The 57,671-nt window shown below is 66.0% G+C and carries 44 protein-coding genes; 22 read left to right on the top strand and 22 right to left on the bottom strand.

All coding sequences use genetic code 11. The features are described from left to right. Positions 1–119 precede the first annotated feature (119 nt). The 5 genes from alr (at position 120) to EX88_RS0113175 (ending at position 7,199) form a co-directional block, all read left to right on the top strand. Positions 120–1,196: an alanine racemase gene (gene alr / locus EX88_RS0113195; RefSeq protein WP_031372463.1), complete on the top strand. Its 1,077-nt coding sequence runs from the start codon at positions 120–122 to the stop codon at positions 1,194–1,196. A 372-nt stretch (positions 1,197–1,568) separates the two neighbouring features. After that, the gene (locus EX88_RS0113190; RefSeq protein WP_036148835.1) at positions 1,569–3,203 is read left to right on the top strand and encodes a S8 family serine peptidase; all 1,635 of its coding nucleotides are present in this window, start codon (positions 1,569–1,571) and stop codon (positions 3,201–3,203) included. A gap of 99 nt (positions 3,204–3,302) precedes the next feature. Continuing rightward, positions 3,303–4,733, top strand: a complete 1,431-nt coding sequence (locus tag EX88_RS0113185; RefSeq protein WP_031372461.1) for a cryptochrome/photolyase family protein — start codon at positions 3,303–3,305, stop codon at positions 4,731–4,733. 140 nt (positions 4,734–4,873) lie between these two features. After that, positions 4,874–6,340, top strand: coding sequence for a WS/DGAT/MGAT family O-acyltransferase (locus EX88_RS0113180; RefSeq protein ID WP_036148829.1), 1,467 nt, complete (start codon positions 4,874–4,876; stop codon positions 6,338–6,340). 139 nt (positions 6,341–6,479) lie between these two features. Beyond that, positions 6,480–7,199: an OmpA family protein gene (locus EX88_RS0113175; RefSeq protein WP_031372459.1), complete on the top strand. Its 720-nt coding sequence runs from the start codon at positions 6,480–6,482 to the stop codon at positions 7,197–7,199. Positions 7,200–7,304: 105 nt separating this feature from the next. Here the strand turns inward: EX88_RS0113175 and EX88_RS0113170 are convergent, their stop codons facing one another. The 6 genes from EX88_RS0113170 to EX88_RS24580 all read right to left on the bottom strand — a co-directional run bounded on the left by EX88_RS0113170 (position 7,305) and on the right by EX88_RS24580 (position 14,392). Next, positions 7,305–8,516: an NAD(P)/FAD-dependent oxidoreductase gene (locus tag EX88_RS0113170; protein WP_031372458.1), complete on the bottom strand. Its 1,212-nt coding sequence runs from the start codon at positions 8,514–8,516 to the stop codon at positions 7,305–7,307. A 93-nt stretch (positions 8,517–8,609) separates the two neighbouring features. Further along, entirely contained in the window at positions 8,610–9,038 is a 429-nt protein-coding gene (locus EX88_RS0113165; RefSeq protein WP_051885082.1) for a hypothetical protein, read from the bottom strand. Between the two features lie 211 nt (positions 9,039–9,249). Continuing rightward, entirely contained in the window at positions 9,250–10,362 is a 1,113-nt protein-coding gene (locus tag EX88_RS23785) for a copper resistance protein B (RefSeq protein WP_051885081.1), read from the bottom strand. Continuing rightward, on the bottom strand, positions 10,359–12,146 hold the full coding sequence (locus EX88_RS0113155) for a copper resistance system multicopper oxidase (RefSeq protein WP_031372455.1): 1,788 nt from the start codon (positions 12,144–12,146) through the stop codon (positions 10,359–10,361). The genes EX88_RS23785 and EX88_RS0113155 overlap by 4 nt, the downstream gene beginning before the upstream one ends. 161 nt (positions 12,147–12,307) lie before the next feature. Beyond that, entirely contained in the window at positions 12,308–12,742 is a 435-nt protein-coding gene (locus EX88_RS0113150; protein WP_031372454.1) for a CopL family metal-binding regulatory protein, read from the bottom strand. A gap of 135 nt (positions 12,743–12,877) precedes the next feature. Further along, complete coding sequence (locus EX88_RS24580; RefSeq protein ID WP_051885080.1) at positions 12,878–14,392, bottom strand: MBL fold metallo-hydrolase; 1,515 nt, start codon at positions 14,390–14,392, stop codon at positions 12,878–12,880. A gap of 423 nt (positions 14,393–14,815) precedes the next feature. On the opposite strand from EX88_RS24580, the gene EX88_RS0113140 reads away from it, so the two are divergent. The 7 genes from EX88_RS0113140 to EX88_RS0113110 all read left to right on the top strand — a co-directional run bounded on the left by EX88_RS0113140 (position 14,816) and on the right by EX88_RS0113110 (position 23,322). Continuing rightward, a complete protein-coding gene (locus EX88_RS0113140) occupies positions 14,816–16,168 on the top strand; it encodes a glycoside hydrolase family 16 protein (protein WP_031372452.1) in 1,353 nt (450 codons plus the stop codon). A 418-nt stretch (positions 16,169–16,586) separates the two neighbouring features. Further along, a complete protein-coding gene (locus EX88_RS0113135; RefSeq protein WP_081930944.1) occupies positions 16,587–17,831 on the top strand; it encodes an isochorismate synthase in 1,245 nt (414 codons plus the stop codon). Then, positions 17,828–19,489: a (2,3-dihydroxybenzoyl)adenylate synthase gene (locus tag EX88_RS0113130; RefSeq protein WP_031372450.1), complete on the top strand. Its 1,662-nt coding sequence runs from the start codon at positions 17,828–17,830 to the stop codon at positions 19,487–19,489. Before EX88_RS0113135 ends, EX88_RS0113130 begins: the two co-directional genes overlap by 4 nt. Then, the gene (locus EX88_RS0113125; RefSeq protein ID WP_031372449.1) at positions 19,486–20,364 is read left to right on the top strand and encodes an isochorismatase family protein; all 879 of its coding nucleotides are present in this window, start codon (positions 19,486–19,488) and stop codon (positions 20,362–20,364) included. Before EX88_RS0113130 ends, EX88_RS0113125 begins: the two co-directional genes overlap by 4 nt. Continuing rightward, positions 20,364–21,692, top strand: coding sequence for a condensation domain-containing protein (locus tag EX88_RS0113120; protein WP_051885079.1), 1,329 nt, complete (start codon positions 20,364–20,366; stop codon positions 21,690–21,692). Before EX88_RS0113125 ends, EX88_RS0113120 begins: the two co-directional genes overlap by 1 nt. After that, positions 21,689–22,525 (top strand): siderophore-interacting protein, encoded by an 837-nt coding sequence (locus EX88_RS0113115; RefSeq protein WP_031372447.1) that lies wholly within the window; start codon positions 21,689–21,691, stop codon positions 22,523–22,525. The genes EX88_RS0113120 and EX88_RS0113115 overlap by 4 nt, the downstream gene beginning before the upstream one ends. Next, entirely contained in the window at positions 22,522–23,322 is an 801-nt protein-coding gene (locus tag EX88_RS0113110) for a 2,3-dihydro-2,3-dihydroxybenzoate dehydrogenase (protein WP_223621046.1), read from the top strand. The genes EX88_RS0113115 and EX88_RS0113110 overlap by 4 nt, the downstream gene beginning before the upstream one ends. A 287-nt stretch (positions 23,323–23,609) precedes the next feature. On the opposite strand, the gene EX88_RS0113105 is transcribed toward EX88_RS0113110, so the two are convergent. Then, positions 23,610–23,843 (bottom strand): hypothetical protein, encoded by a 234-nt coding sequence (locus EX88_RS0113105; protein WP_031372445.1) that lies wholly within the window; start codon positions 23,841–23,843, stop codon positions 23,610–23,612. Between the two features lie 394 nt (positions 23,844–24,237). Here EX88_RS0113105 and EX88_RS26035 point away from each other — a divergent pair, with 394 nt between their 5' ends. From EX88_RS26035 to EX88_RS27485, 4 genes are all read left to right on the top strand, one after another. Continuing rightward, a complete protein-coding gene (locus tag EX88_RS26035; RefSeq protein WP_161786123.1) occupies positions 24,238–24,663 on the top strand; it encodes a CopL family metal-binding regulatory protein in 426 nt (141 codons plus the stop codon). Between the two features lie 302 nt (positions 24,664–24,965). Next, a complete protein-coding gene (locus EX88_RS25325) occupies positions 24,966–25,826 on the top strand; it encodes a c-type cytochrome (protein WP_081930942.1) in 861 nt (286 codons plus the stop codon). Continuing rightward, complete coding sequence (locus EX88_RS0113090; RefSeq protein WP_223621045.1) at positions 25,810–26,340, top strand: YybH family protein; 531 nt, start codon at positions 25,810–25,812, stop codon at positions 26,338–26,340. The genes EX88_RS25325 and EX88_RS0113090 overlap by 17 nt, the downstream gene beginning before the upstream one ends. Positions 26,341–26,570: 230 nt before the next feature. Continuing rightward, positions 26,571–26,879: a DUF411 domain-containing protein gene (locus EX88_RS27485; RefSeq protein WP_430536911.1), complete on the top strand. Its 309-nt coding sequence runs from the start codon at positions 26,571–26,573 to the stop codon at positions 26,877–26,879. An 85-nt stretch (positions 26,880–26,964) separates the two neighbouring features. On the opposite strand, the gene EX88_RS0113080 is transcribed toward EX88_RS27485, so the two are convergent. The 9 genes from EX88_RS0113080 to EX88_RS0113040 form a co-directional block, all read right to left on the bottom strand. Beyond that, positions 26,965–28,425, bottom strand: coding sequence for a serine hydrolase domain-containing protein (locus tag EX88_RS0113080; protein WP_031372440.1), 1,461 nt, complete (start codon positions 28,423–28,425; stop codon positions 26,965–26,967). A gap of 130 nt (positions 28,426–28,555) precedes the next feature. Beyond that, complete coding sequence (locus EX88_RS0113075; RefSeq protein WP_031372439.1) at positions 28,556–29,311, bottom strand: LytR/AlgR family response regulator transcription factor; 756 nt, start codon at positions 29,309–29,311, stop codon at positions 28,556–28,558. Then, the gene (locus EX88_RS0113070; protein ID WP_051885078.1) at positions 29,308–30,423 is read right to left on the bottom strand and encodes a sensor histidine kinase; all 1,116 of its coding nucleotides are present in this window, start codon (positions 30,421–30,423) and stop codon (positions 29,308–29,310) included. Before EX88_RS0113070 ends, EX88_RS0113075 begins: the two co-directional genes overlap by 4 nt. A gap of 144 nt (positions 30,424–30,567) precedes the next feature. After that, positions 30,568–30,957, bottom strand: coding sequence for a hypothetical protein (locus EX88_RS0113065; RefSeq protein WP_031372437.1), 390 nt, complete (start codon positions 30,955–30,957; stop codon positions 30,568–30,570). 809 nt (positions 30,958–31,766) lie between these two features. Continuing rightward, the gene (locus tag EX88_RS0113060; RefSeq protein WP_081930940.1) at positions 31,767–36,206 is read right to left on the bottom strand and encodes a TIR domain-containing protein; all 4,440 of its coding nucleotides are present in this window, start codon (positions 36,204–36,206) and stop codon (positions 31,767–31,769) included. Positions 36,207–36,217: 11 nt separating this feature from the next. After that, positions 36,218–36,550 carry a toll/interleukin-1 receptor domain-containing protein gene (locus EX88_RS0113055; RefSeq protein ID WP_031372435.1) on the bottom strand — a complete coding sequence of 111 codons (333 nt, stop codon included), beginning with the start codon at positions 36,548–36,550 and terminating at the stop codon, positions 36,218–36,220. Between the two features lie 20 nt (positions 36,551–36,570). Next, positions 36,571–38,256: a serine protease gene (locus tag EX88_RS0113050; protein ID WP_031372434.1), complete on the bottom strand. Its 1,686-nt coding sequence runs from the start codon at positions 38,254–38,256 to the stop codon at positions 36,571–36,573. A gap of 3 nt (positions 38,257–38,259) precedes the next feature. Further along, positions 38,260–39,261 carry a hypothetical protein gene (locus tag EX88_RS0113045; protein WP_031372433.1) on the bottom strand — a complete coding sequence of 334 codons (1,002 nt, stop codon included), beginning with the start codon at positions 39,259–39,261 and terminating at the stop codon, positions 38,260–38,262. Positions 39,262–39,750: 489 nt separating this feature from the next. Then, positions 39,751–40,125, bottom strand: coding sequence for a nuclear transport factor 2 family protein (locus tag EX88_RS0113040; RefSeq protein ID WP_031372432.1), 375 nt, complete (start codon positions 40,123–40,125; stop codon positions 39,751–39,753). A gap of 162 nt (positions 40,126–40,287) precedes the next feature. On the opposite strand from EX88_RS0113040, the gene EX88_RS0113035 reads away from it, so the two are divergent. After that, positions 40,288–41,169 carry a LysR family transcriptional regulator gene (locus tag EX88_RS0113035; protein ID WP_031372431.1) on the top strand — a complete coding sequence of 294 codons (882 nt, stop codon included), beginning with the start codon at positions 40,288–40,290 and terminating at the stop codon, positions 41,167–41,169. Positions 41,170–41,273: 104 nt separating this feature from the next. Here EX88_RS0113035 and EX88_RS0113030 read toward each other — a convergent pair whose 3' ends face one another. Continuing rightward, entirely contained in the window at positions 41,274–43,157 is a 1,884-nt protein-coding gene (locus EX88_RS0113030) for a glycoside hydrolase family 9 protein (RefSeq protein WP_081930939.1), read from the bottom strand. Positions 43,158–43,286: 129 nt separating this feature from the next. On the opposite strand from EX88_RS0113030, the gene EX88_RS0113025 reads away from it, so the two are divergent. The 4 genes from EX88_RS0113025 to EX88_RS0113010 all read left to right on the top strand — a co-directional run bounded on the left by EX88_RS0113025 (position 43,287) and on the right by EX88_RS0113010 (position 49,750). After that, entirely contained in the window at positions 43,287–44,537 is a 1,251-nt protein-coding gene (locus EX88_RS0113025; protein ID WP_036148815.1) for an ROK family transcriptional regulator, read from the top strand. Between the two features lie 60 nt (positions 44,538–44,597). Beyond that, complete coding sequence (locus EX88_RS0113020) at positions 44,598–45,710, top strand: carbohydrate kinase family protein (RefSeq protein WP_081930938.1); 1,113 nt, start codon at positions 44,598–44,600, stop codon at positions 45,708–45,710. A 16-nt stretch (positions 45,711–45,726) separates the two neighbouring features. Further along, positions 45,727–46,959 (top strand): MFS transporter, encoded by a 1,233-nt coding sequence (locus EX88_RS0113015; protein WP_200875843.1) that lies wholly within the window; start codon positions 45,727–45,729, stop codon positions 46,957–46,959. Positions 46,960–47,026: 67 nt separating this feature from the next. Next, a complete protein-coding gene (locus EX88_RS0113010) occupies positions 47,027–49,750 on the top strand; it encodes a TonB-dependent receptor (RefSeq protein WP_200875842.1) in 2,724 nt (907 codons plus the stop codon). Here EX88_RS0113010 and EX88_RS26890 read toward each other — a convergent pair. Continuing rightward, positions 49,689–50,072, bottom strand: a complete 384-nt coding sequence (locus EX88_RS26890; protein WP_031372425.1) for a VOC family protein — start codon at positions 50,070–50,072, stop codon at positions 49,689–49,691. The two genes, EX88_RS0113010 and EX88_RS26890, sit on opposite strands and share 62 nt — an antisense overlap. 36 nt (positions 50,073–50,108) lie before the next feature. Continuing rightward, complete coding sequence (locus EX88_RS0113000) at positions 50,109–50,846, bottom strand: hypothetical protein (RefSeq protein WP_152566259.1); 738 nt, start codon at positions 50,844–50,846, stop codon at positions 50,109–50,111. 504 nt (positions 50,847–51,350) lie between these two features. Between EX88_RS0113000 and EX88_RS0112995 the strand changes: the two genes are divergently transcribed. Then, entirely contained in the window at positions 51,351–53,096 is a 1,746-nt protein-coding gene (locus EX88_RS0112995; RefSeq protein ID WP_152566258.1) for an XVIPCD domain-containing protein, read from the top strand. A gap of 100 nt (positions 53,097–53,196) precedes the next feature. Here EX88_RS0112995 and EX88_RS0112990 read toward each other — a convergent pair whose 3' ends face one another. From EX88_RS0112990 to EX88_RS0112980, 3 genes are all read right to left on the bottom strand, one after another. Further along, complete coding sequence (locus EX88_RS0112990) at positions 53,197–55,263, bottom strand: prolyl oligopeptidase family serine peptidase (RefSeq protein WP_430536910.1); 2,067 nt, start codon at positions 55,261–55,263, stop codon at positions 53,197–53,199. Positions 55,264–55,571: 308 nt separating this feature from the next. Continuing rightward, positions 55,572–55,868 carry a hypothetical protein gene (locus EX88_RS0112985; protein WP_031372421.1) on the bottom strand — a complete coding sequence of 99 codons (297 nt, stop codon included), beginning with the start codon at positions 55,866–55,868 and terminating at the stop codon, positions 55,572–55,574. 216 nt (positions 55,869–56,084) lie between these two features. After that, a partial coding sequence (locus EX88_RS0112980) for an autotransporter outer membrane beta-barrel domain-containing protein (protein ID WP_031372420.1) occupies positions 56,085–57,671 on the bottom strand: 1,587 nt, incomplete at its 5' end.

Here is a 57,671-nt window from a genome sequence, read left to right as displayed (position 1 = left end):
TCGCCCCGCGCGGTTTTTTCTCGGGCGAGGTTTTGCCGCTCGCGTCGGTTGCGCGGGATCGTTGCGGCGACTCGCATGCGAGCGTTCTGGCGCGCATCGGCGCCCGCTAGAATAGGCGCATGGCACGACCGACTTCCGCAAGCATCCACACCGACGCGCTGCGTCATAACCTCGCCCAGGCGCGCAGCATGGCGCCGCACAGCCGGGTCATGGCGGTGGTCAAGGCCGACGGCTACGGCCATGGTCTGGAGCGCGTGGCGCGGGCGCTCGAAGGCGCCGATGCGTTCGGCGTGGCGGCCTTGTCCGACGCCGACCGCCTGCGCGCGGCCGGTCTGTCGCAGCCGATCGTGTTGCTGTCGGGCTTCGACGAAGCCGACGACCTGCCGCAGCTGCGCCGGCTCGGCGTCGAGACCGTGGTCCATCACATCAGTCAGGTCGAGATGCTCGAACAGGCCGCTGCCGGCGAGCCGATCCGTTGCTGGCTCAAGGTCGACAGCGGCATGCACCGGCTCGGCTTCGCTCCGCAGGACGTGCGCGAGGCGCATGCGCGCCTGGCCGCGGCGTCGAGCGTGGCCGAGGGCATCGTGCTGATGAATCACTTCGCCAGCTCCGACGAATTCGACAAGCCGCAGACGCGCCAGCAATTGCAGGCCTTCGCCGCGGCCACTACCGACCTGCCGGGTTCGCGTTCGCTGGCCAATTCCGCGGCCGTGCTCGGCTGGCCCGATGCCCACGCCGATTGGATCCGGCCGGGCGGCCTGCTGTACGGCATCAGCGCGGTGGAAGGGCGCACCGGCGCCGACTTCGGCCTGCGACCGGCGATGACCCTGTCGACGCGCCTGATCGCGGTCAACCGGGTCGGCAAGGGCGAACGCATCGGCTACGCCGCGACCTGGGAATGCCCCGAAGACATGCTGGTCGGCGTGGCTGCGATCGGCTACGGCGACGGTTACCCGCGTGCGGCGCCCTCGGGCACGCCGGTGCGGGTTGCCGGCCACGACACCCAGGTCATCGGCCGGGTCTCGATGGACCTGATGACGATCGACCTGCGCGGTGTCCCCGAGGCCAAGGTCGGCGACCCGGTGGTGTTGTGGGGGCCGGAACTGCCGGTCGAACGCATCGCCGAGGCCAGCGGCACCATCGGTTATGAGTTGACTTGCTCGATCACCCGGCGGGTACGCTTCGTCGAAGCCTGAGCGCCTCGGCGGCTGCGACCCTGATCCAGGGCAGGGCAGGACCGCCTCGCAGGTGCCCGCTCGCGGGCGCTGGTCGTCCCGGTCTCGGCTGGCGTCGCGAGGCCGCGAATCGGCCGCCGAGCCCTCTCCCGCGGGGGGCTCCGAAAGGCGCAACGCATAAACGGGATGACCTCCCTACAGGCCGCAAAAAGCGGCATTCATCAGCATAAATTTGTGATGTACATCACAAATTTATGATTCATCTGGGCGATTCCTCCCATTCCCAGCCGATCCCCGAGCGCGCTAGCGTCGCTGGAGCGTCGCGGCCAAGACCGCACGCGGCTAACCGGCCCGGACCGCGTCCGGGCCGCAATCTATCTCGGGGAGTCACGAATGAAGCAACGCAATTTGGTGAGCGCACTGGGTCTGGGCCTGGCGATGATGGTCGCTTCGAGCATGGCCAATGCCGAAGGTCCGAACCCGAACCGGGTCTGGGTCAAGTTCAAGTCCGGTGCCGGCGCGGGCGCCGCCAACCGCGGCCTGGTCCAGGCCAACGTGCAGCAGAAGGTGCAGGCGTTGCGTACCCGGCTGGCCGCCGCCCACGGCGGCGACGCCACGGTCAACTTCCAGTTCGACAAGCTCAATGCCGCGGTGCTGACCCTGCCGTCGGCCGATGCGGTCAAGGCCCTGCGCGACAACCCCGACGTCGAATCGGTCGAGATCGACCAGCCGCGCTATCCGATGGCGCAGAGCGTTCCCTACGGTATCGACCAGGTCCAGGCCCGCGACGTATGGGACGCCAATCGCGACGGCGTCATCGACACCGGCGCGGCCACCGGCGAAGGCATCAAGGTTTGCGTGATCGACTCGGGCATCAATTCGGGCCACGAGGATTTCGCCGGCATCGCCATCACCGGTTATCCGACCGGCTGGAACACCGACACCTGCGGGCACGGCACCCACGTCGCCGGCACCATCGCCGCGGCCAACAACAGCACCGGCGTGGTCGGCGTCAGCCCGGGCAAGGTCTCGCTGCACATCGTCAAGATCTTCGGCAGCAACGGCTACAACGGCAGCAGCCACGGCCAGTGCTCGTGGACCTACAGCTCGACCCTGGTCGACGCGGCCAACCGCTGCGCCGCGGCCGGCGCCAAGATCATCAACATGAGCCTGGGCGGCGGCGGCAGCTCCACCACCGAGAGCAACGCCTTCCAGACCTTGGCCAACAACGGCGTGCTGAGCATCGCCGCGGCCGGCAACGACGGCAACGCGACCCTGAGCTACCCGGCTTCGTACCCGAGCGTGGTGTCGGTGGCGGCGATCGACCAGAACAACGCCAAGGCCGATTTCTCGCAGTTCAACAGCGAAGTCGAACTCGCCGCGCCGGGCGTGGACACCTACAGCACCACCCCGCTGGCCAACGACCCGCTGGTGGTCGGCAACAGCCAGTTCGCCGCCAACCCGATCAGCGGTTCGAAGCAGACCACCGCCAGCGCCGGTTGGGTCAACGGCGGCCAGTGCACGGCCTCGTCGAACACCTGGCGCAACAAAGTCGTGCTGTGCCAGCGCGGCACCAACACCTTCACCGACAAGGCGACCAAGGTGAAGACCGGCCGCGGCCTGGCCATGGTGGTCTACAACAACGTCGACGGCCCGCTGCAGGCCGGTCTGTACAGCTCGGCCACGCCGCCGCAGCCGGTGACCAGCACGCTGCCGGCGGTGGGCATCAGCAAGGCCGACGGCGAAACCATCATCGCCACCCTGGCCGGGCAGACCGCCACCGTCGATGCGACCCCGTCGGTCAGCAACGTCGCCTACGAGAACAAGAGCGGTACCTCGATGGCGACCCCGCACGTGTCCGGCGTGGCGGCGGTGGTGTGGAGCGCCAAGCCGACCGCGACCGCGCAACAGGTCCGCGACGCCCTGGCGACCACGGCGGTCGACCTGGACGCGGCCGGCCGCGACAACAACACCGGCTGGGGTCTGGTCCAGACCCAGGCCGCGATCACGGAACTGCAGTCCCAGTAAGCGGGGATCGCACGGACGGGGTTCGAGCATGAACCCCGTCCGTTCCGGACGCCGGGGGACGCGGCATACTGCCGCCTCCTCGACCTTGCGGCTGCCGCAATGCCCGACGCCAACGCGACCGCGCTGATCTGGTTCCGCAACGATTTGCGCCTGGCCGATCATCCTGCGTTGCGTGCCGCGCTGGAGGCCGGTTACACCCCGATCCCGATCTACATCCATGCCCCCGACGAGCACGCCAGTTGGCGTCCCGGTGCGGCGTCGGATGCCTGGCGGCAGCGTTCGCTCGCCGCGCTCGATCGCGACCTGCGTAAACGCAGCTCGCACCTGCGCCATTTCTTCGGTCCCAGCCTGGCCACGCTGCAGTCGCTGATTCTCGCCACCGACGCCCAGGCGGTGTTCTGGAACCGCCGCTACGAACCGCACATCGAACGTCGCGACACCAAGATCAAGCAGACCCTGCGCGGCATGGGCCTGGAAGTCGAAAGCTTCAACAGCGCGCTGATGTTCGAGCCGTGGACCTTGCGGACCAAGCAAGGCGGGCCGTTCAAAGTGTTCACCCCGTACTGGCGCTCGGCCCTGGCGAACTGGAAGGAGGAGCCCTCGTGGGAGCCGCCGGCCTCGCTGCCGAGCACCCGCGAAGGGCCGGACGGCGTGCCGCTGGCCGCACTCAAGCTGGCGCCGGAGCGCGACTGGGCCGAACCGTTCTGGAGCCATTGGACGCCGGGCGAGGCCGGCGCCCGGGCGGCGCTGGAAACCTTCGTTGACGGCGCTTTGCGCGGCTACACCGAACAACGCGACCGCCCCGACCGGGTCGGCACCTCGCGGCTGTCGCCGCATCTGCATTTCGGCGAGATCGCGCCGTGGCGAGTGGCCAGCGCGCTGCGCGAGCATCGCAACGCCGGCAATGCCCGCGACGTCGATTCGGCGGTGCGCGAGCTGGGCTGGCGCGAGTTCGCCCATCACCTGTTGCATCACTTTCCCGAAACGCCCGAACAGAACTTCAATCCGCGCTTCGCCGATTTCGACTGGGCGCGCTTGTCGCAGCCGCGCCTGGAAGCCTGGCAGCAGGGCCGCACCGGCATTCCGATCGTCGACGCCGGCATGCGCGAGCTGTGGGCCACCGGCTGGATGCACAACCGCGTACGCATGATCGTGGCGAGCTATCTGACCAAACACCTGCGCTATCACTGGCGCCACGGCGCGCGCTGGTTTTGGGACACCCTGGTCGACGCCGACCTGGCCAACAACAGCCTGGGCTGGCAATGGGTCGCCGGCACCGGCGCCGATGCCGCGCCGTATTTCCGCGTGTTCAATCCCGTGACCCAGTCGGAGAAGTTCGATCCCGACGGCGATTACATCGCACGCTGGGTGCCCGAGCTCGCCGGCCTGCCGGTGCCGCTGCGCTTCGCGCCCTGGCACGATGCGGCCTTGCTGCGCAAACACGCGCCCGACTATCCGCCGCATCCGCTGGTCGACCTGGCGGCGGGCCGCGACGACGCGCTCGAGGCCTACCGCAAGTTGCGCGAGTAGGACGAAGGCGAGGGCGCTGCGGCGTGCGTGGCGTCGCAAGCCGCGCTCGGCGGGCGCGTCGAGCGCCCGCTTCGGCGCGGCTCGCGTTGACGCCGCTCGCGGCAGCGTGATTCACTCGACGCTGACGCTTGGGAGGGCGCATGGCCAAAGCAGAAGCGGGGGCAACATCGCGCAAACGCGCGCGTCGCGAGGCGATGTCGCGGGTCGACACGGCCTGGTTGCGAATGGAACGGCCGACCAATCCGATGATGATCACCGGCGTGCTGATGTTCGCCGAGCCGATGTCGCTGGACGCCCTCAAGCGCGTGGTGAAGCAGCGTTTCCTGGCCTATACGCGTTTCAGCCAGAAGGCCGTGGACACCGCCGCGGGCGCCTATTGGCAGACCGACGAAGACTTCGACCTGGACTGGCACGTCCAGCACACGGCCTTGCCGGGGCGCGGCGGCAAGCGCGGCCTGGAGCGTTTCGTCAGCCAGCTGGCGTCGAGCCCGCTCGACGCCAGCCGGCCGCTTTGGCAGTTCCACTTGGTCGAGCGCTACAACGGCGGCTCGGCGCTGATCGCGCGGATCCACCACAGCTATGCCGACGGCATCGCCTTGGTCCAGGTGCTGCTGTCGTTGACCGACACCACCGCCGAGCCGGCCAAGGGCAGCGACCTCGCGCACGCCTGGCTCAAGCAGGACGGCGTTGAAGTCGCGCGCCGCGTCGGCGCGGTCGACCGCTACATGAAGCTCGGCAGCAAGGTGGTCGAGAAGAGCATGGAGATGTATCGCGACCCGACCCTCGCCGCGATGCTGGCGAAGGAGGGCGGCGAGATCGCCCGCGAATTGCTGCATGCCTTGTCGCTGCCGGACGACCCGCCGTCGCTGCTGCGCGGCAAGCTCGGCGTCAGCAAGCGCGTGGCCTGGGCCGAGCCGCTGGACCTGGAAGAGGTCAAGGCAGTCGGTCGCGCCTGCGATTGCACGGTCAACGACGTGTTGATGGCGACCGCGGCCGGCGCGCTGCGCAGCTACATGATCGAGCGCGGCGACAACGTCGACGGGCTGACCCTGCGCGCGACCGTACCCGTCAACCTGCGTCCGCTCGAACACGCGCGCAAGCTCGGCAACCATTTCGGCCTGGTCTTCCTCGACCTGCCGGTCGGCGAGGACAACCCGATTCGGCGGGTCGAGCGTGTCGCCGAGTGCATGAATAACCTCAAGAATTCACGCCAAGCCATTGTTGCATTTGGTCTTTTGGCCGCGCTCGGAATGGCGCCGGCGCAAGTGCAGGGCTTGGCGCTGGAGCTTTTCAGCCGTAAGGCCACCGCGGTGGCGACCAATGTGCCGGGCCCGCAGCAACCGCTGTACCTGGCCGGCTGTCGTCTCGACGAGATGATGTTCTGGGTGCCGCAGACCGGCTCGATCGGCATCGGCATCTCGATCCTGAGCTACAACGGCCGCGTGCATTTCGGCCTGATCGCCGACGGCAAGCTGATCCCCGATCCGGATGCGGTGATCCAGCGTTTCGGCAGCGAATTCGACAAGCTGCTGTACCTGTCGCTGATGGGGAATTGGGACGTCACCCTCAATGCCGAGGCCGCCGACGCCCTGATGCCGGCGCTTTGACGGTCTAGCGACCGGCAGCGGTCTGCGGTGTGCGGACCGCTCTCCGACCGCGACCTGAATGTGGATCTCCCTCGTCACTCGTCCGCGACGGCGGCGTGATTAGCTTGTCTGGGTCCAGCAACACAGACGAGGAATTCCCATGAACACCCAAATCAAGCTCGCCCTGGCCGCTGCCAGCATGACCGTGTTGCTCGCCGGTTGCGCCACCGGCGGTGGCGGCTACTACGGCGGTCAGCAGCAACCGTATCCGGGTCAGAACCCGCCGCCGGAACAGCAGGGCGGTATGAACCGCACCCAGAAGGGCGCCCTGATCGGCGCGCTCGCCGGCGTCGCGGCCGGCCTGCTCAGCGGCGACGATGCCACCGAACGCCGCCAGCGCGCCCTGATCGGCGCCGGTGTCGGCGGCCTCGCCGGCGGCGCCATCGGCAACTACCAGGACCGCCAGGAACGCGCGCTGCGCGACCGCATGGCCGGCACCGGCGTCGACGTGGTCCGCCAGGGCGACAACATCACCCTGAACATGCCCAGCAACATCACCTTCGCCTTCAACAGCGCCAGCCTCGACCCGCAGTTCTATTCGGTACTCGATAACGTCGCCAGCACGCTGACCGAGTACAACCAGACCATCGTCGAGGTGGCCGGCCACACCGACAGCATCGGCAGCGACGCGGTCAATCAGCGTCTGTCCGAGCAGCGTGCCGCGAGCGTCGGCAACTACCTGATGTCGAAGGGCCTGGTGCGCGATCGCTTCATCCTGACCGGCGCCGGCAAGACCCGACCGATCGCCAGCAACGACACCGATGCCGGCCGCGCCCAGAACCGCCGCGTCGAGATCACCCTGGTGCCGGTGCGTTCCTGATGGGCTAGACGAGAGACGGCGGTCGCCGCCTCGGCTTGCACCATCGCATTACCAGAACGGGCCGCATCGCGGCCCGTTTTGTCTGGGGCCGACGAAGGCCTGGCCTCAGCCCGCTCGCTCGAACGAGAACAGCCGCGCCAGCGGATGCGGCCGGCGTTCGATCGCGGCCCGCAACAGCCCGGCGCCGATCATGCTGTAGGTGATGCCGTTGCCGCCGTAGGCCATGGCGAACTGCACGCGCCGGCCGTACTGCGGATGGGCACCGAACCAGGGCAGGCCGTCGGCGGTTTCGGCGAAGGTACCGGCCCAGGCGAAGGCCGGTTGCAGTTGCAGGCCGGGAAAGCGCTCGCCGATCTTGCGCACCAGCTTGCGTGCGCGCGACTCGACCCGGCGGTCGCGCCGCGCCGGCACATCGACGGCATCGTCGCAGCCGCCGACGATCAGGCGGCCGTCGCCGGTGGCGCGCAGATACAGGTAGGGGCGCGCCGATTCCCAGACCAGGGTCTTGCCGAGTCGACCCAATTGCCCGGCTTCGAGCGGATCGGTAACGAAGGCGTAACTGCTGCGATTGCGCGCCAGGCGCCGATCGATCCATTGCTGTCCGGCGTAACCGGCGGCGATCACCGCGTGCTCGGCACGGATCCGTATACCTTCGCCGGTGCGCAATTCGACCGAACGCGAAGTCGCGCGCAGGTGCTCGATGTGGGTGCGGTCGTACACGCCGACGCCGCGCCGTTGCAAGCGCGCCAACAGCCGCAAAGTCAATCGATACGGGTCGACCGTCGCGGCGCAGGCGCTGAGGATCGCGCCCGGGGCTTTCAGTCCGTAGTCCTGCGCCAGTGCTTGCCCGTCGAGCCAACGCAGCTTCAGGCCGTGGCGCTGGCGCAGTGCGGCCTCGTTGCGCAGCACCGGCACATGCGCGGGCTTGCTGGCGAAATACAGGCTGGAGCAGCGCTGGAAATCCACGTCGCGCAGTTCGCGCGCGATCGCCTGCAGGGCCGGAATCGCGTCGGCGCAGGTGCGGTAGGCGAGGGCGGCCTGGTCTTCGCCGTATTGCCGGCACAGATCGCTCAGGTGGGTGTCGATTTCGTACTGCAGCAAGGCCGTGCTCGCAGCGGTGCTGCCCCAGCCGATGTCGCGTTGTTCGACGACGGCGACGTCGTGGCCGTGCGCGGCCAGTTCGTCGGCGATCAGAGCGCCGCTGATGCCGCCGCCGATCACCGCCACTTCGCAGCGCAGGTCTTCGCTCAAACGCGGAAACGCATGCATAAGGCCGTTGCGGATCGGCCAGAACGGGTAGCCGCTTTTCAGGTCCATGCGTTGGCGAGCCGGGACGACATGCGCCCAGCAGAACCGTTGCGACGTCGTCGCAGGGTGATCGTGCGGAGCCTCAGGCCCCGCGGCGGGCCGTCAGTGACGGACTTCGCTGGCTTCGTGCAGGCCACCAAGGCCGGGCTGCGGCTCGACCGCGAGCTCTTTTTCCAGTTCGACCCGGAACTCCTCGAAGCTCAAGCCGCGTTCGGCGACTTCGGTCTGCGCCGCGGTGCGCAGCGCGGCCGAACAGCCCAGGCTGACTTCGCGGCCTTCGCCGCGGTGCAGCGATGCGGCGCGTTCGAGCAGGGCGAGGACCCGCGCCGCGCTTTCCGAACCGCCGACGATGCGGCCGCCGAGACCGAGCGTCCACTCGCCTTCGCGGCGCACGATGCCGCCGAGCAGACGCCCCTGGGCGTCGCGCAATTCGGCATGCGGCTCGATGCTCGGACCGGGCAGGGGCGCGTTGCGGGCCTTGGCGATCTTGCGTTTCTTGGCGTCGCGGCGGGCCTTGGAATTGATCGACATATGTTCCTCGGCTCAGCCGGTTCGTCCTGGAAAGATCATAGCCTGTCGAGGTGATGGGGCCATAGCGTCGGGCCGGGCAGAGGCCCGGCCCGCTTCAGTCCGCAGCCAGATTGCGGACTGTGGCCGGCCCTGCGCGGGCCGGCTTCGGTGGTGCGCCCGGCCGCTATGGCCGGGCGCACTCGCGCGGTGCATGCTCAAGATCGGCGCGGGTTCAGAACCACAGCCGCATGCCGGCGACCAGACGGGTGTCCTCGACGCTTTCGCCTGCGTCGCGGCGGTAGTCCGCGGTGCCGCCGAACGCGCGTTCCCAAGTCACGCCGACATAGGGCGCGAACCGGCGGGTGATCTCGTAGCGCAGGCGCAGCCCGGCCTCGACGCTGCTCAGGCCCGAGCCGATGCCGCGTTGCGGGTCGTCGCGGCCGGACAGGTCGATCTCGACCAGCGGTTGCAGGATCAGGCGATTGGTCAGCAGCAATTCGTACTCGGCCTCCAGGTTCAATGCCGTGCGTCCCGACTCGCCGATGTAGGCCGTCGCGGCGACCTCGAACTTGTACGGCGACAGGCCTTGCACGCCGATCGCCGCCCAGGTCTGCGAACCCGCCGGTGCGAAGTCGTGCTTGACGCCGGCGACGAGGTCCCACCACGGCGATACCGCGCGGCCGTACAAGACTTCCAGATCGGCCGACTCGGTCCGCCCGTGTTCGCGCTCGCCTTCGCTGCGCAGCCACAACCGATCGGTATCGGTGCCGATCCAGCCCTGGGCTTCCCAGGCTTGGGCGCTGCCGTGTTCGACCTCGACCGCTTCCAGCCGGTTGATCAGCAGATAGCTGTTGACCGCCGGCGCATGGCGCATGTGATGCGACACCGGCGGGAACGCCGCGGCGCGATCGGCGTCGGTCGGGGTCGGGATCGGCTCACGCGGTTCGCCCGAGGGCGGTGTGCTGCCTGCGTGCTGCCTGCCCGAATGATCCATGCCCGAGTGGCCCATCTGCGAGTGGTCCATTTTGGAATGATCCATTTGCGAGTGATCCGTCTTCGAACGATCCTCGGGCGTCGACGCGGCAGGCGTCTGTGTGCGCGGCGGATCCTGCATCGTTGCGTGGTCCATCTGCGAGTGATCCATCGCTGCGTGATCCATCGCTGCGTGATCCACCGGCGAATGCTTCGATGCTTTCGCATCGGCCGCAGCCGGTTCGACGGCGGGCTTGCCGGCGGTTTGTCGTGCGGCGTGATCGGTGTGATCCATCGTCTGCGCGGTGACGCCGCCGGCCCAGAGCAAGGCGAGCGTCAGCGCGGAACGATGCAAAGTGCGTGAGGTCTTCATTCTTCGACCCTCACTTCGCGCATCATCCCGGCTTCCATGTGATACAGCAGGTGGCAGTGATAGGCCCAACGCCCGAGCGCGTCGGCGCGTACCCGATAGCTGCGTCGCGTGCCCGGCGGCATGTCGATGGTGTGCTTGCGTACCTGGAACTCGCCTTGCTCGTTCTCCAGGTCGCTCCACAAGCCATGCAGATGGATCGGGTGGGTCATCATGGTGTCGTTGACCAGAACGATGCGCAGGCGTTCGCCGTAGGTCATGCGGATCGGCTCGGCGCCTTCGAATTTCTGGCCGTCGAAGGACCAGGCGAACTTCTCCATGTGGCCGGTGAGGTGCAGCTCGATCTCGCGGCTCGGCTCGCGTCCGTCGGGGTCGTCGAACAGGCTGCGCAGGTCCGCGTAGGCCAGCACCTTGCGGCCGTTGTCGCGCAGACCGATGCCGGGGTCGTCGAGCTTGGCCGAGGTCGACATCGTGCGCATGTCGATCAGGCGTTCGTCGCCCGCGCTCGGCTTGCCCGCCGCGCTGTTGTCCTTCATCGCGGCATGATCCATGCCGGCCATGCCCATGTTCGCGCCGCAGCCGCCTTCCATGCCCTTCATCTGCGACATGTCGTGACCGGCGCCATGCGACATGCCGCCGTGGCCCATGTCGTCCATGGTCAGCAGCGGGCGCGGGTCGTTGGGCGGCACTTCGGCCTGCAGGCCTTCGCGCACCGCGAGGGTGCCGCGGGCATGGCCGGTACGGGCACTGTCCTGGGCGAAGATGGTGTAGGCGTCCTGGCCCGAGGGTTCGACCAACACGTCGTAGGTCTCGGCGACGGCGATGCGGAACTCGTCGACGCTGACCGGGTGTATGTACTGGCCGTCGGCAGCGACCACGGTCATCTTCAGGCCGGGGATGCGCACGTCGAAATAAGTCATCGCCGAGCCGTTGACGAAGCGCAGCAGCACTTTCTCGCCAGGCCGGAACAGACCGGTCCAGTTGCCCGCGGGCGCGACGCCGTTGAGCAGATAGGTGTAGGTGTGGCCGTTGACGTCGGACAGGTCGGTCGGGGTCATGCGCATGCGCCCCCAGTCGCCGCGGTCGCGCAGGGTCGCGGCGAGGCCGCGCTCGCGCGCATCGCGCATGAAGTCGCCGACCGTGCGCTTGTAGTAGTTGTCGTAGCTCGACATCTTCTTCAAGCGCCGGAACAGTGCGCCCGGGTCGAGGTCGGTCCAGTCCGACAGCAGCACCACGTGCTCGCGGTCGAAATGAAAGGGCGCGGCCTCGCGCGGATCGATCACGATGGCGCCGTACAGGCCGGCCTGTTCCTGGAACAGCGAGTGGCTGTGATACCAGTAAGTGCCCGACTGGCCGACGCGGAAGCGATAGGTGTAGGTCTCGCCGGGATGGATGCCGTCGAAGCTGAAACCGGGCACGCCGTCCATGTTGGACGGCAGGATCAGACCGTGCCAATGGATCGAGGACATGCCCTCGGCCAGGCGGTTGGCGACGCGCAAGGTGACGGTGTCGCCCTCGCGCCAGCGCAGGATCGGCGCCGGCAAGGTGCCGTTGACGGTGATCGCCGGGCGCGTGCGGCCGGTGAAATTGACCTGCGCGGCGCCGATCGAGAGGTCGAACTCGGTGCCGCGCAAGGTCTGCGCCGTGCCGGCCAGGCCGGTCGAGGCGAATGCGGAATGCCACAGGCCGGTGCCTGCGGCGAGGCCGCCCACGGCCAGGCCGGTGACGAAGCGGCGGCGGCCGGCATCGATCGGCGCGGCGCCGTCGAAGCGGTTGAATCGATTCATGAGGTTCTTCCTGTTTGCGGAAGAGTCGCAACGGTGTGCGAAGCGCGCAGTCCGCAACGGCCGGTCGAGCCGGCGTACGAAGCTTGCGCGGGCGGGCGGCGCAGGGCGCGGTGTAAGCGCCTGGGCCGCGGGCCGGGCGCGAAGCCCCGGCCTGACGGATCTCAGGCGATAGGAGGCCGGATCGGCAGGCTCGACACGCCGCTGGGTGCGGCGGCTTCGACGGGCAAAGCGAGCAAGGTGTTCGACAACTGCGGCGGCACCGGCAGGGCGATGCGCACGATGGCGACCGCCTGCAGGCAATCGCACTGGCAACGGAACTTGCCGCAGCAATCGTCGGCGGCTTCCTGGTCCGGTTCGGCGGGCGCTTGCGGCTGCGCCGCGTGGGCAGGGGCTGCGCCCATGTCGTGGCAATCGGCGTCCATGGCCGTCTGCGTGCCCGTCGCCATTGCCGGCTCAGCCAACGGCGGCATCGCCATGGGAGTCGAAGAGGCATGCATGGCATGAGCGCCGCCCACCGACATCGTCGCCGCGGCGTAGCCATTGAGGCTGATCGCCACGATCAACAGCACGCGCAGCAGGAGCGGGAAATAGGTCATGGAGCGTCGGATCGGAGACGGCACAGGATGCGGCAGGAGACGGGACAGTTTCAACGGTTTCCGGATTCGCCGCGTTAACCGTTCGTGAGAGGCGCTGTCGACACGATGGGAAGGTTGCTCCGCTTGGCAGCGAGCTCAGCGGGCGAGGTCGCCATATTCGGTGTACAGCGCGCGCTCGACCACGGCGCCGCCGATACGGTCGCCGGGCTTGAGCTCGCCGCTGCTCGTTGCCGCTGCGGTTTCGCCGAAGACGCGCTCGCCTTCGCCATGCGCCGCCGACACCTGCACGACCTGGTCCATGTCGGGCGCGCCTTCGAGGCGGTGGGCGAGGAAATGCTCGCGGCCGCGGCCGAAGGCGATCCATTGTCGCGGCTCGGGCTTGCGCCCGGCTTCGAAGCGGCGGAAGTGCACGATCCCCCCGACCTTCACCTCGATGCCGGTGACGATGGGTGTGCCGCCGCGTTCGAAGTGGCCGCGGTACAGATCGGCCTTGAAGCGGCCGTCGGGCCGGATCGTTTCCGGCAACACCCACTGCTCGCTCGGCGCCAGCGTGTAGTACTCGCGCGGATGCGATTTCGCGTCGGCGCGGTACTGCGCCAAGGCATCGGCGGGCAGGCCGGCTTCGAAGATCAGCTGGTAATCGTGCGGACGATGGAACATCGGCAGATGCGAGAGGTAGACCACGTCGGTGCCGGCGACCAGCATGCCGTGTGTATTCGGCTTGTCGACGAACTCGCCGGGCTGGGCGATGCGCGCCAGTACGAACTCGTCGCGCACTTCCTCGTGGAGGAAATCGCCGAGCTCGGCGCAGGTCTTCTGCCATAGCGCCAAACTCGATGCGTCGAGGGCGAGGGCGTGCTCGTCGGGTTGGTAAGCGCTGCCCAGCGGATAAAGCTGGCCGGCGCGCGCACTCATCTCGATGTGCGCACCGAGCACGCGCTCGACCCGGTGGCGTTGCGCGAACGAGGCCAGGCGCGCCGCGCTGGCGCGATAGGCCGGCCAGTCGCGCACGGTCAGCAAGCCGGGATACAGGCTGTCGCCGCTGAACAGGCTTGCCGTCTGCGTATCGTAGATTGCGATATGCGCAGGCTCGTGCCCCGGTAACGGCAACACCGTGAGCGTGCGACCGCCGAGATCGAAACGCGCCTCGCCTTCGGGCCAGCGGTCGAGGCCGAAGAAGGCGGCGACCTGCTGCGGCTGGGTGCCTACGATCCGGGTGTCGGGACGATCGCGGAACTGGGCATCGCCATGGACGTGGTCGCGATGGCCGTGGCTGTGTGCGACCACCAGCGGCAAGGCGTCGAGCTTGTGCTGGCGCTGCCACTCGCCGAGCAGGCGATCGACCGTCGCACGCAGCGGTAGCTCGCTGCCGGCGGCAGGTTCGGCACCCGAATCGAGCAACAATGCGCCTCGGTCGCCCGCCAACAGGTACAGGAACGGCGCCTCGAAGTTGCTGGCCTTGGACTGGCGCAGGATCCACAACCCGGGCGCGGCTTCGTGCACCTGCAGGCCGGTTTCGCCGGGCGCGCCGTGGACCCAACGGTCCGGCATGGTGACGGCGGGAAGGGCGGGGGCGGGCAGGGTGACAGCGCCGGCCGGGCTGGCGGTGGCGAGGACGAGGAACAGCAGCAGACGGTGCAATGCAGTCATACGCAGGCGGCGGAACGGCGAACGGGCGGGGATTATCCGGTATTGCCGGGCTTCTTGCCGGCACGTCAGGCCGTCATCCCCGCCAAGGCGGAGATCCGGAGACTTCAGAGTCACGAGACTTCAGCGTCATGTGGCGATAAAGCCCAGGATCCCCGCCTTCGCGGGGATGACGAAACAAGAGCGGGAGATGGTGGCGGTGCGCGCAGGCGCACAGACGTGCAGCCGCCCGATCCCGCCTGCTGTCGTGCAGCATGCCGCCGCCGCGCATCCGCGCTTACTACCAACCAGCCCACATGCATTGTGTGAACCCGTCCAGGCAAAAGGAAATACGGGAAAAACAGCCGTTGACAGCGCTGTCATGAGATTCGAGCTTGGCCCCGGACCTGTCACCGGCAGGCGCTATGTTCAGCATCGGAGCCGATCATGAACCTCGCACGTGTATTCGCTTTCTCCACCGCGGCCCTGTTCGCTGCGGGCCTGGCCATGACCCCGCAGGCGGCGCGGGCGCAGACCCTGGTCTGGGAAGACAACTTCAATGGCCCGTCCATCGACGGCAACAAATGGATCTACGACGTCGGCGACGGTTGCCAGATCGGCCTGTGCGGCTGGGGCAACAGCGAGTTGCAGTACTACACCAGCCGCCCCGAGAACGCGCGCATCGAGAACGGACGGCTGGTGATCGAAGCGCGGCGCGAGAATTTCGGCAGCCGCGGCTTCACCTCGGCGCGCCTGAAGACCGAAGGCCGCATGCACTTCAAGTACGGCACCTTGGAAGCGCGGATCAAGGTGCCGGACCTGCGCAACGGCCTGTGGCCGGCGTACTGGATGCTCGGCACGGTCGGCAACTGGCCGGCGCGCGGCGAAATCGACCTGATGGAAATGGGCTCGGCCGCGGCCATCGCGGCAGGGCGGACCAACCGCCGCGCCGGCGCCGCGGTGCATTGGGACTACCAGGGCTCGCAGGCCGACTACGGCCGCGACCACGAAAGCGCCAGCGATCTCAACGGCGGCTTCCACGTCTACCGCATGACCTGGGACCCGCAGTTCATCCGCGTCGCTATCGACGGCCAGCAGTTCTTCGAATTCGCCATCTCCAACATCGAAGGCGCTTCGCTGCACGAGTTCCATCATCAATACTTCCTGTTGCTGAATCTCGCGGTCGGCGGCAGCTACACCGGCATCATGTCGGGCAACGGCATCACCGCGCCGTTGCCGGCGAAGATGGAGATCGATTACATCCGCCTGTACCAGAACCCCGGCAGCGAGCTCTATGTCGGCGGGGCGGCGCCGAGCGGCAAGTTCGGCGTGTTCACCGAGCGCAGCGACATGAACGACCGCCTGCGCTATAACGGCGATGCCAATCTTTACCTGTGGAACAACCTCGCGCCGATTTCCGCGCCGGCCTTCGAGGGCAATCAGCTGATGGCGTTCCGCGCCAATGCCGGCGCCTGGTACGGCCTCGGCGTAGCCACCGGCTATCGCAACATGAGCCGCTTCGGCAACGGGCGCTTGAAGTTCCATATGCGTACGACCACACCGTCGACGTTCAAGATCGGCATCAACTCCTCGTTCGGCGACAGTTGGATCGACTTCGTCAACGGCGGCCAGCAGTACGGCCTGGTACGCGATGGCCGCTGGCACGAGGTCAGCATTCCGTTCAGCGCCTTCCACGATCTCGACCTGCATGCGGTGAAACAGATGTTCATGCTGGTGTCGGACCCGCCGGCGGCGAACGTCGATGTGCTGATCGATAACGTCTATTACCAGGATCGCTGACGCGCTCTGGATGTGATGCGTGTCGCAGGGCGGCGTTTCCGCCTTGCGACGCGCAACCGCGCCGGTTTTTGCGAAAGCCTGCGCAGTCCGCGGCGTTCGTGTGCCGCTCATATCGAAAGTGAACGATGCGAGCGCGAAGCCCGGCTTGCCAAGGCTGGTGGCTCGGCGTACTTTAATCCGCAGTCGGCGACCCGCCGGCGCATGACGATTCCATGACGGGCACGATGCCCGCCATCACTCAGCCAGCCGGCGTTCCTGCCCGCAAGCTCGATCACACCCAGAGCCTGCAGGTAATTACAGTGAACGCATACCGAGGCGCGGCTTGCGCGTCCCCCCGTGTCCGATCGTCTGCCGCATCGCGGCGGCGGCCCGTTTCCGTTCGTCCCCAGTTCGTTTCGACGCGGGCAGGGGGCGGGCGATGATCGGCGAAACGCATGCCCTGACGGCGGTGGAGTCCCCAAACCACGGCGCCCGCTCGCCTGCGACTCCGGCTTTGTTGTCGAGCTATCTGGCGCACGATTCGCTGTTCTCGTCGGCGACCCATCAACTGCATGCGCGCGGCGTGCTGGAAACCCTGGTGCATTCGATCGATGCCGATCTGGCCGGCGAATCCGAGCGATTGCTGGCGCGGGTGGCCGCCGACAGCGGGCGTCTGCCGTTGATGGGCGCGGTGCCGTTCAGTGCCTCGGAAGCCTCGTGCCTGTGGGTGCCGTCGCAGGCCGCATTCGCCGCGGGGCGTGCGCGTCACCGCGGCGCCGCCTTGAGTTCGCTGCCGTCGGATCAGAAGTCCGCACCGCGGGTCGAGTCGGTGCCGGCGCCGGCGCAGTTCAAGCGCAACGTCGAACGCTCGCTCGACCGCATTCACGACGGCGGAATCAGCAAGGTGGTGATGTCGCGCAGCCTGCGCATCGCCGCGCGCGTCGACGTGCCGCAGTTGCTCGCGCAATTGCTGACGCGTGCGCCCGGCGCTTACACCTTCGCCATGGACTTGGCCGGCGCGGCCGGGCCGAAGGCCTGCCTGATCGGCTCCAGCCCGGAGCTGCTGTTGTCCAAGCGCGGTGCGCGGGTGGTTTCCAACCCGCTGGCCGGTTCGATTCCACGCGTCGCCGATGCCGAGGAAGACCAGCGCCAGGCGCGCGGACTGCTCGAATCGGCCAAGGACCGCTACGAGCACGCCCTGGTCGTCGATGCGGTCGCCGCGGCCTTGCGTCCCTATTGCCGCGATCTGCGCGTGCCGAAGACGCCGTCGCTGGTGGCGACGCCGACCATGTGGCACTTGTCGAGCGTGGTCGACGGCGAGCTGATCGATCCGAATACCAGCTCGCTGCGCCTGGCGCTGGCCTTGCACCCGACGCCGGCGGTCTGCGGTTATCCGACGGAACCGGCGCGCGGCGTGATCCACGAGTTGGAAGGCTACGACCGCGGTCTGTTCACCGGCCTGGTCGGCTGGTGCGACGCCGAGGGCGACGGCGAGTGGGCGGTGACGATCCGCTGCGCCATGGTCGAGGAAGACAGCGCGACCGTGTTCGCAGGCGCCGGCATCGTCGCCGGTTCCGAACCCGATGCCGAACTCGCCGAGACCACCGCCAAGCTCGGCACCATGCTCAACGCGATGGGCCTGACCCAGGCGGTGGAGGCGACCGGCGCGGAGGGCAGGGCATGAGCGGCACCGATCTGCTCGAGGGTTGCACGCCGTGGCCGGAGGACTTCGCCGAGCGCTATCGCGCACTCGGTTACTGGGCCGGGGTCGGCCTGTATCAGCGTCTGGCCCAGGTCGCCGCCGAACACGGCGAACGCATCGCCGTGGTCTGCGGCGAACGGCGTTGGAGCTATGCGCAGTTCGACGAGAAAATCCGGCGCTTCGCCGCTGGACTGACCCGCCTGGGCATCGGCCCGCGCGATCGGATCGTGTTGCAGTTGCCAAACCTCGGCGAGTATTACGTCGCCTGCTATGCCTTGTTCCGCATCGGTGCTTTGCCGGTGTTCGCCTTGCCGGCGCATCGGCGTTCGGAGATCGCCTACTTCGTCGAGCATACCCAGGCCCGGGCCTGTGTGATCGCCGACCGCGATGTCGGTTTCGATTACCGCGAATTGATGCGCGAGGTGCGCGCATCGCAGGACTGCCTGCGCGAGGTGATCGTGGTCGGCGAGGCGCAGGAGTTCCACGCTTTCGATTCGCTCTACGATGCGCCGATCGATCAGCCCGGGCCGAAGGCCGGCGAAATCGCCTTCCTGCAGCTGTCCGGCGGCAGCACCGGCGTGCCGAAACTGATCCCGCGCAGCCACGACGATTACCTTTACAGCGTTCGCGCCAGCGCCGAGATCTGCGGGCTGGACCAGGACTGCGTGTATCTGTGCGTGCTGCCGTGTGCGCACAATTTCCCGATGAGTTCGCCGGGTGCGCTTGGCGTGTTCGAGGTCGGCGGCCGCGTCGTGCTCGCGCGCCAGGCCGAACCCGACTTCTGTTTCGGCCTGATCGCCGGCGAGGGCGTGACCCTGACTTCGCTGGTGCCGTCGCTGGCCTTGGCCTGGCTGGAGTCGCGTGCGCGCGAACGCCACGACTTGTCCAGCCTGCGGACCATCCAGATCGGCGGTGCCCACCTCGCCAACGAAGTCGCACGGCGCGTGCCGGGCGCGTTCGCCTGCCGTTTGCAGCAGGTGTTCGGCATGGCCGAAGGCCTGGTCAACTACACCCGCGACGACGATGCCGAGGATTTGGTGTTGAGCACCCAGGGACGCCCGATCAGCGCCGACGACGAGATTCGCATCGTCGACGACGACGATCGGCCGGTGCCCGACGGCGAAACCGGTCATTTGCTGACGCGTGGGCCGTACACCATCCGCGGCTATTACCGCGCCGAGGCGCATAACGGCCGGGCCTTCACCGAGGACGGTTTCTACCGCACCGGCGACCGCGTTCGGCGCTTGGCCTCGGGGCACCTGATCGTCGAAGGCCGGGCCAAGGACCAAGTCAACCGCGGCGGCGAGAAGATCGCCGCCGAGGAAGTCGAAAGCCATCTGCTCGCGCATCCGGCGGTGTTCGATGCCGCCCTGGTGGCGATGCCGGACCGTTGGCTCGGCGAGAAAACCTGCGCGTTCGTGGTTCTGCGCGAGCCCGCGCCGAGTCCGCGCGAGCTGCAGCGCTTCCTGCGCGAACGCGGCATCGCCGCGTTCAAGATTCCCGACCGCATCGAGCCGATCGAGCGCCTGCCGCGCACCGCGGTCGGCAAGATCGACAAGAAACTCCTGCGCGCCCGCTTCGTCGCGCCGCCGGCCGACGCCTCGGCCCCTCACTCACTTTTCGCCGAAACGCTGTCATGACGATTCCGACCATCGCTTCCTATCCCATGCCGGGCACCGACCGCCTGCCCGCGAACCGTGTCGACTGGCGCCCGGACCCGTCTCGCGCGGTGTTGCTGATCCACGACATGCAGGATTACTTCCTCGCTTTCTACGACCGTGCCCAGGCGCCGGTGCCGGAACTGTTGGCGAACATCCGCGCCTTGCGCGATGCCTGCGACGATGCCGGCGTGCCGGTGGTCTACACGGCGCAGCCGACCGAGCAAAGCGCGGTGCAACGCGGCCTGCTGCAGCCCTGGTGGGGGCCGGGCATCACCGCCAAGCCGGAGCTGGCGCCGGTCGCGCTCGAGATCGCGCCGCGCCCGCAGGATGTGGTGCTGACCAAATGGCGCTACAGCGCTTTCGTTTCCAGCGACCTGCGCGAACGCATGCGCGAGCAGGGCCGCGACCAGCTGATCGTTTGCGGCATCTATGCCCATATCGGCTGCATGATGACCCTCGCCGACGCCTTCATGCACGACATCCAGCCGTTCATGGTCGCCGATGCGGTCGCCGACTTCTCCGCCGAGGAGCATGCGATGGCGCTGGATTACGTGTCGCGTCGCTGCGGTGTCGTCATCGATCGCACCGTCTGCATCGATGCGCTCGGCGCCGGCCTGGGCCTGCCGCGCAGCCTGATCGCCTTGCGCACTGAGCTGGCGCAGATCATGGAGGTGCCGCTCGACGAGATCGCCGCCTCGGACAATCCCTTCGAAGCCGGCCTGGACTCGATCCGGCTGATGACTTTGCTCGAGCGCTGGTCGAGCCGCGGCGAGCGCATCGGCCTGGTCGAACTGGCCGAACGCGGCAGCGTGTCGGAGTGGTGGCAGTTGATCGATTCGCGACGGGCCGCCTGATGCAGCAGAACAGCCAAGCCTTGCCGCTGACCGGCCCGCAGTACGGCATGTGGGCGGGGCAACAACTCGATCCCGACAGCCCATCGTTCTGGACTGCCGAGGCGATCGAACTGACCGGTCCGCTGGATCTCGGCGCGCTGGAAGCCGCGTTGCGCGACACCTTGTCGGCCTGCGATGCCTTGCACATGCGCTATCGTCTGCAGGGCGAAGAGGTCGTGCAAATTCTCGACGCGGCACGGCCCGTGACGATCGCGCACCAGGACTACTCGAACTGCGAGGACCCGTGGCGCAGCGCCCGCGCCTGGATGGACGAGGACCTGCAGCGCAGCGCCGACCTGGCGCAGCGGCCCTTGTTCGCGACCGCACTGATCCGACTCGGCGAACATCGCCACCTGTGGTATCTGCGGGCCCACCATATCGCCCTCGACGGCTTCGCCTATCTGCTGTTGATCCACCGCGTCGCCGAACTGTATTCGGCCGGTGTCGGCGGACGCGCGGCGGAGCCGGCGCGCGACTGGTCCCTGGCGGCGACCATCGCCGACGAGGCGGCGTATCGCGCCTCGCCGCGGTTCCTCGCCGACCGCGATTACTGGACGCAGCGTTTCGGCGACGTCGGCGAGCCGGTGACCCTCGGCCCGAAGCGCGCGCCCGACGACAGCTCGCATTCGCAACGCCTTCTGCTGGCACCGGCCGAGTACGCGCGGTGGCAGACGGCAGCGCGGGGTCTTGGAGTCGATTGGGCGACCTGGCTGATCGCCTCGATCTTCGCCTGGCTGCATGCGCGCAGCGGCGCGAGCGATCTCAGCCTGGGCTTGCTGGTGATGAACCGGCTCGGCACGCCGGCGCTCGCCGTGCCGTGCATGGCGATGAACGTGGTGCCGCTGCGTCTGCGCATCGACCCGGAGCAGAGCTTCGAGGGCCTGGTGCGAACGGTGGCCGGCGAACTGCGCGAACTGCGCAGCCATCAGCGCTATAACTATGAATGGATGCGCCGCGACCTCGGCCTGGCCGACGGCCATGCCCAGCTCTACGGCCCGGTGGTGAACCTGATGCCGTTCGATCGCGGCTTCGTCTTCGAAGGACTGCATAGCTGCGCCCATCCGATCTCGGTCGGTTCGGTCGAGGACCTCGACATCACTGTCTCGCCGATGGCCGAAGGCATCCGTTTCGACATCGAAGCCAATCCGCAGGCTTACGATGCGGCGACCCTGCAGGCGCATCACGCCGCGCTGTGCGAGGTGCTCGAAACGGTGATCGCCGAACCGGCGATCTCGGTCGGTGCCCTGGCCGGGCGGGTCTGTTCGCCTCGCACGGCGGAGGCGGCATGAGCGGCGCACGGCCGCGCCCGCGCCCGCGCTTGCTGCGGGTGCTGCGGGTCGTCGACCTGACCCCGCGTATGCGCCGCTTCACCCTCGGCGGCGACGACTTGATCGGTTTTCCGGGCGGCAGCGAAGGCGCGCATATCAAGCTGTTGTTTCCCGATGCCTCCGGTGAGACGCCGCTGTTGCCGAGCCTCGGCGAGCGCGGCCCGGTCTGGCCCGAGCATGCGGTGCGGCCGCATGTGCGTACCTATACGGTGGTGCGCATCGACCCGGACGCGAACGAGATCGACGTCGACATCGTCCTGCACGGCGACGACGGCCCGGCCTCGCGTTGGGCCATGCGCGCCGGCGTCGGCGACCCGCTCGGCCTGGCCGGGCCGGGCGGGCCCGATCTGTTCCAGGGGCATGCGCAGCGCTTCGTGCTGATTGGCGACCCGAGCAGTTATCCCTTGCTGTTTGCGGTGATCGCCAAGCTGCCGGTTCCGGCGCAGGTCGATGTCCTGATCGAGGTGCCGGATGCGAGCGAAGTGCAGCCGCTGCCGCCGCACCCACGCTTGAACGCGCAATGGCTGTCGCGCCATGGCGGTCCCGCCGGCGCCAGCCGCTTGCTGTTCGATGCGGTGCGCAAGCTGCCGTGGAACGAGGCCGAGACGGTGTCGGTGACCCTGGCCGGCGAAAGCGCGCAGGTAGTCGCGATCCGCGATTTCCTCGCCGAGGTTCGCGGTGTGCCTCGGCGGATGATGTACGCGGTGCCGTACTGGAAAGACCGCTGGGACGAAGACCGTTACCACGACGAACGCCACCGCATCATGGACGCCTTCGACGAGGTCGCGGCTTGAGCGCTGTCGCATTGAAGCCCGGCGAGTTCGTCGGCCGCACTGTGCTGGTGACCGGCGCCGCGCAAGGCATCGGCGCGGCGACCGCGCAGCGCCTGGCGGGGGAGGGCGCGCGACTGGCCCTGGTCGATCGCGACGCCGACTTGCTCCAGGCCGTAGCCGAAGGATTGCGCCGCGCGGGCTCGCAGGTCCATGCGATCGTCCTGGACCTCGCCGATGTCGCCGCGGTCGATGCGGCGGTCGCGGAGGTCGAAGACGGCTTCGGCGCGATCGAACACCTGGCGCATGTCGCCGGCATCTTGCGTGTCGGCGAATCGCTCGATCTCGACCTGGAGGATTGGGAGGCCTGCATGGCGGTCAACGCCCGCGGCGTGTTCGCGACCACGCGGGCGGTGGCGCGGCGCATGGTCGCTCGCGGCCGCGGCAGCATCGTCCTGGTCGGCTCCAACGCCGCCTCGGCGCCGCGCTTCGGCATGTCGGCCTATGCGGCTTCGAAGGCCGCGGCCACGCAGTACCTGCGTTGCCTGGCGCTGGAGCTGGCGCCGAAGGGCGTGCGTTGCAATATCGTCTCGCCGGGCTCGACCGACACCGCGATGCAGCGCGCCTTCGTGCGCGACGAAGCGGCGCGCCGCGACATTCTCCATGGCGCCGCCGATCGCTTCCGCCTGGGGATTCCGCTTGGGCGTATCGCCGACCCCGACGATGTCGCCGAGGCGGTCTGCTTCTTGCTGTCGGACCGGGCGCGGCATATCACCCTGCACGATCTGCGCGTCGACGGCGGCGCCACGCTGGACGCCTGAAACCCGACGCTGGCTTGTTCGAGCGCTGGTTCGCGGTGAACGCCGCGAGATACGCAACCCCCGGGCGGACACGGCTGAAGACGCTCGGCTTCCTCATCTTGCCGGAATAGGACACGACGGAAAATGCTCTGCTTGCGGGCCGGCCCCGATCGAGGGCTGGCCAGGCGCGCCGGCTCATCAAGAGCCGGTGCGGGCCGGCCCCGATCGAGGGCTGGCCAGGCGCGCCGGCTCATCAAGAGCCGGCGCGCGATGCTCCGACCGGCGGAACGGCGTCCGCCAGCAATGGCTCAGGGCACGATGATGCCGCGATCGTCGTCCTCGCCGACCACGCCGCTGTCGGTGGCGCCGTTGTTGTTCCAGACGATGTAGAGATACTTGCGCTCGCCCGGCGCCGGATCGCCGTAGTCGCCGTTGTTGGCGATGAACTTGCGCTGCTTGTTAGCGTACTGTTGGGTGACTTTGCTGGTGACGTCGTTGGTGCTGTTCCAGACGCCGTAACCGGCGAAGCTGATGGTGGCCATGATCCTGTCCTCATTGTGCAGACGACTCTCGCTCGCATCCGATGCCGGCGAGCCGCGCCGGCGTCGTCCTGGCCGGCGGCAGGACGGAGCATCCACGTTTGCGCCCGGATTCACCTGCCGGGAACCTTACGGTTTGCGTTCGTAACTCGATCAATGGCTTAGGGCGGGTTCGCATGCCGGTAACACCGGCGTCATCCGGCGAGCGCCCGGTATCCGCACAGCGCTCGCGCATGCGGCATGGCCATGGAGCCGAGCCGAGTCGAAGCAATCGCCGGAATCTTCGACAGTCCCGTGAAGCCGCAAGTCGAGCGTAAGCGCGGGACACGGCCGAGTTCGGGACCGACCTTCATGTCGGGCCTGTCTCAGCGAAGCCCGGATGAGGTATCGTGCCGCCATGTCCGTTTCCGCCATCGCGCTGCGTTTGCTGCTGAGCCTGGTTCTTATCCTCAACGGGATAGGGACGGCGAACGCATCGATACGCATGTTGGGCGCAATGGCGATGCCGGCCGCTTCGTCATCGGTTACGGCGGCAGCGAAGAACGGCGCTGCGCCCTGTCTGGAGCATCATGCGGTGCCGCCAGGAAAGTCAGGTGCCGCAAGCGATGCCTCCGGGCCGGCTCCCGATGGCTGCGCCGATCCCGCACCGGATTGTTGCGAATCCTCCGCATGCGGTTGCGCATGCATGCAGAGCTGCGCGTTCGCGGTGCCGGCCGTCGCGCAGCCCATGGTGGTCATCGCTCGCGATCCGTCGATCCGAGCGATGAGCTTGGGTCACCCCGCGCCCACGCTCCCGCATCTGATTCGACCTCCCATCGCCTGAGCGTTCGCCGGCGCCGCAAGGCGCCTGCCGTCGTGCATTCGGTCTGCCCGAGCACGACGGTCCTGCCCACTCCCGCGGGCGTCCCTGGCGCATGCAGAACTCGCCATGCCATTCGATTCCGTCGCCGCTTGCGCCGACGGATCGCTGATTCGATTGCGCGCCGGCTTGGCCGAGCCACGCGTCGGAGCGGCGAACCTGCGCCTCGCATCGGCGCAGGTTCGAGCAGGGTCGAGGCCGCGCCCAACTGCGCGACGAGTTCGCCAGCACGCTCGCGCGTTCGCACAAGATTCACGAGAGACTCCATGAAGACCATCCGCACCTCCATGCTCGCGGCCATGCTCGCGATCGGCTTAGTCGCCGTCGCCGGCGCGGCCACCGTATATTCCGGCGTCTACAACGTCGCCGCTGACGAGCCGCATACGCCTGCGGTCTACGCATTGCTGGAAACCGCCCGCGCTCGCTCGATCTCCGTACGAGCGAGCGAGTTGCAACTGCCGGCCGGTCTCGACGATGAGGCGCGTATCCGACAGGGCGCAGGCAACTACGCCGCGATGTGCGCGGGCTGTCACCTGGCGCCAGGCAGCGGGCCGACCGAACTGAGCAAGGGCCTGTATCCGGCGCCGCCGGACTTGACTCGGGAAATGGTGTCCGCCGCCGAGGCGTTCTGGGCGATCAAACACGGCATCAAGGCCAGCGGCATGCCGGCCTGGGGCAAAAGCATGCAAGACGAATACATCTGGAACATGGCCGCGTTCCTGCAAAAATTGCCCAAGCTGGACAAAGCGCAGTACCAGGCCTGGGTCGCCAGCAGCGGCGGGCACTCGCACGGCGGCGGGGAAACCGGTGGGCATGCGCACGCACCTGACCAGCGCGACAGCCATCGGGAAAGCGGCGGGCCAGCGCATGAACAAGCGCATCCCCGGCAGAACGATGAGAGCGGGGCCATGGGAGCAAAGCCGGGCATGAGGTCGGAAGGCGGAACCCGCCATACCCACGCAGATGGTATGCAGCACCTGCATGCTTCGACGGTAAAACCGTCCGGGCCGAAACCGCCGGCAAAACCCCAGGCCGCCGATCCCCATGCGGGGATGGCCATGCCGGAAGCGAAACCCAATCCCCAAACCCATCCAGCCAGCGACGATGGCCATGACCACCAACATTGACCGTTCACTTACCCGGGAGAATAAATCGATGCCTTTGCGCTTACTGACCTGTTTCTGCGTGGCCGCACTGTTCGCGTTGCCGGCACCGGCCCACGATGGCAAGCACGCATCGCCGGCCAACAGCGATGTCTCGGCGGCCGCGAAGCCTGCGCTCGAAACGGTCGAGCGCTTTTCCTCGGCGCTCCAATCCGGAGACCTGACCCAGGCGGGCTCGTTGTTGGCGGACGAGGCGCTGATTCTGGAAAGCGGCGGCGCCGAGCATTCGCGCGAACAGTACCTGGGCGGGCATGCCGCGCACGATGCCGCATTCCTGAAAACGGCGCGCGTTCGAGTGCTGCGCCGCACCGCCCGCGCCGAAGGCGGTCTGGCCTGGGTGGGCACCGAGAGCGAAGTGCATACCAGCGGGGATGGCAAGCCCACGATCTTGCTGAGCACCGAAACGATGGTGCTCGAGCGAGCGCAGCCAGGCTGGCGAATCGTGCATATTCACTGGTCTTCGCGGCCCAAACGCTAAGGAACGCCGTCATGCGAATGAACAGATATCAAGCCGGACTGTGGCTGGCGCTGGGAGCCGGCCTCGCCTTGAGTGCCTGCGCACGCTTGCCCGATAGCGCGGCGGCCAGCACGCCTGTCGTGTCAGCCCCAGTGAGCCCCGTGGCATTGCCCCAGGTCCTGGTGCACAAGGACCCGGCCTGCGGTTGTTGCCATCTGTGGGTCGAGCATCTGCGCAAGGCCGGCTTCCGGGTGGAGGCGCGCGACGAGGACAATCTCAACCCGATCAAGCAGCGGCTCGGGGTTCCGCATGGCAAGGGTTCGTGCCATACCGCCGAGATCGATGGCTACGTGATCGAGGGGCATGTGCCGGCGCAGGATATCCGTCGTCTGCTGGCCGAGCGTCCCCGGGCTCGCGGCCTGGTGCTTCCGGGCATGCCCGCGGGCTCGCCGGGAATGGAACTGCCCGATGGCAGCGTGTCGCCCTATACGGTGGAGCTCGTGCTGCTGGATGGCAGCACGCAGGCCTTCAGCCAGCATGGCGGCGAAGCGGCGCCGTAAATCGGTACGCTCCGGTCCGATGCGCGATGACGGCCAGGTTGGCCGTCATCGTCGTATGCGCGAACCTCCGCTTCCCGCGGCCGTGTCAGAGCATCAACTCCAGACTGAGTTCGTCGCTGAAACGCGCCGACCAAGCGCCTGTCGCCTTGGCACGCAAGTCGTACAGCCCGGTCGGCGCGACCAGGGCGGCGCGGGCCAGTTGGCCGTCGCGGTCGAGCGCGATCACTTGCAGTTTGCGAGTGGGCCAGGCTTCGGCCGCGTCGAAGTAGCCGCCGAGCGAATTGGCGGCGCTGAGTTGGCCGATGCAACGGCCGTCGACGAGACGGAAGCTGAGCTCGCCGTCGAAGCGGCGTTCGCCGAGGCTGCCGCGATAGCGCGTCGCCGCGAGCGGGCAGGGCCGGGGCAGCAGGCCCTGCGGCCGAGGTCGGTGCGGTGCCGCCAGCATCATCGCGGTCTTGTCGATCGCCGAAACCCACTGGGCGTTAGACAAGACGCCGGCGGCGAGATCCTGCTGCGGCCACAGCACCAGCGCGCTGCGTGCGCCGTCGGTGGTGCCGGCGTGATGGGCGATGCCTGCGCCGTCCTCGTCTTTGCCGATGCGCCAGCCCAGGCCGAGGCCGTAGTCGCGTTCGCGCACCGGTTGGCCGTTGGCGTAGCGGGTCGGCTGCAACATCGCCTGCCACGTCTTCGGCGAGACGATGCGGCCTTGCAGCAGGCGCCCGCCGAACCGCACCAGCGCCTCGGGCGTGCCGGCCATGCCGCCGCCGGGCCAGGTGTAGCTGAAATCGTTTGGCGGGGCAGGGCGCGGCGCGCCGTCGCCGATCTTGTACAGGCGCGACACGTTCTTGCCGAGCCCGTCGGTATCGGCCTGGATGGCCAGGCCCGGGATGATCTGTTCGGCGAGATAGTCCAGGTAATGTCGGCCGGATCGGGCTTCGATCACCGCACCGATCAAGGTATAGCCCCAGGACGAGTATCGGTAGGTCGTGCCTGGCACCGACAACAGCTTGCGATCGGCGAAGATGCCGACCGCGTCGCGGCCGGTCGCGTAGTGACGCTGGCCGGCGTTTCTGTCTCCGAGCTGGTAATGCGGCATGCCCGAGATATGCGCCGACAGCTGCCGCACGCTGATCGGCGACCAGTCGTTGCGCAGCCACGGCAACATTCCCGAGACCGGTGCATCCAGATCGAGCCGGCCCTGTTCGGCGAGCTTCGCCGCGGCGGTGATCGCCAACGGCTTGGACACGCTGGCCAGACGGAACACGGTATCGCGCTCGACCGGCAACTTCGCGGCGATGTCGCGCAGGCCACTGCAGCCGGTCCACACGACCTCGCCGTCGCGCCACACTGCCGCTCCCATGCCCGGCACGCCGTTGGTGGCGCGCAGCGCATCGAGCATCAGTTGCGAGGTCTTGGCCGCGGGCGAGTTCGATCCGGCGGCGCAGCTGTCGGCCGCGAGCGCGGTATGCCAGGGCGCGATGGCCAGGCTCAGCGCCAGCGAAGCGTGCAGGTGGGAGGCTAAGCGGAGTGTTCGAGTACGCGACATGCGACGGTGCTCCTGGGGCGGTGACGCCACTCTAGTCGCGAGATTCGGGCCCGGATCGGCTACTGCGGTCAGTCGTGCACGGCCTGCGCCGAGTCGGTGGGGAACGGTGCCGCGGCGCATCCCGGTGCGTCTACGAACGAGCGCCTTGCAGCCGCGCCAGCAGCGTGTCGATATACGTGCGGCTGACCCGCAACGGGGTGCCGTCGTGCAGACGCAGCATGGCATCGCGATTGGTCTGAGCCTGCAGTTCGGCGATACGATCCACGCGCACGATGGTCGAACGGTGGATGCGTACGAAGCAGGCTGGGTCGAGGCGGGTGGCGAGATGATGCAAGGACTCGCGCAAGAGGTACATGCGACCGCCGGCATGCAGACTGGCGTAATCGCCATCGGCTTCGATCCAATCGATGTCGGCGGTAGCCACGAACAACGAACGCCGCCCGACCCGTGCCGAAAAACGCGTCGGCCAAGCGGGTTCCGGGACGATGCCGCCCGGCGTTTGCGCCGCGGTGCCGCCGGCATGCCAGGCGAGTAGGCGCCTTGCGCGGTCGAGCGCTTCGGCGAAGCGCAGCTCGTCGATCGGCTTGAGCAGGTAATCCACCGCGTTGAGCGCGAAGGCCTGCACCGCGAAACTGTCGTGTGCGGTCAACAGGATCGCCAACGGCCGGCACGTCGACGGCAGCGCGGCCAACACTTCCAGGCCGGTCATGCCGGGCATCTGCACGTCGATGAACACCAGATCGGGCCTGCGCTGTTCGAGCCCGGCCAGCGCCGAGGGGCCATCGGCGTATTCGCCCTCCACCACGACATCGGTGCAACTGGCCAGCCGCGCGATCACGCCGCTGCGCGCCAGGGGTTCGTCGTCGACCACCGCCACGCGCATCATGCGGCAGGCCCCGCATGCAACCGCAACGGAAAGGATAGGTCCACCCGATAACGTCCGTCGGCGCCGATGCCGGCGCTCAGTTGGTGATCGCCGGGATAAAGATTAGCCAGCCGTGCGCGGATGTTGTCCAGGCCCACCGGCTCTGCCCGCGCGACGCTGTCGTCGGGGCCACGACTTTGCTCCGCACACAGATCGTTGCTCACCTGCACGCGCAGCCGGCCGGCCTCGTCGCCGATGTGGATGTCGAGTCGGCCCGGCGCGGTGCGTGCGGCGATGCCGTGGCGGATGGCGTTCTCGACCAGAGGCTGCAACAACAGATAGGGCACCTGCGCCGTCAGCAGGCCGGGGCCGAGCTCCCACTTCACCAGCAGGCGCGCACCCAGGCGTGCCTTCTCGATATCCAGATAGGCCTCGGTGATGGCGACTTCATCGGCCAGGCCGACTTCATGCCCGTGCGCACCGTCGAGCGTGGCGCGCAGGAAATCGCCCAGGCAGGCCAACATCTGCTGTGCTTCGCGATTGCGTCCCTCGGCCACGAGAGCGGAGATGGCGTTGAGGGTATTGAAGAGGAAATGCGGCTGCAGTTGATAACGCAGCGCGCGCAGCTCGGCGTCGCGGATCAGGGCCTGCGACTGCAGATGGCGCGCCTGGGCCTGCTGCAACTCCGCGTAATACACCGCCACCGCATGGATGGCGCAGTAGGCGATCAAGGCCAGCCAAGCGCCTTCCAGGCCGCGGAAGATCAACCACCAGTTGAAGCCGTCGAGCGTGGCTCCCTTGCTCCAGGCGATCATCACCACGCTCAGGGCCTTGGTCGCGACCACCATCGCATAGCTCGCCGGCAGCAACACCGCGGCCATGGCCCAGCCGGCCACACCGCGACGCCACAGACCGCGTTGCAGCGCCGTCAGCGGCAGCATCCACAGCGCCAGCGCGAACAGGTACAGCGTGCGCGATGCCGTCGCCGCGCCATGGTCCAGCAAGGGCACCGCCATTAACAGCAGCCCCAGCCCCAAGGGCAGGCCGGCCAACAACGGCAGCCAGAACGGCGGTTCGGTGCGGGGCAGGGGGCTTGAGTGTGGCTTGGGACGAGCTTCGGTCGACGCGGTCATGGTCCTGGGGCACGAAGGGTCGGCCCGATTGCATCCGATCCGGCCGCGTTTGGCCAGCCCGTCAGCGCGGGCGTGCGCCGAACCGGTGGCTGGATGCGCTATGGCGGTGTCCGGCCTTAGGAATACGAGGACTCGCGCACTGGCTCAGCAGTCGCCGGCCGAGGACCAGGTGTTTCCCTTGCGAACGACCAGTTCGCCGTTGATGCAGCGCAGTGAGCTTTTTTCTTGCGGTTGTGCGCTGCGTTCGGCCAAAAGCTCGGTTTCCAACTGCAGCACCCGGTCGCGCAGGCTGTCGCGCTCGGCAAGGGCTTCTTCCATTCGCAGTTGTATCTGCTGCTGTTGGGCGATGGCCCGGTCGGCCGCTTCGTTGCGTTTCTTGTCGTCCGCGGCGGTCTGTTGCTTGCCGATCTGGAAGGCTGCCGCGCCCGCGGCGGCAACGATCCCGGTGAAGATCAGGATGGCGAGCCCGGGGCTGATCCAGCCCCAGGGGCTTCGATCCTCGTCTTTCCTGACGGTGCGTGTGTTCTCGTCCATGACGCTTCCCCCTGGGTAGGCAAGCAGGATAGCCGGTCGTAAAGGAGAAGGACGCCCATCGAGCCTGCACCTGGAACTGTTATCGCAACGATCGGCGCGAGGACTGCCGAGCGTCCGCCACGCACTGGCGCGACCTGGATACGTGGCACAGGTTTCCGCCGGGCCTGTTCGTTGCGGATTCTTGGTCGTATCGTGGAGCGACCAAACGGCGCAGGGGGCGCTATGCACGCAAGGATCGCGGTTGGGTTATTTCTTGTACTCGTAGCGGGCCCGGTGGCCGCCCAGAACATCCATAAGTGCGTTCGCGGCAAGGAGATCAGCTATCAATCCGAGCCGTGCGAGGCTGACCAAGCGCACCTGAAGACTTGGGGCACCTGGGCCACTTCCAGCGACGCCTATGGCCGAGTGCGAAATCCGCCTCAGCCTCGGATAGATCCCGACTATTTGCCGCGCCTGGCCAGGCGTGCGCGACAAGGCGCCGGTCCTGGGACCGTTATAGGCCCCAGTACCGGAAGCTACAGTGCTTGCGCGGAGACGAAGCGTTTACGCGACCAGTACCTCGAGTCGGAGCAAGGTCGGAACACCGGCTACGACGGCCGCAGGGCATGGAACGATCGCGTGTATGACGCCTGCAAATGACGTTGCCAGGGAAGCTGAGCTCAGCCGGCGGCCGGATGCTATCTGCTCTATAACATAATAGGCATTATGCGAAGTAATGGGTCGGGGTGTGGCCGCGGCTGAGCTGTCGGTGAGCTGCGTTCCAATCGCATGCGGATCCGTTCGGCGCTCGGCCGTACAGGCAATCGGATTCAGCCCCTGTCGAGCTCCTGGAATGACCGCGGACGCCACCCGGCCTTCAGGCGCGCGATCCAGCGCTTGCGCTGCGCAACCACGTCGGGGCGGTCGCCCGCCCGCACATAGGCCTCGAAATCACTGATGGCCCCGGCCGTATCGCCGGCGAGCACACGCGCAACCCCGCGACTGTCGCGCGCCATCCAGTTGGCCGCATCGCTCGACACCGCGGCGTTGCATATGGCCATGACCCGCTTCGCGTAACCGCGCTTCACCGCGGCCCAGCAAAGCCCATTGGCCGAGAACGAATCGACCTTGACGGTCGCATCCAGCGAACGCCCCTTCTCGAACAGCTCGATGGCGCCCGGAAATTCTCCGCTTCTATAGGCCTGCTCCAGCCAATAGGTCGCCACGCGCTTGGCGGCTTCAGCTTCGGGATCGATCCCGCGCTTCTCGTCGAGGACCATCGCCGCGCGGTAGCCAGCAATGGCACCCTGCAGGTCGCCGCCATCAGCCAGCTTGCCGGCTTCGGCGATGAGCACGTCCGCACGCACGCTGCCCGCGGTTTCTTCCGGCGTTCGCCATAATGCCTTCGAATCGAGCTGCTCGGCGCGTTCGAAGCGCGCGATCGCCTCTTCCATGTGCCCCTGCCTCGCAAATTCCTCCCCCTCTTGCACGAGGATGGGGGCATAGATCTTGCTCGCTTGCTTGCCAGGGTCGATGTCGAGGCCGGGATCGAGGACCAGTGCCTCACGATACTTTGCAGTCGCCCCGTCGAGCTCGCCTATGGAGGCTTGTGCGTCCGCTTGGACGACGAGCTTACCCGCCTTCTTGACGCGCTCGATTTCCTGCGCCGGATCGAAGCTGGTACCAGGGTCGATTTGGCGAACTCTACCGAGCTCCGCGAGCGCGGTGTCCGATCGTCCGTCGCGTACCAGATCCCGACCGCGCTCGAGCACGCCGGCGATGCCGATACGCCTCGCTTCCGCCGCCGGCTCGAACGGCAGCTCGGGAACCAATGCCTTCGCCCGCGTCAACAGCCGTACTGCATTATCGAGATGGCCGCGCTTCGCATCGCGGCGTGCATGCTCAAGATAACCCGGCCCAAGGCCCCACTCGGGACACGTAAAGCGATACTCGAGCTCGCCGAGATACTTCTCCCATTCCTCGACATCTAGATTGCGCCCGCTCGCCTCGCAAGCAAGGCGAATCAGCTCCCCGCCGTCGAGACGCCACACTCTGCCCTCTCCCGGGAGAAGCGCGGCAAGCCAGCGATCGTCGGGGGAGAATTTCAGCGCATAGAGCCCGGCGCGATCCTCTTCCCTCCCCGGCCATGCCAACGGAAACTCCTTCCCCACGGCATCGAGCGTCGCCATCCTCAGCAACTGCACGTTGCCGGCGCGATCGGCAAGCGCGAGCCACTGCCCATCGTGACTGACCGTGATGATCGACAGCGGCACGCGTAGCGCTATAGCCTTTTCCGGCTGGTCGCCGGAGGCCAGGTTCCACACGCGGAGCCATCCATCTTCGCTTGCGGTGATAAGGCGCTGCTTGCCAGGCACCAGCGCCAACGTCGTGATGGTGTCGATATGGCCCTGCAGGATGCGCGGCTCGGCCTTGGCATCCCTCATCGACCATACCCGGATGCTGCCGTCCATCCCGGCCGTGACGACAGCTTCGCCGTCGGCAATAAAGGCGCCCCATATGAATCCCGTGTGACCTTTGAGCGCACGCACGGATACGGGCTTGGAGAGCGCCACGACGCTCGCTGCGCCACTGTCGGTCGCGACCAGGAGGCTGCCATCGTCGGGACTGAACTCGAGGGACGTCACCCAGTCTTCCTGTCCTGCCAGCGTCAGCGGCTCGGCCGCCAGGTTCGAGACATCCCATACGGCAACCGCGCCGAACGCGCCACCTGCGGCCAATCGCTGACCGGAGTGACTGAACGTCAGCACGGATACGCTTGAGGCGGCTCCCTCCGCGCTCGGTATGCGCAGTGTCGCCATGGGCTTGTCGTGCTCGCCGTTGCGCCAGAGCCGTATCGTGAGGTCCTTGTCGCCCGCCGCGACGAGCTTGCCGTCGGGACTGAAGGCAACCGCGGAAACGCCGTCTTCGTGCACTGGGATCGTTACCGGAGCACGATTCGGCCGCGCTAGCGTCACGATCGCGAGAGCACCGCCCTGGCGCGGCATGGCGACGCGCGCGGCATCGCGGTCGAAGGCCAGCATCTGCTGGAGGCCACCGAAGGGTTGACCCGAACGGCTACTGGAGCTTGAGCCGGACGTCATCCGCTGCTCGAGCTCAGCGTCGTCTTCGACGTCGCTCACTCGCAATGGATCAAGGCTCGGATTCGTCAGCATCCAGAGCCGCGCTTCGCTCGACCAATCGCCGATGACGACGGCGTGACCGTCGGCACTCATCACGAGCTTGTTGCCTTTCGCACCGAGATAGCGGCGCGCGTCCGATGACTCGAAATCGGACGTCAGATCCCACACCCACAGCTCCTGGGCATCCGTCAACGCCGCGAGTCGGCGACCGCGCGCCGAATAACCGACGGCATGAATCGGTGCGTTCACTCGCTCTTCGGCCTTTGCCTCCGCGGATGCTTCAACATTCCATAGCGACATGATGTAGTCCGGCGGTTGTCCGCCCGCCACGCGCGTGGTGACGAAATGGCGTCCATCGCCGCCAAGCGCTGCGAGGCTTTCAGGAATACGCCGCTCGATCTGCGCGCCGGTCGGACTTAGCTTCCAAACCAGCGTCTCGCCGCCGCCGGCCGCGATGAGGTGATCGCCCGTCATGAATGCCGACGAGGGCGCATCGAACGACAACGCGGCTCCGGGAGCAGTTTCGCCCGGCGTGCTGGCCATCGCGACGGCCCGCGGTGCGTCGTCGCCAAGACTCCAGAGCACATGGGGTGCCGACTGCGTGGCGACCACGAGCCAACGGTCGTCCGCGCTGAAGACCGGAGCGGTTGCAATGACGCCCGTCAGCAGCTTATGGGGGGCAGCATCGATGGCCTTCCTGTCCCACAAGAGCACCGTCTCATCCCATCCGGAGGTAACGATCCAGCGACCGGTCGATCCGAACGCCGCGGTTGCAATGCCGCGCATCTCACCGTCGACTGACTTCGCGGCGTGACCACGCAGGAGAGTCGGCGGCGCGGTCAGGTCGGCGACCTCATGCAAGGCGAGATCTGGGCTGTCATCGACTAGCAACAATGCAGTGCCGTCGTGACTGAACTCAAGATGGCGAATACGACCCACGCGAGGCGTCAGCCAGCGTGGCTTTCCCCGTCGAGGCTCCTGCACGTCGACTACCGCAAACCGATCACGATCTTTGGTGATGAGGGCGAGCCGATGCTGCGGTCCGAATATCGCTGCCGACAGCCGGCCTCCCTCCGAACCGGACGCTTTGTCGTTCGGCAGCGCCGGCAGCGTTAGCTCGCGAGACTTGCTTTCAGAAGCCCTGAGATCCCAGACGGTCACTTTGCCGTCGTCGTCGTAACGCGCAAGCCAGCGTCCGTCGGCGCTAAAACTAAGCCCACGCGTGTCGATGCCGAGCCGCGTGCCGCCGGCCTCCGCCAAGACACGCCGCAGCGCAAGCTCCGCATCGTCGGTCAACGTACCGTCAACATCGTGTGTGGCACGCGCCGCTTCCACGGCGAGTAGAAGCGCCCTTTCCTTGTTTACCTCACGCTCGTCCTCGGATTGCATGGCCAGGGAGCGCGCGAAGCCGCGAACCGCGACATCGCGCTGTTCTTCGGCGCGTTTCATCTGGACCCAGGAGAACACCGCCGCGCCTGCGAGGCTCGCCATGACCACGCCCGTGATGGCGATCGCGATACGCCGTTCACGCCGCTGCCGCAAACGCTCACGCTCCTCAAGCTTGTTGCGGTCGATGCCGTAGATGTTCGCAAGCAGTGTGTACCATGCGCCAGCGAACGGCGCTTTGGGAGGTTTGTTGCTGGCTACGTCGAAGCCGCGATAGTCGGCGGCAAGGGGAATCGCATGCGCCTTGCAGAGTTGCGCAGGAAAGGCGCAACGTGGGTCGACGGCATCGGCTTCGTTGTTCGGTACGCCGTCGAGCAACAGCGAGATCACATCGGCGTTCTCGTGCGTTTCGAGAAACCACTCGATCTCCTGGTCGACGAAAGCGCTCTGGCGCGCGTTGGGCGAGCACACCACAAGGAGCCTCTTCGATCGCCGCAGGTTATCCCGGATAGAAACGCCGTATTCGGGTCCGGTCAGATCCTGGGCATCTCGAAAAACACGCAGGCGACGTCGTTCGAGCGGCAAGGAACTTGGCGGCTTGTAGGCCTCGAGCGCTCGTTCGAGCCGCGCGACGAACTGAATGTCTTTGCGGCTATATGAGATGAACACGTCGTAGCGTTCGGCGAGCGACTCCTCAAGAGGTGCGGCGTTGGGCACGCTGGTCGATGTAGGCAAACGTTCCATCGTATCGACATCTAGAAAGGGCGGCCCATCTCACGCGGCAGCTCGCTCAGGTCGATCGGCTGAACGATGACGCCGAAGATGCGCTTGCCGAGCGAATTGGCGAGTAGGAATTCGGTCAGGCACCATCTGGAGGCGGCCGACGTCGGCGAAATCACGAAGATCAAGGCTCCGCAGCGATGCGCGGCCTGGGGCAGCCCCACTTGCCATCGCTCACCCGCTATCAAGCCGCGGCGCGGGTCGAGATCGAGGAAGACGTCGCTCCAGCTGTTGACGGCGAGCCGGTCGCGCAACGCGCAAGCCTGCGCATTGTCGCTCGAGGAGTGGCTGATGAAGATGGGCGACACTCGTTGTCCTCACATCGGTTCTATTGGCTTGTCGCCGGCGAAGTTACAGATGCCCCACTCCGCACCGCATGAAACGCGATCCCTTCGTTGGCTTCATAACAGCCTTCTCCACGCAGGCGCGGCATCGACGCCGAGCCGCCGTGATGAACGCCGATCACCTCCCACTGCGAGTTGAAAACCGGACTTCCCGAGCTGCCGGGGTCCGTCGGCGTGCGGTAGTGAATGAGGCGACCATCGTCGTCGATATCCAGCAACAAACTGTCATGCAGCGATATCTGCAATCCACTCCCCAGCGGATGGCCCACGACGTAAGTTTTGGCCTTCTGGCTGACCAGTGGCAGCGCCCTTGCCGTTGCGAGCCCGGAAAACCCGGTCGTAGTTTCGGTGAGACGTACGATGGTCACGTCGAGACTATCCTGGCGCGCGCATCGCATGCCGAGGTTGCCGGGCGCCGAGGTGAACAACACCTCCGCTATACGGTGGAACACTGGCTGCGGTGCGGTAGCGCATTCCACTTCAAAAGTGACCAGGGCATCGCTCGGCGGGATCGCGCCGGCGACTTCCTCGCTGATGACGTGCGCGTTGGTAACGAACACCGGCTCGGCTCCCCACGCCGGATTGATCTCGGCGCCCGCCACCAGAAATCCGGTGCCCAGGCGTTCCATGCCACGCTTGGTCACGCAACCGATGGAGCTGCACGCGGAAACCATGCGTTGGAGCAAAGCGAGGCTGAAACCGGACTCGCCTGCGAAGTTCTTCTCCAACTCGGCCGGGCGCTTGGCGATCGCCTCGGTAATCGCCTGCACGCGGCCTGGCGAGATGGAAACCCTCGCTTCGGAGCGCAGCACATATCGCGCGATGATCGTTGCCAGCCTGTTTGCGCATTCCGGCCCCGTGCCGAGCGCGCTGCCCTGCCATATTTCGCGAAGTTGCCGCTCGTAGCTTTCGACATGGAACGGCAGCGTGCGAGGATGGTGGAGGAAACGGTACAACCAGAATTCCGCCGACTCGCATTCGCCGAGAGCAAGGTAGGTTTCCGAAAGCGTGGAGCAAAGCCACGAGTCGCTGGGATCATTGGCATGGAGGGCGAGGAGACGTTCGCAAAGGACTTGCGCCATTTGCGTCGGCGATGCAGGGCGAGGCGGCAGTCCTTCCTTGAGCTCCCGGCTCATCAGCGCAATGGCGTTGATGGCCAGCCAGTAGGGCTTGTCCCGATGCGCATGAAACTGCTCAAGGTAGCGATCGGTGGCCTTGACCAGGCTGCCCTTGTTTGCGCGCGACACGAAGCGTTGCTTGTCGATGCGCCCCAGTAGGCCTTGGTATTCCACTATTTCGGACATGGCGTCCGCGGATGCTCCAGGCGCCTCGGCTGCGGATAGGGCCTCGTGCAAAAGCCGCTCGGCAGCATCGAGCCCGGAAAGATTAATCAGCGCCTGGGCCTGGTGTTTGGCGATGGTCGGATCCAAGCCGACGCACGCGTGCCAAGCCTCACCCAACCGTTGCGCATGATAGAAATGGCGGTGCGCGTTGAGTGCACGCATCGCAAGCCTTACTTCGTCGACAGAACGGCGCTGTTGGCCGTTTCCAAATGAGGCGATAAGCAAGTCCACCGCCGCTGCGAGCTCCCATGGCGGGGCGGAGCCACAGTTTCCCTCCGCGAGGGAATTGGCGAGCTCTAGCATCGCATCGCCGTCCACCGCGCGCATGAGCTATTGGCCCATTGCTGCGATGAGCTGTTCGCGTAGCCGGGAGCCAGCCAGATAGTGCGTAGCGCTGTGTCTCCAACGCCCCCAGTTGGATTCCTTGATATCTTCGACGCCCTTCCCTCCTGCCCCCGCATAGTCATTCGCAAACCGTGGGTCCGCGCCGCAAATCGGATCGAGCGGATCGTAGATGTTGATCCAACGATCGAGGCGAGAGGGTGGGAAGTCGGGCTTGCTGCTTCCTGGTGCGTGTAATTCGTCCTGTACCTCCTTTACCCCCAGGGGCGATCCGAGGGTAAGTAAGGCGTGGACATGGGGGCAGTCATCGCAGTTACGTATAACGTCATACGCCACTATCGTGCCCATGCTGTGCGAAACGACGATGACCCGGTCCGATTCCTCGCGGGCCGCATTGAGCTTATGAAGCAACCGGGTGCGGAGTTCCTCGCGAACCTTGAAGCGACGGCCGTCTTGCCGGACGTATTCCTTGTCGAACAGATAGTAGTAGGCCTCCATCGCCGCGGCACGCACGATGGCTTGTTTGATCGGGGCCGGCAGCCAGCTTGCGATTTCGTACTCCGACGCCTCCTCCAGCGATGAAGCCGGATTCGCGACGGCGACTGGTGACAGGGCAAGTTGCGCGCTGAATTTCGATTCCAGGCTGGTAACGAAGCGTCGCTCTTCGTCGGTCAGCAACTCCATTTTGCCGGGCACATCTTCCATGCCCGCAACTTCCGCCACTATTTCGGCCTCCCCTGCATCCCCTGCGGACTCGTAGTACGAAGAAAGTTCCGTTTCGTAGTCGGTGCCGTAGAAGACGTCGGCGTAGTACCCGAAGTGCCTGGGAATACCGCGGTTGTCCAGATGGACGCCAGAGTTGGGCGGTGCGAAGACGCTGGGCATCGGATTGTCGCGGGACAATGCCCACATCCAAATCTCCTCCAGCTTCTCTGGCGCGGGCTTCTTTGCGAGCCCGTGAACGAACACGACTGCCGCATCCCTTTTCATGCGCACCACTCCCTAGAACCCGACCCTGGCTCTATAGCGAGTACAACGCGGGCGACACGTCATGGCGGCCACTTGGCATAAACCTGAATCGACCAGGCGATGCTGTCTACGCTGTTCGCAAGCCAGTACTGGGGGGCCTTGCAAATCAAGGGCCTGCGTCAATCGCTATTTTCCCAGGCAGACATCGTGGCTCCCGCGTCGGCTACGCGCGCTCCTCAGGTCCCCGTGAACACTCACCGGCCATGCTGGCCCGACTCGTCTCACGAACTGCGGTTCGCGCGAGTCGCACCGGAAACCGATTTATGCACAACGGCGACGAAGTTTCGGTTGGCGCTTGCGGACGAGTATGGAGCGGATGACCGACGGTCAAGGTCGCTCTGCCCCGATCTGCTCGAACGATCGTCGGACCGGGCGGATCGGCTGCAACCAAACGAAGGCCCCCGGTCGGAGGCCTGTCTCAGGCTGACGCTCCACCTGCTTCGGTCGAATCTACTGGCGGACGTCGACCGTCATCACCTTCTGAACGATCTTCCAGCCGCCCTGCACCTTCAGGCACGACAGCAGGTCGGTGAAGTGACGCGGCGGCATCTGCAGCTTCAGCTTTATCAGGGCGAGGTTGTCCGAAACATCGATCGCGACGACCTCGTCCTTGCGCTCAAGGCCGAGCTTTCGTGGAGCGGTCGCATTGCGCACGCCGCTCAGCCAGGTCTCGATCGGCATCACGCTGACTTCGCCGTCGTCGCCGATTCTGGTTACGGCACTGAGGGGGTGAAATATCGACTGGAACTGCTCGGCGTCCATGTCGTACGCGGCATCGAAATAGACTTGAGCCAAGGCTCGCAAGGTGTTTTCAGCGTCTTCCATAGATTTAACTGCCCGATGTCGGAGATTGCTGCGAAAGCGAGGACGGCCGGTCCGCTCTTCCGCTCTGGGGCGTGCTCTCCCGGTCGCCACAGGAATCACTTTAGATCGCGCCTATATATGAGTAAATTGCCAATACCCACATAGAACTCATGAGCCGATTTCATGAAGAGCGAACTCAATGACCTCGCAGCGTTCGCCATCGTCGCCACCGAGCGGAGCTTTACCAGGGCTGCGGCGCGGCTTGGGGTCACACAGTCCGCGTTGAGCCACACGATCCGCGGCCTGGAACGTCGGCTGGAACTGCAGCTCCTCGCGCGCACGACCAAGAGCGTGGCGCCGACCTCCGCGGGCGCAGCGCTGTTGAAGACGCTCTCGCCAGCGCTCGAGCAGATCGATCGGGCGCTCAACGAGGTCCGCACCGCGCGAGACCGGCCGACCGGCCGGCTTCGTCTTGCCGTCTCGAAATCCGCCGCTGTGTCGGTGCTGTTGGCCAAACTTCCGGCGTTCGCCGGGGCCTATCCCGAGGTGGTGCTTGATGTGTCCACCTGCACGGGCCCGGTGGATCTGGTTGCAGGCGGGTTCGACGCCGGCATCCAACTGGAAGAATTCATTCAGAAGGACATGATCGCCGTGCGCGTAACCCAGGAACTACGCCTGGCCGCCGTCGCTTCGCCCGGGTATTTCGCGACGCGCAGCCGCCCCCTGAAACCGCGGGACCTGAGCACCCATAACTGCATCGGGCTGCGCCTTCCGGGCGGCCCGTACCGATGGGAATTCGAGAAAGGCGGCGCGCCCGTGACGATCACCGCCAACGGGTCGCTCGTCGTCGACGACACGAGCCTCGCCATCCACGGCGCCTTGGCCGGTGTGGGCATCGCGCTAGCCTACGAAGACCAGGTGGCGGACTACATCGACGAGGGCAAGCTCATCAGGGTGCTGGAAGATTGGTCGCCCTCTTTTCCCGGCTTCTTCATCTACTACCCGGACCGTCGCCATCAATCGGCGGCGCTTTCCGCCCTGATACGCGCCCTGCGCCTAAGCTAGCGCCGCTGCGCGGCAACGCCACCCGCATCGCCATTGCGCGTGTCTTGCGCGAATTCGTTCCTCAGCCCAACTCTTGCGGATTCGGAACGAACGCCGCAGCCAGCTCAACGCGTTTCGGCCGTCGTCATCGTCATGGCCGCGAACAGCATCCAGGTGGTGTGGGGAATCCACTGCTCCACCCAGCGCCACTGCTCGGAATCCGGGCCAGGTGCGAAGCTGATGCCGGCACCGGTGTCGCTGCCCGGTGCGCCGGTGATGCCGTTGGAGATGCCGCCCACGAACATTTCGCCGGCGCTCTCCAGCACGGTCGGCGGATTTTTCTTGCCGAAACCGTAGAGCATGGAGATGCCGTAAGGGTTGCGGCCCAGGGTCCAGTCGAGTTGGCTCTGCGCATAAGCCGCTCGATCGGCGGGCAGTCTATAACCGGCCGCGTCATGGTCTGCGAGCTTGCGGCCGCCGATGACCATGGCCGCGCTGAGCGACGCCAGGCGGGCGCTTTCGCCCTGCCACCAGTAGCCGGTTTCATTGCGGTGCGGGATGAAGAACCCTTCCAGTACCTCGCCTGTGGCCTTGCCGTCCTGGGTCAGTTGGAAGCGCTGGCGGGCGTAGCCATACGGGTTAGCGACCGCATTGGTGATGGTCAACTCGTGCTTGAGCGCCGAGCCGATGGCATCCAGCGCACGCTGGCGGCGCCCCTGCTCCGGTTCGATATCGACATAGGCCGAGAGGCTGATCACCGGCAAGCCGGCCTCGGCCGCATGGTAGTACGGGCGGCTGCCGCCATCGCTGACGAAACCGCCGTCGGCCTGTTGCCGTGTCATCAAGCGGGCGGCGCGCTCGCGCGCATCGTCGAGATAGCGCGACTGGCCGGTGGCGTTGTGCAGTTCCACCAGCGCCATCAACGCGGTGTAGTCGTCGATGATGTTTTCTTTGCCGTCGGCGCCGTATTGCGGGTTGAACCGGCGCAGGTGCGCATAGGCACGCTCTGCATCGGCCAGATACTGGGCACCGTCGAATTCGCCATGGCGGCCGCTTTGCTTGGCCAACATCGAAGCGCGCGCGAGCGCCGCGATGGCCATGCCGCCGCCGGCGCGAAATGCCGAGCGGTACAAGGTAGTAAACGTTCCGGCCGAGCCTTCATAACCGGTGACCATGCGCTCGACGCCGGGCGTACCCCATTGGTCGAACACGGTGGTGTAGAAGTAGCCCTCCGCATCGAGGATGCGATGCAGATAGTCCGCGCCCCAGAACGCCTCGTCCTCGACCTGTGTCTGCAAGTCGTGGGCGGCGAACAGGGTCTTGCGCGCATGCGCGCCATAGGCGAGCACCCAGGCCGCCATCGAGGCCTGCTGCGGATTGAAATGGTTGGCGTAGCCCAGGTGCGACAGGTATTTGCCCTTGTCGCCACCGGCATCCTGCCAGCCGCCCCACACATTCACCTTGCGCGAGGTCTGGAAGATGCGTAGCTCGCGGTCGGCGTTATCGGTGTGGCGGCTGCGCTTGAAGTAGCCCAGCAGCTGCGCGCCGGTGGTGGCGAAGACTGCGTTGTCGCGCACCGAGACCGACGCCGACATCGCACGTTGCTGGCCGATGCGCACTTCCACTTCGTACTTGCCCGCATCCTGCGCATCGGAAAAGTCGACGCTGAAATAGCGTTTGCCCGTGCCCCACTCGGCAAACGGCCGCAGTGGCTGCAGATCGCCTTGCTTGATCGGCTGGCCATCGCGCAGCACGGTGTAAGTGCCCTCCCCGGCCTCGCCCGCATATTCGACGATGGCCTGTTTCGGCCCCAGCCGCTCCAGCGCCACCTGGTTGATCTGCACCAGCAGCGGCTGTTTCGGCAGGCTCACCGACACCGTGGTCTTCGGCTTCGTCGCCGACGCTTCGGTCGATGCCGCGATGGCCATCTGCGGCAGGCTGGACAGCGCAATCGCCAGCGCGGCCATCGCTTGAATTGCGGTCTTGCGGGAATGCGGCGCAGCGGTCATTGGCACGGTTCCGGATAGACTGGCCACCGCAACTTAGCCATGTGGCCGGCCGCCGTCAATAAATACTTCACATGGATGTATGAATAATACGAACTCCCTCTCCCCTACGCTCAAGCGGTTTCAACGCCTATGAATATCGGCCGCGGCGCCACCCAGCAATCCAGCGCTCCCTACAACCGCCGCCTCGTGCTGGATTTCATCCGCCAGCATGGCGCGGCCTCGCGCAAGGACATCCAGGAAAAGGTCTCGCTCAGCCCGCAGACGGTCGCCAACATCACCAATGAGCTGGAATCCATCGGCCTGATCGTCTCGCGCCGGCAAAAGGACCTGAAAACCCGCGGCCAGCCGCCGATCGCCTTCGAGATCAATCCCGACGCCGGCCAATCCATCGGCATCAGCCTGGAACCTGGCCGCGCCTCGGGCGCGCTGGTGAATCTATTGGGCCAGATCGATGCGCGCTGCGAGGTGCAGTTGCAGGGCTGCGATCGATCGCAGTTGTTGGCCGGCTTGCTCGAGCTCGTGGCCAAGCTGCGCCGGCAGGCCAATGCCCGGCTGTGGGGCATCGGCGTGGCCCTGCCCGGCCCGCTCGGCGACACCGAACTGAGTTTCGTCGGCCCCACCGCGCTGGAAGGCTGGAAGGACCTGTCCATCCTCGACCAGTTGCAGGAAGCCACCGGCCTGCCCCTGTTCCACAGCGTCGACAGCGTGGCGGGCGCGCTGGGCGAGACCTTGTACGGGGTCGCCCGGCACCTCGACAACTTCTTCTACCTGCACCTGAGCATGGGCCTGGGCGGCTCGTTGATCGTCGCTCGCAACACCTACCGCGGCACCGACGGCAACGCCACCGAGATCGGTCACGTGCCGGTGGTCCCGGGCGGCACGCCCTGTTATTGCGGCAACCAGGGCTGCCTGGAGCGCTACTTGTCGCTGCACTCGCTGGCCGAGGCGCTGGGCCTGGACGACGGGCAGATCCGTACCTCGGACGTGCTCGATCGCTTGGACGACGCTGCCGACGAACCCTTGCAGCAGTGGTGCCAGCAGGCATCCCAGCGGCTGCGCGATGCCATCTGCATGATCGAGAACATGCTCGACCCGCAGACCATCGTCATCGGCGGGTCGGCGCCGCAGAAACTGGTACAGCGCCTGGTCGACCTGGCCCAGCCATGGCACCGCTCGGTGCGCGGCCGCCCTGCCCCGGAATGGCCGCGGGTGATGATTTCCCAACGCGAGGAGGACTGTTCGCTGTTGGGCGCCGCGGTGCTGCCCATCCACGAGCTGCTCTCGCCGCGCCTGGAAGGCCTGCAGAAAGATGAACTCGGGGAGCTGCAGACGGCCGAGCTGCTGGGTCACCGCCCGGCGGCCGGGGGGCGCCGAATTTAATTATACTTCCACTGGATATTTTTATTGACAGAGCAAAATTGGGGTGACTATAGTCGCCCCATGAAGCTAGAGCATCCCGAACCCAGCCGGCCCCAGCCCAACCGGACCGAGTCAAACCGGTCCGAGTCCAGCCAACCTCAATCCCGTCAGCCGGAGCTCGGCCGGTCTCAGTTCAACCCGCCCCAACTCAGCATCGTCGGCGACGTCAGCGTGGACCTGGTCCTGGGCACGCTGGACGGTTGGCCCAAGATCGGTACCGAACAACTGCTGCCGCGCAGCGAACTGCGCGCCGGCGGTTCGGCGGCCAACTCCGCCCTCGCGGCCCGGCACCTGGGCCTGAACCCGCATCTGATCGGCGCCATCGGTGACGACGACCTGGCCCAGTGGCTGCTGCTGCAGCTGGCGGGTATCCGAGTCGAACTGCAGACCTGTGCCAGCGACACCACCGTATCGGTCGGGCTGATGCATGCCGATGGCGAACGCACCTTCTTCACCAGTTGCGGGCACCTGCAGCATCTGACTCCGGACTTCGTACTCGAACACCTGCCGCAGGCATCTCCCGGCAGCATCGCCCTGTTCACCGCCCCCTTCCTGCTGCCGGGCCTGCGCGAGCGCTTCAGCCAGCTGCTGGCCGCGGCCTCGAGCAAGGGCTATCAGGTCGCACTGGATACCGGCTGGCCGCCGGAAGGCTGGACGCCGCAGGTGCATCAGGAAGTCGAAGGCTGGCTGGCGCATTGCGACCATCTGCTGGTCAACGAGTTGGAGGCGGTGAGCATCGCCGGCAGCCAGGACGACGGCCAGGATCTGGACGACAGCCGGGTCCTGGAGCTTGCGGTGCAACACGTCGCCCGCCTGCTCAAGCCCGGTGCCCATCTGATCGTCAAATTGGGCGCCGCGGGTGCGCTGGGGCACGTCGATGGCCGGAGCATCCGCTACACCACCGAGATGGTCGGCGACATCTTCGACACCGTGGGCGCCGGCGACAGCTTCAATACCGGTTATCTGGCGGCGCGCCTGAGTCAAACCAGCACGAGCCAGGCCAGCACGAAGCAGGCCAGCCTGCGCGACGCGCTCGCGGCCGGCTGCCGCACCGCCAGCGCGATCCTGCCCCGCTTCCCGCGCAAGCGCATCGGCGCCGGCGAACTCGCCCACTGCCTGCAGCCGCAGTCCTGACCCCGGAGAGACGATCGTGAAGCACCAGCCGATGATCATCAGCTACATCCTCCTGATCTGGTTCGCGATCTCCTTCATCACCAATCTGATCGGGCCGCTGATGCCCATCGCCATCCAGGATTTCAAGCTCAGCCTGACCATGGCCGGCTTCATGCCGTTCTCATTCTTCCTGGCCTACGGCTTGATCTCGATCCCCGGCGGCCTGTTGATCGAAGTCCGCGGCACGCGCTTCACTCTGTTTACCGCCTTCGCGCTGAATTTCATCGGCGCCCTGGCCATTGCCGTGATGCCGGGTTACGTCTCGGTGGTGGCCGGGCTGTTCGTCATCGGCTTAGGCATGGCCCTGCTGCAGGTGGTGATCAACCCGCTGATGCGCACGGCCGGCGGCGAAGAGCACTTCGCCTTCTTTTCGGTGATGGCGCAGTTGGTGTTCGGCCTGGCCTCCTTCCTCAGCCCGCTGGCGTTTCGGCTCTACATGCAGCGCCCCGGCGTGGAGGGGCAGCCGCTGGCCTGGCTGACGTTCTACTGGTTCTTCAGCGCCGCCTTCGTACTGCTGGCTCTGCTCAACTACAAGCTGCCGTTGCCGGCGGTGGCGCTGAAGGAAGACGAGCGCGTGGGCAGCCGCGCGGCCTACCGCAGCCTGCTGCGCCGCGTCGATGTGCGTTTGTTCTTCCTGGCCATCGTCGCCTATGTCGGCACCGAGCAGTCCCTCGCCAACTGGATGTCGCAGTTCCTGCACAGCTACCACGGCATGTCGGCCACCGAGCAAGGTGCGATTGCCGTCAGCCGCTTCTGGGGCTTGATGTCGCTGGGCTGCCTGGCCGGCTTGGGCTTGCTGAAACTCATCGACTCGAAGTGGGTGCTGGCGATCTTCTCGACGCTCGCCATCGCCTGCCTGGCCCTCGCTCTGTTCGGCTCCGCGGACATCTCTCTACTGGCCTTCCCCGCCGCGGGCTTTTTCTTGTCGGTGATGTTCTCGGTGATCTTCTCGCTGGGATTGAACTCGGTGCGCCAGCATCACGGCGCGTTCTCGGGAATCCTGTGCAGCGGCATTCTCGGTGGCGCCATCGTGCCGCTGTTGATCGGCTTCATCGCCGACCACTGGGGGCTGCGCGTGGGCCTGTCGCTGGTCTTCATCCCCCTGCTCTACATCCTCAGCGTCGGTGCCTGGGCCAGGCCACTGGTACGCAACCAGACCGTGTATTCCGCGAAAAACACGCCCGCCTCGAACACTCCCGCCTCGCCCTGATCGGGCAACCGCACCAGCCACTGCGCGGGTCCGCCGGCCCGAGTCGCCGTACAACCAGGAGCCCATAATGAAGAAGCATCCCAGCGATGTCCGACCGACCGGCATCGCCGTCGCAATCGCCGCGGTATTGATCGGCTGCGCAAGCGCGCCGGTGATGGCCCAGTCCAGTACGAGCGAGGACAGCAAACAGGTCAGCGCCGGGCAGGTCGACGCCGGACAGGCTGACGCTGGCGAAGCCCGGGCCACTCCCGTTGGCGAAGCCAGAACGACACTGGAAACCGTGCATGTTTCCGCCACCCGCATCGAATCGGACCTGCTGAAGACGCCGGTGACCGTCACCGCCGTCACCCAGGAAGCATTGACCCGCGAGGGCATCCGCGACGTGCGCGGCCTGTCCGGCAGCATGCCCAATCTGCAGATCGCCTCCGGCCCGGATTCCGGCGTGCAGGTCAGCATCCGCGGCATCGGCGCCAACAACTTCACCGAGATCGGCGACCCCGCCGTGGGCCTGCACGTGGCCGGCCTGTACTCGCCGCGTCCGCAAGGCGCGCTGGCGCTGATGTTCGACGTCGACCAGGTCGAAGTGCTGCGCGGCCCGCAGGGCACGCTGTTCGGCCGCAACTCCACCGGCGGCAGCATCAACATCATTCCGGCCAAGCCCCGTTTCGATTCCAGCTTCGGCAGCACCGAGCTCGAAGTCGGCAGCTACAACCTGCGCCAGCTCAACCTGATCCAGAACATCGCGGTGAACGATCGCTTCGCCCTGCGCCTGTCCGCCACCAAGGTCGAGCGCGATGGCTGGATCGACCAACAGCAGGACTTCACCGACGTCGATATTCCCGAGCGCGGGTTCATCGCCGACGGCATTCCCGACGTAGACCAGCGCCGCAACGTCAAGGTCGGGCGCGACGAGTATTACTACAACCGCGACGAATGGGCGGTCCGCCTCGCCGCGCGCTTCGCCATCACCGACGACGTCGAGTGGCTGCTGGCCTACGAGAAGTTCCAGAACTCCGGCGCCGGCCAGGTCGGGCTGAAGGACTGCAAGCAGGCGGCCGGCACCCGCTTCGCCTGCCAAGGCGGCAAGTGGGACGTAAAGATCAACGTGCCGGGCAAGACCGACATGTCGATCGACACGGTGCGCTCCAATCTCAACTGGTTCCTCAGCGACACCAACAGCATCGAATACAGCGTGGCGTTCGCCACACAGAAGCGCTCGCAGATCGCCGACGACGATGGCGGCTACCACGAGATCCCCTCGCAGGTTACCGCCACCTTGCCGGTGCCGGCGGCGGGCGACTGGGGCGTGTGGCCGGTGCGCGACAACACCTCGATCACCCTGGACTCGAAGTACAAGTCGTTCGTGCACGAACTGCAGTTCAAGCATCAGGGCGAACGCCTGAAGCTGGTATCCGGCCTGTTCTGGATGCACGAGAAGAACTCGATCGACTATGCCCAGGAAATGCTGGTCAACGCGCCGTTCGGCTATCCGATCAGCCAGTTCTACCACCAGCCCAATCGCCAGATCGACGCCAAGGCGATCTTCTCCCAGGCCGACTGGCGCTTCGCTCCCACCTGGACCGCAACGCTGGGCGCACGCTACAGCCGCGACGAAAAAACCGACCGCGGCGGCCAGGTGTATGGCGGTTGGGATGCCGAATCGACGGCCTATTACAACGGCCTGTACCACCCGGGCACGCCGGGCGAACCGGGCTTCCGCCCCCACAACGGCCGCGAGCTGACCGAACGAATGGGGCCGTTCGGCGGTATCGATGCCTACAAACTGTGGGGCCCCCCGGCCGAGAACGAACACTCCGAATCCTGGCGCAAGGTCACCTGGCGACTGGGCCTGACCAAGGACCTGTCCGATGACGAGATCCTGTTCACCTCACTCTCCACCGGTTACAAGGCGGGCGGCTTCGGCGACAAGGACGATGTCTGCGGCGGCAAAGTCTGCATCGACGGCCCGCCCGGCCCGCAGTACACCTTCTTCCCGTACGAGCCGGAAACCGTCACCAATTTCGAAATCGGCTACAAGGGCCTGCTGCTGGACAAGCGCCTGAGCCTGTCGGTCACCGCCTTCTATAGCCGCTACAAGGACATGCAGGTGACCGGCGACTTCTTCGCCGCCAAGGTGCACGTCAACGAACCCTGCCCGGATTGGGACCCGACCTGCGATGTGATCAAGAAGTGGCAGACCGTCAACGTCGGAACGGTGAACATCCCGGGCCTGGAAGTGGAAGTGGACTATCTGCCCACACCCAACACCCGTATCGGCGGCTTCTTCTCCTACATCGACAGCAAGATCAAGGACTACCCCAGCTTCAGCGACGAATGGAACTGCGGCGTGCGCGAAGAGTTCGGCGCCGTGCCTTGCCCGGAGCCCTACAGCGGCCCCGACCCGACTCTGGCCGGTCGCCAGATCTACGACATCACCGGCCACCACCTGCCGATGACGCCGAAATTCACCGCCGGTATCAACGTCTCCCACACGTTCAAGTTCGGCAACGGCTATGAACTGGTGCCTTGGCTCAGCGTGAAGTGGCAGGACAAGATGTACTTCACCTTGCGCAATCTCGACAACGCGCACGTCTCCGACGCGCAGGAGGCTTATACGACGGTCGATGCCAGTCTGAGTCTGCAGTCGCCGTCGTTCTGGCGCGCCGAGCTGTACGTGCTCAACGCCACCGACAAGATGACCAAGAACTGGGCCGACGATGCCGGCGGCTTCATCCGCGGTTACTGGAACGACCCGCGCACGGTCGGCCTGCGTGTCCGCTTCGACTATTGATGCCGTCATTGCTGCGCGTAAAGCCCCCCTCCCCTAGCGGGAGAGGGGGCAGATTTGCCAAAGCGAAATCGGCAAGCGACTGATGATCGGCGACGACATGCGGCGCGAGGAATCGGGAGATCTCGAGCCGGCTGTGACCGTCCGGCGTACGCATCATGGCGATCGCGACGCGCATGTCGTGCAATCCGGTGACGCCATCCGCCCAATCCCCTTCGATCGGGGCACGTCCTTCGAGCTCCAGGCCGAGCTCGGTGAAAAACCCGATGGCGGCATCGATGTCTTCCACCACGATGCCGACGTTATCCATACGCTCGATCGTCATGATGTCTCCTCGGCGTGGACGATGGCGGCTTGGCCGCTAGCGCCTGGACCTCTCTGTGGCCTTGACGCAGGCCCGCAGTTTGTCGCGCGCAGCAAGCCCTCCGCTCCATTCGAGGATGTAAAGCACGTTTTCGTGCTTGCGATCGAAGACCTCGAATCGATGTTGGTCGAGCATCCCATCGAGCAGCGCGTCCACGTTCTCGACGGCCATCAGCAACATGCCGTCGCCGCCGGTGCCCGCCATCGGCAGGTTGAATACCTCGACGGCCTGGCGCTCTTCCCCGGTCTGGTGCAATTGGACGGTCAACTTCTGCGCCGACTTGGGTTTGGGAACGCCGCGCCCGTAAAGCGCCAGATAGGCGTAGGGAGAGCCGCCGCCCGGGCCTAGAATCATCATGCTGCTGCCCTCGCGATAGAAACGCGCGGCGCAGTACTGTCCTGGCGCGTTATCCGCTGCCGGCCTGAAATTCCAGAATCCGTCGAAGAAGGCCCGGTAGTCAGGGTCGCGCGCCATCCGTTGCTGATGCTTGCGCAGGCTTTCCGCCTCCTCCTGCTTGCTCCTGTGGAGCATCTCCTGCAGATCCTCGGCAGAGAAGTTGGGCTCGTAGCCTTGCCATTGATCTTCGTCGTCTTCCCCGTGGCAACACGGTGGGGTCGCCGCGATGTCGTTCATCGCTCGCGCATGCGCAGCCATTTCCGCCTGATTGGCTTGTACCGGCCCTATTGCGCACGCAAGCGCCAATGCGCAAATCAGACTCGCAGCGACCTTCTCCATGGATGCTTTCTCTCGGAAGTTGAGATGTCGGCGGACTACGCGCCGTCGCCATCACGATACTTGCCTTTCTCGACCAAGGCGACGGCGAAAGCAAATCCCCCTGCCCCCTTTGGCAAAGGGAAAATGGCAAGAGCGGCCCATCCCAAGCGCAAAACTCCGTGCGCAAAGCCCCCATTGGAGGGCTTCGGCGCTCGATGCTGCAGCCCTCCCCTCCGGCCATTCTGGTAGGCCCAAGGCACTCAGCGCTGGGGCCGGCCCTGGTCGCCCCGTTCGTCCCGGCGAATCCTCTGTCCGAGATCGCTCAGGCACTGCCCCAACCAAGACCGGATGAGCTTGCTCGACCGCTGCGAGGCCATCGAGATTGGATCGCCCGGCTCTCGCTGCTGCGAGCACGCCCGCAATCTGCGCAATTTGTGACTATCGACACGCTTGTCGACGGTCTGCCGCGTCCTGTCGAAACGCCGCCGCACGTATCCCCTAGAGCGTCGATCAGTGGAGCGCCCCGTGCACGAGCCCGAAACCGAAACCGAGCAGGACGTCAGCGCATTGCTCGACAGTGTCAACGATATCGGCGCCGACACCATCGAGTACGCCAATCTAAAACAGCTGTTCGCCGACTCTCCGCATCTGCGAAGTCAGTTGCGCAGGGCCATGGCCGAGGGTGGGCTGACCTCGATCGTCCTGTTGCCGGAGACATCGACATTAGGCGGACTTTATACCTATACGAACGGGGTGATATCGCTAAGTCGCGAGGCCCTGTCGAAGTCTCCTGCCGAGGGCGGCACCGCAGCGGCTTGGATCGTGGGCCATGAACTCGAACATTGCGTCAGGTCCGCCGAGCTTCATGCGCGTGTCGGCCGCGATATCGAAATCGCAAACATATTTGCGACAGACAGTACTTACGACTACACCGACGTGGTCGGGTTCTATGTGCAAGCAATGCGCGAGGACGAAGCGCATTCGGAGATCGCGGGCTGGAATGCGCATTTGGACGTCCTCAAGAAAAACGGCGGCAAGGACGTGCCCGACGCCAACGACATCGTTGTGTCGGTTCCAGGTCGGAAAGACCTTTACTTCCAGCCCAGCGCCGGTAGCCTGGGTTACGATTTCAAGCCGGAGATCGAGGCGGTTCTGAACTCCGACCGGAGCATGCCGGCCAGCACCGAAGCCATCGCCAGGATATCGCAGTGCTACTTCGACGCTCCGCCTGAGCGCTCGCGCCTGGGCCCGTCGGGTAACTGCGACTATCGGCACTACTACGCGGCCATGGCGCTCGGGGAAATCCATCAAACCGCCTCCTCGCAAATCCAGGTGCGACTGTCTGCGCTCCATCTCGATACCGCGACCCTTTGGGCCAGCGGGGTAGATCTCAGCCCCACCGGCATTCCGATCTTCAGCGATGCATCCATGCCGGCACCGGCGAACGACCCGGTAGAAACCGCAACGCTGCCCGCTCCTGGCCAACCCGAGCCCAGACCATTGTTTTACGACTCCTCATGGCTAGGCATGTCCGAGCAGCGTGTGGGCGACGAATATGCCGCCAGCAGCGATGCTGTCGACCTCAGTGGCAGCTCACTGCTCGAGACGAGGATGTCTGCCAAGTGGAATCCGGATGGCGAAGCGCCGGTCCCGTTCACCACGCCTCCCGGATCTCCGCCGCTGCCGCCCGTACCGCAGTCGCCCGAACTCTTGGATCTTTGGATCGCCTCGCTACTCAGCGACGAAGTCGGGCCGAGTACCGGCAGCGCGCTCGGCAAACGCGAGTTCGACGACGAATCGCCAAGGGCAAGCCAGGGCAGTCCGAAAATTCCGCGCATCGACCGAGAATTCAACCTGATGCAGCCGCCCGACCCGCCACAAACTTCTTCCAGTACGCCGCAATCGCAACATCCGCTGTACCTGCAAGCCTTGCACGCGCTGCAAACTCACTCCGACCCGGAGCTTCGCAGCCGCGCGCCGGAAACCTTGCAGTGCCTCGCCGCCGGGCTGGCTTATGAGGCGCAGAAGTCCGATCTGGGACGCATCGATCATGTCGTCGCGTCCGAGCACAACGAGTATCTGTTCGCGATCAGGGGCGGCATACCGAACGATCCCGCCAATCAGTACGTGCAGGTCGATCAACGTGTCGCCAGCACCACGCCATTGGAACGATCGCTGGCGGAACTGGCCGCGATCACACCACCCGACGCGGCGCATGCCATGGGCGCAGCATCGCAAACGCCGCACGAGCGCCATCTGCCCCCGCATTGATCGTCCGATTCACACACGCTTTCGTCACGGACAGAACGGGCCCGCCACGGAAACGCCCAGCCATGGCCGAGCGTTTCCGTGCGTTGCCTCGATCGAACTTCTACTTCTTGCTCTGCGCCTTATGAGTCTTGAGCGCCTCCGTCAGACCGGGCACGCCGTCGGCACCGTGCGGTACGGACAAGCTGGAGCCTTGCAGATCCTGACCGATAGGCTCGACTCGTCCGCCCAAGCACTTGCCGAGAAACCCTTCGGTCAGCGCATTGAAGGCTTTGCGGTTTTCCGGGCGCGCGAAACCGTGTCCCTCATCGGCGAACAACGCATAGCTCACCGGAATCTTGCGCTGATTCATCGCGGCAACCAGGTTGTCGCTCTCGGCCTGGGTGACGCGCGGATCGTTGGCGCCCTGACCGACGAGCAAGGGCTTGCTGATCCTGTCGACACGACCGATCGGCGAGCGTTCGAGCAGGTGCTTGCGCCCGGATTGCGTGCGCGGATCCCCTACCCGCTTGTACCAGGTCGTCTCCAGCATCGGAGCGGCGTATGCCGGGAACGATTCGATCAGCGTGACCAGACTGGAGGGGCCGACGATATCGACGCCGCATTTGAAGGTGTCGGGCGTGAAGCTCAGCCCGACCAGGGTCGCATAGCCGCCGTAACTGCCACCCATGATCGCGACCTGGTCCTTCGTGGTCACGCCCTGTTTCACCGCCCAGGCCACCGCATCGATCAAGTCGTCGTGCATCTTGCCGGCGAACTCCCCGTCGGCACGGTTGAGGAAATTCTTACCGAAGCCGGTGGAACCGCGATAGTTGACGTTGAGCACCGCATACCCGCGGTTGGCCAGCCACTGCGTAGTGCCGGCATAGCCGTAGGAATCGCGGGCCCAGGGGCCGCCGTGCACGTTCAATACCATCGGCACCGCTCGCTCGGGCTTGCCGTCGCCGTTGGTATCGGCCTGCGGCGGCAGGGTCAGGTAGCTCACCAAGGTCAGGCCGTCGCGCGAGCGGATTTCCTGTGGCCACATCGGCGCCAGCGGCAGGCCTTCCATCTTCGGCCGCGACGAAAACAACTTGGTCAGCTTGCCCGGGCGACCATGCTCGCCGCGATCGTAGCGGTAATACACACTCGGCGTTTCCGGCGCCGAATACAGGATGATCCAACTGCGATTGTCCAGCGTCTGCGATTGCACCGAGACCTCACCGGGGCCGATTTTCTTCAACGCCGCCAGGTCGGCGGTCACCTGCGGATCGATCGCGGTCCACTCCTCGCGCAGGTAGTTGGCGCTCGCGGCCAACATCCGGCCGCTGCTGGGATCGGTCAGAACCCCGGCGATATCGGCTTTGGGGTTTTCCAGCAGCAGGCGGCGCTTGCCGTCGGGCCCCTGCGCGAACAGCGCGCCGGTATCGCGGCCGCGCGAATCCAGCCAGTACAAGGTTTGGCCGTCGGCGGTATAGCCCAGGGTTCGGGTCGTCAGACCGTCCTCGACAGGGATGCGGTCCCAAGGACTCCATTGCCCGCTCTCGCCGAGAGCCAGTATCTCGCGGCTTCCGTCCGCAGCCGGCTTGTAGCCCAGGCGCACGCGATAGTCCTCGTCGGTGAGAAAGCCGCTGAAGCCGTCGTTTTTCTGCACCAATGTACGCTCGCCGCTGCTCAGCTCGACGCGATAGAGATCGTGGTACTTCGCATCGCGGTCGTTCATGCCGATCATCACCGACTCGGGATGGCGCGGACTGATGTTGCCGATATTGGCACGGGTCTTGGGATAGGGCGACAGATCGCGCTCGTTGCCGGTAACGATGTCCAACGCGAATACGTGATAGTTCTCATCGCCGCCGCTGTCGCGTACATACAGCAGCGTGCCGGGTTTGTATGCCCAGGTATACCCGGTGATGCCGCGGGCCTTGTCGTGGGTCGCGGGCTTGGCTTTGTCCAACTGGCCTGCAGGTGCGACCCACAGGTTGAGCACGCCATCCAATGGAGCGACCCAGCTCAGGTACTTTCCGTCGGGACTGATCGAGACGTTGGTGCGTTCAGGGTTGCTGAACAACAGATCACGCGAAATCAGCGCCGGAGCAGTGTCCGGCGTAGACGCAGGCACGACCTGCGCGGGTAAAAAGGCCAAGGCAGCGGTCAGGCCGGCAGAAAGCAAAGTGATCTTCATGAGCATCCTCGAACTATGGGGTCGCGTGAATCGACGGCAGAAAAGATGCCGTTCGCCATGTCGCCGTCTTTGCAAATCCCGAACGAACAGTTTGGCCAGTTCCAAGTTTCGTCGGGAGCAACGGGCAGCACTTCCAAGGATGCTCGAAGGGCGCAGCTGGTCGCAGGCACAGGATGCTCGAAGAGCGCCTTGGGTCGAAGGAAAGTGCGCTATTTATCGCACTCAGAAGAAAGATCCGCTCTCGAGGAACGGATCAGCCTGTCTGCTTTCAATCGAATTCGGTGGCGCTCAAGTTCAGCGTCATCGCGATCTCTTCAGAATGAGCCAAGGCTCATGTCCGCAGATAGCTGTTGGGGCCAGGGCCAGTCGCCCATGGATGCGGAGATGAACACGCAGAGGTCTCCGGACGGATCGAGCGTCGCGACCGGCCCTATGGAATACTTGCGCAGCTGCAGCCTGCCCCAAGTATCGAAGACCGTATCCCAGCGGTCGCCCTGGCGCACGCCGCTCGTATCCAGGAACGCGGTGAGCGGCATGACCAAGTACCAACTTCCATCGAGCGCCGGCTTCCAGCGCTCGTCGCGTAACTCATTGAGCCATGAAAAATTCAAGAACCTGTCCTAGCGCTTCGATGCCGTCGCAGCACTCGTTCGGAATGCAACGGCGCAATACTAGGAGTGCGCTCGATAGCGCAAAATTGGCAAAAGTCTTAGAAAGTCGGCCATCGCGCCCGCAGTCCGAAACGTAAGGCCGAGGCCCGCGTACGACAGGCATCCGCCGGGTCGTCATCGGGCGGTGCAAGCCTCAGGCATGCACCGCCCCTGCCGTCACCAGCGAATCCGCACGCCCAGGTTGGCCTGGCGCTGCTTGACGTCACTGCCCTCCAGGCTTTCGCCGTAGGACAGCACGCCGAACAGACTGACCGATTCGTTCAACTCGGCTTCCACGCCGACGTCGACGGTCGCCATCAGGCCCAGCTCGTGGTTCGGAAACGCTTGCGGTTGCGTGCCGGAGCCGATCGGCACCACCAGCAAGGCGTTGTCCTTCTCGCCCAGGGTGTCCTGCAGGCCGAGCGTCGCCCACGGGCGGATGCGTGCGCCGCCGGCCGTCTCGAAACGCTTCTCGGCACGCACCGCGGCGCGCACCGTGCCCAGCAGGTCGTCGTCCATCACCAGTTGCTTGCCGCTCGCATCGCGCTGGTCCTGCCACTGCATGGCACTGGCGCTCAGGTTCACTTGCGGCTCGAGGGTCCAGCCGTTGCTCAAGTGAAAGCGATGGCCGAACTGTGCGCTTGCGGTCACGCTGCTGCCGCCGATGTCTTGGTTGAAACCGTCGGCCACCGCGACGCGGGCCTCCGGCCGTTGCCCGACCAGGGTCATGTCCAGGTAGCTGCCGCCCTGCCAACTGACGCTACCGTACATGCCGACCATCGGCGTATCGACGCGCACATGGGCCTGGCCGATGCCTTGCAGATCGGTCGAATTGGCGCCGTCGGCCCAGTAGTTGCCGTGTTGGTAGCCCAGGAATACGCCGCCGCGGAAGCTGCGCGTCTCGCGGTCCTGCAACAGCACGTCCATGCCCAGGTACAAGCCGAGCGTGTCGCCGCTGAAAGCGAAGCCCGGGTTGGCGCCCATCTCGAGTTCGCTGCCGCTCGCCGCTACCCAAAGGCCGTGGCAATCGCCGCGCAACGACGCATAAGCGCGCCGTGCGCCCTCCTCCTCCGCGCCGCAGCGCGGCGTATCGCCACGTACGCCGCTCATGCGTTCGAACAACAGCCGGTTGCTGCTCTGGATATCGGCCAGGCCGATGTCCGGCAGCACCGCGTACCCGCCGATTTCCGGCAGGATATTGCTGGCCTCGGTGTTCAGATACCAGCCATCGCCCTGGCGGTCGAAGCTCCACGGGAACACGCTGCCGTTCAAGCGCACCACTCCGTCGCTCGCGCCGGCCGCGGTGAAGCCGCTTGCGGTCGCCGCGTTGTCGTTCGGGGCCGAGATCACCCGGATCGACGCCGGCTGCTGCGGGGTTTCGCTGCCGTCGCCGAGAAAGGTCACCGCGGTGGTGCCGGCGACGTCGCCGCCGATGTCCAAACCGCCCGAGGTCTGGTTGCCCGGCGATACCGTCAGCGCCAGCGCGCCGCCGCCAGTGTAGTTGCCGCTGATGCCGAAGCGGGCGCCGCCGACCGTGATCACGCCAGAATTGGCCACGCTGCCGGTCAGGTTGGCGCCGCTCATTGCAATCAATTCCGAGGTACCGTCGATCGACAGCAAACCCCCGGCCAGGTTCAGCGGTGCGTTCAAGGTCAGTTGCGTGCCGGTGAGCAGGTCGACGCGCTCCCAGTTGGACAGTGCGCCCACGTCGCTCTGGTCCAGGGTCATGCCGTGGAAGTTCACCCGATCCTCGCCGCCGGCGCC

Origin of the sequence: Lysobacter antibioticus (assembly GCF_000731095.1) — a bacterium.
Classification (GTDB): Bacteria; Pseudomonadota; Gammaproteobacteria; order Xanthomonadales; family Xanthomonadaceae; genus Lysobacter; species Lysobacter antibioticus_B.
The sequence above is the reverse complement of the archived record's forward strand: the minus strand, read 5'-3'. Positions and strand labels throughout refer to the sequence as shown.

Bases quoted from the DNA above. Each gene is read 5' to 3' on its own strand.
- EX88_RS0113180 (WP_036148829.1), top strand. From the start codon at position 4,874: ATGGCCAAAGCAGAAGCGGGGGCAACATCGCGCAAACGCGCGCGTCGC.
- EX88_RS0113125 (WP_031372449.1), top strand. From the start codon at position 19,486: ATGACGATTCCGACCATCGCTTCCTATCCCATGCCGGGCACCGACCGC.
- EX88_RS0113185 (WP_031372461.1), top strand. From the start codon at position 3,303: ATGCCCGACGCCAACGCGACCGCGCTGATCTGGTTCCGCAACGATTTG.
- EX88_RS26035 (WP_161786123.1), top strand. From the start codon at position 24,238: ATGTCCGTTTCCGCCATCGCGCTGCGTTTGCTGCTGAGCCTGGTTCTT.
- EX88_RS24580 (WP_051885080.1), bottom strand. From the start codon at position 14,392: ATGACTGCATTGCACCGTCTGCTGCTGTTCCTCGTCCTCGCCACCGCC.
- EX88_RS26890 (WP_031372425.1), bottom strand. From the start codon at position 50,072: ATGACGATCGAGCGTATGGATAACGTCGGCATCGTGGTGGAAGACATC.
- EX88_RS0113030 (WP_081930939.1), bottom strand. From the start codon at position 43,157: ATGACCGCTGCGCCGCATTCCCGCAAGACCGCAATTCAAGCGATGGCC.
- EX88_RS0113020 (WP_081930938.1), top strand. From the start codon at position 44,598: ATGAAGCTAGAGCATCCCGAACCCAGCCGGCCCCAGCCCAACCGGACC.
- EX88_RS0113155 (WP_031372455.1), bottom strand. From the start codon at position 12,146: ATGAATCGATTCAACCGCTTCGACGGCGCCGCGCCGATCGATGCCGGC.
- EX88_RS0113140 (WP_031372452.1), top strand. From the start codon at position 14,816: ATGAACCTCGCACGTGTATTCGCTTTCTCCACCGCGGCCCTGTTCGCT.
- alr (WP_031372463.1), top strand. From the start codon at position 120: ATGGCACGACCGACTTCCGCAAGCATCCACACCGACGCGCTGCGTCAT.
- EX88_RS0113190 (WP_036148835.1), top strand. From the start codon at position 1,569: ATGAAGCAACGCAATTTGGTGAGCGCACTGGGTCTGGGCCTGGCGATG.
- EX88_RS0113115 (WP_031372447.1), top strand. From the start codon at position 21,689: ATGAGCGGCGCACGGCCGCGCCCGCGCCCGCGCTTGCTGCGGGTGCTG.
- EX88_RS0113170 (WP_031372458.1), bottom strand. From the start codon at position 8,516: ATGGACCTGAAAAGCGGCTACCCGTTCTGGCCGATCCGCAACGGCCTT.
- EX88_RS25325 (WP_081930942.1), top strand. From the start codon at position 24,966: ATGAAGACCATCCGCACCTCCATGCTCGCGGCCATGCTCGCGATCGGC.
- EX88_RS0113045 (WP_031372433.1), bottom strand. From the start codon at position 39,261: ATGAAAAGGGATGCGGCAGTCGTGTTCGTTCACGGGCTCGCAAAGAAG.
- EX88_RS0113165 (WP_051885082.1), bottom strand. From the start codon at position 9,038: ATGTCGATCAATTCCAAGGCCCGCCGCGACGCCAAGAAACGCAAGATC.
- EX88_RS0113060 (WP_081930940.1), bottom strand. From the start codon at position 36,206: ATGGAACGTTTGCCTACATCGACCAGCGTGCCCAACGCCGCACCTCTT.
- EX88_RS0113075 (WP_031372439.1), bottom strand. From the start codon at position 29,311: ATGATGCGCGTGGCGGTGGTCGACGACGAACCCCTGGCGCGCAGCGGC.
- EX88_RS0113135 (WP_081930944.1), top strand. From the start codon at position 16,587: ATGATCGGCGAAACGCATGCCCTGACGGCGGTGGAGTCCCCAAACCAC.
- EX88_RS0113065 (WP_031372437.1), bottom strand. From the start codon at position 30,957: ATGGACGAGAACACACGCACCGTCAGGAAAGACGAGGATCGAAGCCCC.
- EX88_RS0112990 (WP_430536910.1), bottom strand. From the start codon at position 55,263: ATGCTCATGAAGATCACTTTGCTTTCTGCCGGCCTGACCGCTGCCTTG.
- EX88_RS0113130 (WP_031372450.1), top strand. From the start codon at position 17,828: ATGAGCGGCACCGATCTGCTCGAGGGTTGCACGCCGTGGCCGGAGGAC.
- EX88_RS0113175 (WP_031372459.1), top strand. From the start codon at position 6,480: ATGAACACCCAAATCAAGCTCGCCCTGGCCGCTGCCAGCATGACCGTG.
- EX88_RS0113040 (WP_031372432.1), bottom strand. From the start codon at position 40,125: ATGGAAGACGCTGAAAACACCTTGCGAGCCTTGGCTCAAGTCTATTTC.
- EX88_RS0113150 (WP_031372454.1), bottom strand. From the start codon at position 12,742: ATGACCTATTTCCCGCTCCTGCTGCGCGTGCTGTTGATCGTGGCGATC.
- EX88_RS0113050 (WP_031372434.1), bottom strand. From the start codon at position 38,256: ATGCGCGCGGTGGACGGCGATGCGATGCTAGAGCTCGCCAATTCCCTC.
- EX88_RS0113105 (WP_031372445.1), bottom strand. From the start codon at position 23,843: ATGGCCACCATCAGCTTCGCCGGTTACGGCGTCTGGAACAGCACCAAC.
- EX88_RS0113090 (WP_223621045.1), top strand. From the start codon at position 25,810: ATGACCACCAACATTGACCGTTCACTTACCCGGGAGAATAAATCGATG.
- EX88_RS0113035 (WP_031372431.1), top strand. From the start codon at position 40,288: ATGAAGAGCGAACTCAATGACCTCGCAGCGTTCGCCATCGTCGCCACC.
- EX88_RS0113000 (WP_152566259.1), bottom strand. From the start codon at position 50,846: ATGGAGAAGGTCGCTGCGAGTCTGATTTGCGCATTGGCGCTTGCGTGC.
- EX88_RS0113120 (WP_051885079.1), top strand. From the start codon at position 20,364: ATGCAGCAGAACAGCCAAGCCTTGCCGCTGACCGGCCCGCAGTACGGC.
- EX88_RS23785 (WP_051885081.1), bottom strand. From the start codon at position 10,362: ATGAAGACCTCACGCACTTTGCATCGTTCCGCGCTGACGCTCGCCTTG.
- EX88_RS0113010 (WP_200875842.1), top strand. From the start codon at position 47,027: ATGAAGAAGCATCCCAGCGATGTCCGACCGACCGGCATCGCCGTCGCA.
- EX88_RS0113025 (WP_036148815.1), top strand. From the start codon at position 43,287: ATGAATATCGGCCGCGGCGCCACCCAGCAATCCAGCGCTCCCTACAAC.
- EX88_RS0113070 (WP_051885078.1), bottom strand. From the start codon at position 30,423: ATGACCGCGTCGACCGAAGCTCGTCCCAAGCCACACTCAAGCCCCCTG.
- EX88_RS0113080 (WP_031372440.1), bottom strand. From the start codon at position 28,425: ATGTCGCGTACTCGAACACTCCGCTTAGCCTCCCACCTGCACGCTTCG.